The 40,741-nt window shown below is 55.7% G+C and carries 38 protein-coding genes; 25 read left to right on the top strand and 13 right to left on the bottom strand.

Going from position 1 to position 40,741, the window contains the following annotated elements; all coding sequences use genetic code 11:
- The 14 genes from mnmG to mgtE form a co-directional block, all read left to right on the top strand.
- A partial coding sequence (gene mnmG, locus BIS10_RS04050) for a tRNA uridine-5-carboxymethylaminomethyl(34) synthesis enzyme MnmG (protein ID WP_253502778.1) occupies positions 1-1,830 on the top strand: 1,830 nt, incomplete at its 5' end.
- The gene (gene rsmG / locus BIS10_RS04045) at positions 1,827-2,492 is read left to right on the top strand and encodes a 16S rRNA (guanine(527)-N(7))-methyltransferase RsmG (protein ID WP_253502774.1); all 666 of its coding nucleotides are present in this window, start codon (positions 1,827-1,829) and stop codon (positions 2,490-2,492) included. The genes mnmG and rsmG, both read left to right, overlap by 4 nt.
- Positions 2,492-3,259, top strand: coding sequence for a ParA family protein (locus BIS10_RS04040; protein WP_054640719.1), 768 nt, complete (start codon positions 2,492-2,494; stop codon positions 3,257-3,259). The genes rsmG and BIS10_RS04040 overlap by 1 nt, the downstream gene beginning before the upstream one ends.
- A 55-nt stretch (positions 3,260-3,314) precedes the next feature.
- Positions 3,315-4,244, top strand: coding sequence for a ParB/RepB/Spo0J family partition protein (locus BIS10_RS04035; protein WP_253502773.1), 930 nt, complete (start codon positions 3,315-3,317; stop codon positions 4,242-4,244).
- 238 nt (positions 4,245-4,482) lie between these two features.
- Positions 4,483-4,830 (top strand): ATP synthase subunit I, encoded by a 348-nt coding sequence (locus BIS10_RS04030; RefSeq protein WP_253502770.1) that lies wholly within the window; start codon positions 4,483-4,485, stop codon positions 4,828-4,830.
- A gap of 12 nt (positions 4,831-4,842) precedes the next feature.
- Positions 4,843-5,670, top strand: a complete 828-nt coding sequence (gene atpB / locus BIS10_RS04025) for a F0F1 ATP synthase subunit A (protein ID WP_172515718.1) — start codon at positions 4,843-4,845, stop codon at positions 5,668-5,670.
- A 79-nt stretch (positions 5,671-5,749) separates the two neighbouring features.
- A complete protein-coding gene (gene atpE / locus BIS10_RS04020) occupies positions 5,750-5,977 on the top strand; it encodes a F0F1 ATP synthase subunit C (RefSeq protein WP_038479860.1) in 228 nt (75 codons plus the stop codon).
- A 78-nt stretch (positions 5,978-6,055) separates the two neighbouring features.
- Positions 6,056-6,526, top strand: a complete 471-nt coding sequence (locus BIS10_RS04015) for a F0F1 ATP synthase subunit B (protein ID WP_044628601.1) — start codon at positions 6,056-6,058, stop codon at positions 6,524-6,526.
- Between the two features lie 11 nt (positions 6,527-6,537).
- Entirely contained in the window at positions 6,538-7,074 is a 537-nt protein-coding gene (locus tag BIS10_RS04010; RefSeq protein ID WP_172515149.1) for a F0F1 ATP synthase subunit delta, read from the top strand.
- A 16-nt stretch (positions 7,075-7,090) separates the two neighbouring features.
- Positions 7,091-8,635: a F0F1 ATP synthase subunit alpha gene (gene atpA / locus BIS10_RS04005; RefSeq protein WP_253502767.1), complete on the top strand. Its 1,545-nt coding sequence runs from the start codon at positions 7,091-7,093 to the stop codon at positions 8,633-8,635.
- A gap of 65 nt (positions 8,636-8,700) precedes the next feature.
- Positions 8,701-9,588, top strand: a complete 888-nt coding sequence (gene atpG / locus BIS10_RS04000; RefSeq protein ID WP_253502764.1) for a F0F1 ATP synthase subunit gamma — start codon at positions 8,701-8,703, stop codon at positions 9,586-9,588.
- Between the two features lie 76 nt (positions 9,589-9,664).
- A complete protein-coding gene (gene atpD, locus BIS10_RS03995; RefSeq protein WP_253502761.1) occupies positions 9,665-11,044 on the top strand; it encodes a F0F1 ATP synthase subunit beta in 1,380 nt (459 codons plus the stop codon).
- 24 nt (positions 11,045-11,068) lie between these two features.
- Positions 11,069-11,497 carry a F0F1 ATP synthase subunit epsilon gene (locus tag BIS10_RS03990; RefSeq protein ID WP_083022917.1) on the top strand — a complete coding sequence of 143 codons (429 nt, stop codon included), beginning with the start codon at positions 11,069-11,071 and terminating at the stop codon, positions 11,495-11,497.
- A 125-nt stretch (positions 11,498-11,622) separates the two neighbouring features.
- Complete coding sequence (gene mgtE / locus BIS10_RS03985) at positions 11,623-13,005, top strand: magnesium transporter (protein WP_253502758.1); 1,383 nt, start codon at positions 11,623-11,625, stop codon at positions 13,003-13,005.
- Positions 13,006-13,012: 7 nt separating this feature from the next.
- Here mgtE and BIS10_RS03980 read toward each other — a convergent pair whose 3' ends face one another.
- The gene (locus BIS10_RS03980; protein WP_253502755.1) at positions 13,013-14,206 is read right to left on the bottom strand and encodes a cation diffusion facilitator family transporter; all 1,194 of its coding nucleotides are present in this window, start codon (positions 14,204-14,206) and stop codon (positions 13,013-13,015) included.
- 187 nt (positions 14,207-14,393) lie between these two features.
- Between BIS10_RS03980 and BIS10_RS03975 the strand changes: the two genes are divergently transcribed.
- From BIS10_RS03975 to nhaD, 5 genes are all read left to right on the top strand, one after another.
- Entirely contained in the window at positions 14,394-15,194 is an 801-nt protein-coding gene (locus tag BIS10_RS03975) for an undecaprenyl-diphosphate phosphatase (protein ID WP_253502752.1), read from the top strand.
- Between the two features lie 28 nt (positions 15,195-15,222).
- A complete protein-coding gene (locus BIS10_RS03970; protein WP_253502749.1) occupies positions 15,223-16,341 on the top strand; it encodes an FAD:protein FMN transferase in 1,119 nt (372 codons plus the stop codon).
- Position 16,342: 1 nt separating this feature from the next.
- Positions 16,343-17,728 (top strand): bifunctional UDP-N-acetylglucosamine diphosphorylase/glucosamine-1-phosphate N-acetyltransferase GlmU, encoded by a 1,386-nt coding sequence (gene glmU / locus BIS10_RS03965; protein ID WP_253502746.1) that lies wholly within the window; start codon positions 16,343-16,345, stop codon positions 17,726-17,728.
- A gap of 73 nt (positions 17,729-17,801) precedes the next feature.
- Positions 17,802-19,628, top strand: coding sequence for a glutamine--fructose-6-phosphate transaminase (isomerizing) (gene glmS, locus BIS10_RS03960; RefSeq protein ID WP_253502743.1), 1,827 nt, complete (start codon positions 17,802-17,804; stop codon positions 19,626-19,628).
- A gap of 156 nt (positions 19,629-19,784) precedes the next feature.
- Positions 19,785-21,251 carry a sodium:proton antiporter NhaD gene (nhaD, locus tag BIS10_RS03955; RefSeq protein ID WP_253502739.1) on the top strand — a complete coding sequence of 489 codons (1,467 nt, stop codon included), beginning with the start codon at positions 19,785-19,787 and terminating at the stop codon, positions 21,249-21,251.
- A 137-nt stretch (positions 21,252-21,388) separates the two neighbouring features.
- Here the strand turns inward: nhaD and BIS10_RS03950 are convergent, their stop codons facing one another.
- The 7 genes from BIS10_RS03950 to BIS10_RS03915 all read right to left on the bottom strand — a co-directional run bounded on the left by BIS10_RS03950 (position 21,389) and on the right by BIS10_RS03915 (position 28,497).
- A complete protein-coding gene (locus BIS10_RS03950) occupies positions 21,389-22,006 on the bottom strand; it encodes a CBS domain-containing protein (RefSeq protein ID WP_253502736.1) in 618 nt (205 codons plus the stop codon).
- 119 nt (positions 22,007-22,125) lie between these two features.
- Positions 22,126-23,529 (bottom strand): ATP-binding protein, encoded by a 1,404-nt coding sequence (locus BIS10_RS03945; protein WP_253502733.1) that lies wholly within the window; start codon positions 23,527-23,529, stop codon positions 22,126-22,128.
- Positions 23,526-24,203: a response regulator transcription factor gene (locus BIS10_RS03940; RefSeq protein ID WP_253502730.1), complete on the bottom strand. Its 678-nt coding sequence runs from the start codon at positions 24,201-24,203 to the stop codon at positions 23,526-23,528. Before BIS10_RS03940 ends, BIS10_RS03945 begins: the two co-directional genes overlap by 4 nt.
- Positions 24,204-24,230: 27 nt before the next feature.
- Complete coding sequence (locus tag BIS10_RS03935; RefSeq protein WP_253502727.1) at positions 24,231-24,920, bottom strand: hypothetical protein; 690 nt, start codon at positions 24,918-24,920, stop codon at positions 24,231-24,233.
- Positions 24,917-25,744 (bottom strand): SDR family oxidoreductase, encoded by an 828-nt coding sequence (locus tag BIS10_RS03930; RefSeq protein ID WP_253502724.1) that lies wholly within the window; start codon positions 25,742-25,744, stop codon positions 24,917-24,919. Before BIS10_RS03930 ends, BIS10_RS03935 begins: the two co-directional genes overlap by 4 nt.
- A complete protein-coding gene (locus BIS10_RS18995; RefSeq protein WP_392567150.1) occupies positions 25,731-27,878 on the bottom strand; it encodes an AMP-binding protein in 2,148 nt (715 codons plus the stop codon). Before BIS10_RS18995 ends, BIS10_RS03930 begins: the two co-directional genes overlap by 14 nt.
- Positions 27,862-28,497 carry a thermostable hemolysin gene (locus BIS10_RS03915; protein ID WP_253502721.1) on the bottom strand — a complete coding sequence of 212 codons (636 nt, stop codon included), beginning with the start codon at positions 28,495-28,497 and terminating at the stop codon, positions 27,862-27,864. Before BIS10_RS03915 ends, BIS10_RS18995 begins: the two co-directional genes overlap by 17 nt.
- A gap of 143 nt (positions 28,498-28,640) precedes the next feature.
- Between BIS10_RS03915 and BIS10_RS03910 the strand changes: the two genes are divergently transcribed.
- Together BIS10_RS03910 and BIS10_RS03905 are read left to right on the top strand one after the other, a co-directional pair.
- Positions 28,641-29,513 (top strand): GNAT family N-acetyltransferase, encoded by an 873-nt coding sequence (locus BIS10_RS03910; protein ID WP_253502717.1) that lies wholly within the window; start codon positions 28,641-28,643, stop codon positions 29,511-29,513.
- Positions 29,514-29,769: 256 nt separating this feature from the next.
- Positions 29,770-30,603 carry a c-type cytochrome gene (locus tag BIS10_RS03905; protein ID WP_253502714.1) on the top strand — a complete coding sequence of 278 codons (834 nt, stop codon included), beginning with the start codon at positions 29,770-29,772 and terminating at the stop codon, positions 30,601-30,603.
- A 112-nt stretch (positions 30,604-30,715) separates the two neighbouring features.
- Here the strand turns inward: BIS10_RS03905 and rep are convergent, their stop codons facing one another.
- Positions 30,716-32,785, bottom strand: a complete 2,070-nt coding sequence (gene rep / locus BIS10_RS03900) for a DNA helicase Rep (RefSeq protein ID WP_253502711.1) — start codon at positions 32,783-32,785, stop codon at positions 30,716-30,718.
- Positions 32,786-32,893: 108 nt separating this feature from the next.
- Between rep and BIS10_RS03895 the strand changes: the two genes are divergently transcribed.
- Positions 32,894-33,364 (top strand): tRNA (cytidine(34)-2'-O)-methyltransferase, encoded by a 471-nt coding sequence (locus BIS10_RS03895; protein WP_253502708.1) that lies wholly within the window; start codon positions 32,894-32,896, stop codon positions 33,362-33,364.
- Positions 33,365-33,366: 2 nt separating this feature from the next.
- Here the strand turns inward: BIS10_RS03895 and pyrE are convergent, their stop codons facing one another.
- Positions 33,367-34,032: an orotate phosphoribosyltransferase gene (gene pyrE / locus BIS10_RS03890; protein WP_253018725.1), complete on the bottom strand. Its 666-nt coding sequence runs from the start codon at positions 34,030-34,032 to the stop codon at positions 33,367-33,369.
- 151 nt (positions 34,033-34,183) lie between these two features.
- On the opposite strand from pyrE, the gene BIS10_RS03885 reads away from it, so the two are divergent.
- Positions 34,184-34,951, top strand: coding sequence for an exodeoxyribonuclease III (locus BIS10_RS03885; RefSeq protein WP_159343622.1), 768 nt, complete (start codon positions 34,184-34,186; stop codon positions 34,949-34,951).
- A gap of 88 nt (positions 34,952-35,039) precedes the next feature.
- Here BIS10_RS03885 and rph read toward each other — a convergent pair whose 3' ends face one another.
- The gene (rph, locus tag BIS10_RS03880) at positions 35,040-35,777 is read right to left on the bottom strand and encodes a ribonuclease PH (RefSeq protein ID WP_058577354.1); all 738 of its coding nucleotides are present in this window, start codon (positions 35,775-35,777) and stop codon (positions 35,040-35,042) included.
- A gap of 119 nt (positions 35,778-35,896) precedes the next feature.
- On the opposite strand from rph, the gene BIS10_RS03875 reads away from it, so the two are divergent.
- Positions 35,897-36,775: a YicC/YloC family endoribonuclease gene (locus BIS10_RS03875; RefSeq protein ID WP_253502705.1), complete on the top strand. Its 879-nt coding sequence runs from the start codon at positions 35,897-35,899 to the stop codon at positions 36,773-36,775.
- A gap of 249 nt (positions 36,776-37,024) precedes the next feature.
- On the top strand, positions 37,025-38,260 hold the full coding sequence (locus tag BIS10_RS03870; protein ID WP_253502702.1) for a site-specific integrase: 1,236 nt from the start codon (positions 37,025-37,027) through the stop codon (positions 38,258-38,260).
- A 286-nt stretch (positions 38,261-38,546) separates the two neighbouring features.
- Here BIS10_RS03870 and BIS10_RS18990 read toward each other — a convergent pair whose 3' ends face one another.
- Entirely contained in the window at positions 38,547-38,897 is a 351-nt protein-coding gene (locus BIS10_RS18990) for a YkgJ family cysteine cluster protein (RefSeq protein ID WP_392567149.1), read from the bottom strand.
- Positions 38,882-40,510, bottom strand: a complete 1,629-nt coding sequence (locus tag BIS10_RS03865) for a hypothetical protein (protein ID WP_253502700.1) — start codon at positions 40,508-40,510, stop codon at positions 38,882-38,884. The genes BIS10_RS18990 and BIS10_RS03865 overlap by 16 nt, the downstream gene beginning before the upstream one ends.
- Positions 40,511-40,741: the final 231 nt, after the last annotated feature.

Raw genomic sequence — 40,741 nt, 5'->3', positions numbered from 1 at the left:
GCTCGTATGGGCTGTCAAACCCTATTGCTAACCCACAACATCGAGACGCTTGGCCAAATGTCGTGCAATCCCGCCATTGGCGGCATCGGCAAAAGCCATTTGGTGAAAGAAATTGATGCGCTCGGCGGTACAATGGGGCTAGCCACGGATTTAGGCGGCATCCAGTTTCGTGTGCTCAACGCACGCAAAGGGCCAGCGGTGCGCGCAACCCGTGCCCAGGCCGACCGCATCCGCTACAAAGCCGCCATTCGCGGCATGCTGGAAAACCAGCCCAACCTGACGATTTTTCAGCAGGCGGCAGGTGATCTCATTGTGGATAACGACACCGTACGCGGCGTCGTGACTGAAACCGGCATTCGCTTTCACGCAGAATCCGTTGTGCTCTCAACCGGTACCTTCCTGGGTGGCGTTATCCACATCGGGTTGGATCAAAGCCGCGGAGGCCGCGCGGGTGACCCGCCCTCCAACGCGCTGGCAGAACGACTGCGTGCGTTGCCGTTTCATGTTGACCGGCTCAAAACCGGCACGCCGCCGCGTATCGATGCCAAAACCGTCGATTTTTCGCAGTTGGAAGAGCAGCCGGGTGATACCCCAACGCCGGTGATGTCTTACCTCGGCTCGCGGGAGATGCATCCCCAGCAGGTGAGCTGCCATATCGCGCACACCAACGAGCGCACCCACGAGATTATTCTGGGTAACTTGGATCGCTCGCCAATGTACTCTGGCGTGATTGAAGGGATCGGCCCGCGCTACTGCCCCTCGATTGAAGATAAAGTGCACCGCTTTGCCGACAAATCGAGCCATCAGGTGTTCATCGAGCCTGAAGGCCTGGATACCCACGAGCTCTATCCCAACGGCATCTCGACCTCGCTGCCGTTTGATGTGCAGCTGCAGGTGGTGCGCTCGATCAAAGGGTTAGAAAACGCACACATCACGCGTCCTGGCTATGCCATTGAGTACGATTTCTTTAATCCGCGGGATTTGAAACACTCGCTGGAAACCAAATTTATCCACAACCTGTTTTTTGCCGGACAAATCAACGGCACAACCGGTTATGAAGAAGCGGGTGCCCAGGGGCTACTGGCGGGCTTAAACGCCGCTCGCCGCGCTAAACAGCTCGACGCTTGGTACCCCCGCCGTGATGAAGCCTACCTCGGCGTTTTGGTAGACGACTTAATCACCATGGGCACCAAAGAGCCCTACCGCATGTTTACTTCGCGGGCGGAATACCGCCTGCTGCTGCGTGAAGATAATGCCGATCTGCGCCTGACCGAAAAAGGCCGCAAGCTAGGCTTAGTCGACGACACGCGCTGGGCAGCGTTTAGTCAAAAGCGCGAAGCCATCGAGCGGGAAACTGCACGCTTGGCCACCGCTTGGGTACAGCCCAATAGCCCGGCAGCGGAAAAAATCGCTGAAAAAACCGGCAGGCCGCTACCCCGAGAGTACTGCTTAAGCGATTTGTTGAAACGCCCTGAGCTGACGTATGCCGATATTACCTCGCTCCCCGGTATGGAAAGCGGTGATGTGCATGACGAAGCCGTGGCCGAACAGGTGCAAATTCAAGCCAAATATCAGGGCTATATTGATCGTCAGCAGGATGAGATCGATAAGCTTAAGCGTCATGAAGCTACGCCGCTGCCTGCGGAACTTGATTATCACCGGGTGGAAGGTCTCTCCAACGAGATTCGCCAAAAACTCAGCGACACCCGTCCTGAAACCCTTGCACATGCAGCCAGGATTTCTGGGGTAACGCCCGCAGCTATATCGATTCTGCTCGTGCATCTGAAAAAACGCCGCCTGATTACCAACGCCGAGGTGGCCAACGGATGAGTCGACTCCAGCCGCTGGTCAACAGCTTACCCAATGGCGTTGCACCACGACTTGATCAAGGCCTATCAGCGCTAGGGGTTGTGATTAGCGCTGAACAGAGAGAGCAGCTGCTTGGTTTACTGGCGCTGTTGCACAAGTGGAACCGGGCTTATAACCTCACCGCAGTGCGTGATGTTGAAGAAATGGTCTCGCGTCACGTACTGGATAGCGCCGCCGTTGCTCCCTACGTTCACGGCCCAACGCTGCTGGATGTGGGGGCAGGGCCTGGGTTACCCGGCTTAGTACTAGCGATTATGAAGCCCGAACTTCAGGTGACGCTGCTGGATAGCAATGGCAAGAAAGTCCGCTTCCAGCGCCAAGCGGTGATGGAGTTGGCGCTGACGAACGTGACGCCTACTCAGGCACGGGTAGAGCAGTTCGCCGGCCAGCACTTTGATCAGGTGATCTCACGTGCGTTTGCCAGTTTGGTGGATTTCGTGACACTAACGCGCCCCCTGCCATCTGCAAATGGTCAGTGGCTAGCAATGAAAGGCCCTGGTGCCGATGACGAGCTGCGTGACCTGCCGGAAGGCATTGAACTCAGCGAGCGCCACCTGTTGAATGTACCCTTTGAAACGGCCGAGCGGCAGCTGTTGATCCTGACCCCAAAAGGAGTTGAGTAGTGAGCCAGATCATTGCCCTGACCAACCAAAAAGGCGGCGTGGGCAAGACCACTTCAGCCGTTAACCTGGCCGCCAGCCTGGCTGCTCTTGATCGCCGCGTACTGCTGGTGGATTTGGACCCACAGGGCCATGCCAGCATGGGCAGCGGGATCGACAAGTACGATCTTGAGAAAAGCGTGCTGGACGTGTTGCTTGGTGAAGCCACTGCAGGCGAGGTTATCGTTCGCGGGCTGCCGGTTCACTACGACGTTCTACCCGGTAACGGCGACCTCACTGCAGCAGAAGTCGAATTACTGGATAGCGACCAGCGCCAAAGCCGCCTATCGCTCGCGCTCGCCAGCGTCGCGGACGATTACGACGTGGTGCTGATCGACTGCCCGCCGTCGCTGAATATGCTGACGGTGAACGCACTCACCGCCGCCCATGGCGTACTGATTCCGCTACAGTGTGAGTTTTACGCCCTAGAGGGGCTCTCCGCGTTGCTGGATACGGTGGAGCAGATCAAACAAAGCGTGAATCCTGAGCTTGCCGTCTCCGGGATTCTGCGCACCATGTACGATAAGCGCACCAGTCTCACCCGCGAAGTGGATAAGCAGCTACGCGACTTTTTCGGCGATGCGCTTTTGAAAACGACGATTCCGCGCAACGTGAAAGTCGCTGAAGCGCCAAGCCACGGCGTACCGGTCACCCAATACGCGCGTTTTTCGCGGGGTAGCCAAGCCTATCGCGTGCTGGCCAAAGAGATGATTCGGCGTCTGTCGTTGTAACGGTTGCCGCTGTAGCGTTCAAAGCACGTAACGTTAAAAGTACGAGGGAAAGCGAATGACGCGTAAACGCGTGCTAGGACGTGGCCTGGATGCCCTGATTGGTGCGGGCGCACGTCGTCGTGACAGTTTAGACCTGACCGGTGGCGCAACGCTTGAGAGCGCCGACGCCCCGGTGCCAGACGTGGCGGTAGATGACGCAATGGCTGAACGCCTGGAGCGTCTGCCACTTGGGCAACTGATGCGCGGAAAGTATCAGCCCCGCCGAGACATCCAGCCTGAAGCCCTGGAAGAGCTTGCCGACTCGATCCGTGCCCAAGGCGTGATGCAGCCCATCGTAGTGCGTCCGGTAGGTAAAGACCGCTATGAAATTATTGCCGGTGAGCGCCGCTGGCGCGCCGCGCAACTGGCCGAGCTGGACGTTATTCCGGCGGTCATACGCCATGTGAGTGATGAAGTCGCGCTGGCCTTAGCGCTGATTGAAAACATCCAGCGGGAAAATCTCAACGCCATTGAAGAAGCGATTGCGCTGAAGCGTTTGGGTGATGAATTTGAACTCACTCAGCAACAGATTGCCGATGCAGTGGGTAAGTCTCGTACCCAGGTTGCCAACTTGCTTCGTCTGCTGGCCCTCGACCCAGAGGTGCAAACCCTGCTAGAGCGGGGCGATTTAGATATGGGTCACGCTCGCGCACTGCTCTCGTTAAATAGTGCACAGCAGCGCCAAGTCGCCCACGAAGTGGTCAATAAAGACCTTACCGTGCGCGATACCGAAGCGCTGGTGAAAAAGGTGCAAACCCATCAGGCGCCTGTATCTTCTGCCAAGCAGTCAGCCAAAACACCCGATGTGGCCCGCTTAGAAACCCATCTGGGTGAGCTTCTCGGCGCGCCTGTTTCGATTGATCATGGTCAAAAAGGCAAAGGCCGAGTCACTATTCGTTATACAAGCCTTGAAGAGCTGGATGGAATTCTAGCGCATATTAAATAGCACGCTAATGAAAGATACGGCCTATTTTTAGCCCTTTGGTCGCAAGTCGATGCTGAAACGCGCGAATTCCGTGCAACTTCGGTTGAAGGTGTGATAGCGCTTCCCTATAATCGCGCAAGATTTGTGCAGGTTGGTATTAAGTCACCTACCTGCCAAAGCAATAATGGCCGTTCATTTGACGTACTGGGGAAATATGCAGCGAATTGAGACCCAGCGACGTAAAGCGTACATCATACGGTTGGCCATTATTCAACTGCTAGTGACGCTGATGGCTATGCTGCTTGCGTATTCATCGACACAGCTAGCGGGCGTGACCTCAGTACTGAAAGGCGCTCTTGTCGCATTGTTGCCACATGCCTTTTTTGTCTATCGGATGGGGTTTTTACATACGAACGTTTCTCAGCGGTCAGCGATGCTGCTGCGCGCCGAGGCAGGTAAGTTTGGTTTGACGGTGGCACTCTTTACAGCCGTATTTGTTGCCGTGCCCCCCTCAAACCCAGCTTTCTTTTTTAGCGCTTATGTCGCGATTGTTCTGACACATTGGCTGGCTCCATTGCTGATGCTAAGGCACCGCGCAACTAATTGAGGTGACATGTCTATGGCCGCAGGTAACGAAGTCTCAACGACTTACTATATCCAGCACCACTTGCAGAATTTAACCTTTGGTAAGCACCCAGAGAATGGCTGGTCGTTGGCGCACTCTGCTGAAGAAGCAAGTGAAATGGGCTTTTGGGCGATCCACTTGGATACCATGGGCTGGTCGATTGCCATGGGCTTGCTGTTCATTTTCCTATTCCGTAAAGCCGGTAAAATGGCGACTACTGGGGTGCCTGGCGGTTTGCAAAACGCCGTTGAGATGGTCTTCGAGTTCGTAGAAGACATGATTAAGGGCGCGTTCAAGGGGCACAATCCTATTATTGCCCCTCTAGCGCTGACGCTGTTCGTGTGGATTCTCTTCATGAACACGCTGAAAATCATTCCGGTCGATTACTTTCCGGTGTTGTTCAGCAAGTTAGGCGTCGATTATATGAAAATCGTGCCGACAACAGACGTTAACGCCACCCTAGGCTTAGCGTTGGGCGTCTTTGGCCTCATTCTCTACTACAGCTTCAAAGTGAAAGGCGTAGGTGGATTTGCCAAGGAGCTGTCGTTGACGCCGTTCAACCATTGGGCGCTGATTCCTTTCAACCTGTTGCTTGAAATTGTCGCTCTGTTGGTGAAGCCGTTCAGCTTGGCAATGCGTCTATTCGGCAACATGTTTGCGGGTGAAGTTATCTTCATTCTGATTGCCATGCTGCCGTTCTGGGCAATTTGGTTGTTGGATGTGCCGTGGGCCATTTTCCATATCCTGATCGTTGTCCTACAGGCATTCATTTTTACTGTTCTGTCCGTGGTGTACCTCAGTGCTGCTCACGAGCATCACTAAGCGCACCGCTTGCGTGAGATTAACCCTTAACCTTAACCCTCAACCTTGCACTTAAACTTGAAAAACTAGGAGCATTACCATGGAACTTATCTACATTGCTGCCTCCATCATGATCGGCTTGGGCGCTTTGGGCACCGGTATCGGTTTCGCTATCCTCGGTGGCAAACTGATCGAGTCTACTGCTCGTCAACCTGAGCTGGGCGACCAACTGCAGACCAAAACCTTCCTGATGGCCGGTCTGCTGGACGCCGTTCCGATGATCGGTGTTGGTATCGCGATGTACCTGATCTTCGTTGTTGCCGGTTAATGATTGCATCGCCGAGCGGCTAACCCGCTCGGTTTTGTTTCACTCCGGTCGCCACGAAATTGTCAGAGGTACATCCCTGTGAATATCAACATGACGCTTATCGGGCAGACGATCGCCTTCGCGATCTTTGTCTGGTTTTGCATAAAGTATGTGTGGCCTCCGATCAGCAACGCGCTTCATGAGCGTCAGAAAAAGATTGCTGATGGCTTGGACGCAGCCAGCCGTGCGACTCGCGACCTTGAGCTAGCTCAAGAGCGCGCTGAGCAAACGCTGCGTGAAAGCAAGGAGCAGGCTTCTCAAATTCTCGAGCAAGCCAACAAGCGCTCTGCTCAAATGATCGAAGAAGCACGCGAACAGGCTCGCGCTGAAGGCGAACGCCTGATGGCAAGCGCTCGTTCCGAAATTGAGCAAGAAGTGAATCGTGCAAAAGACGAGCTTCGTGCCCAGGTTTCTCACCTCGCCATCCTTGGTGCCGAGCGTGTATTAGAAGCTTCGGTCGACGAGAAAGCACATCGCAAGTTACTTGATGAGCTTGCTGCTGAACTGTAAGGAGGTGACCCATGGCGGAATTACTTACCGTCGCTCGTCCTTACGCTAAGGCGGCGTTTGAATACGCGCGTGATCATGAGGCGCTTGATAGCTGGTCTCAGGCGCTTAGTTTTTTAAGCGCTGCGGTTGCTAACAGCGACTTTCGTCGCTTGATGGGCAGTCCAAAACTTGAGAATGACAAAAAAGTAGCGCTGCTTTCCGATATGTTGCCGGAACAGCAGAACGATGATTTGTCACGCTTTTTGGATACCTTGGCCGACCAAGGTCGCCTGACGGCACTGCCCTTTATCGCTGAACAGTTCGAGTACCTGCGTGCCGAACATGAACAGCGTGTTGAAGTGACCGTTACGTCCGCCTATGAGCTGGACGGCGAACAGCAGACCAAGCTAGCAGACGCGCTCAAGAAACGTTTGAATCGCGAAATCTCCATTACTACTCAGGTGGACAAGTCGCTTATTGGCGGTGTCATCCTGCGTGCCGGCGATACCGTCATTGACGGTTCGGTGCGTGGTCGATTGAACCGCCTTTCTGAAGCACTGACCGCTTGAGTCTGAGGGACATGGCATGCAGCAACTGAATCCTTCCGAGATCAGCGACATCATCAAGCAGCGAATTGAGAAGCTTGACGTCGCATCCGAAGCCCGTAATCAGGGCACCATCGTCAGCGTTTCCGACGGTATCGTGAAAATTCACGGCCTCGAAGACGCGATGTTTGGTGAAATGATCGAATTCCCGAACAGCATCTTCGGCATGGTACTGAACCTGGAGCGTGACTCCGTCGGTGCTGTTGTCCTGGGTGACTACCTACAGCTTGAAGAAGGCATGACCGCTCAGTGTACCGGTCGCATTCTGGAAGTTCCGGTAGGCCCTGAGCTGATTGGTCGCGTTGTCGACGCGCTGGGTAACCCCATCGACGGCAAAGGCGATATCAACGCTAAACTGACCGACGCGGTAGAAAAAGTAGCGCCTGGCGTTATTACCCGTCAGTCCGTTGACGAGCCGATCCAAACTGGTCTGAAATCCATCGACGCCATGGTGCCAATCGGTCGTGGTCAGCGTGAGCTGATCATCGGTGACCGTCAGATTGGTAAATCCGCCATTGCCATCGATGCGATCATCAACCAGAAAGGCAAAGGCGTGACCTGTGTCTACGTCGCGATCGGTCAGAAGCAGTCGACCATTGCTAACGTGGTGCGCAAGCTAGAAGAGCACGGCGCGATGGATCACACCATCGTTGTAGCTGCAGGCGCTGCCGATCCGGCACCGATGCAGTTCCTGGCCGCCTACTCTGGCTGCACCATGGGTGAATATTTCCGCGATCGCGGTGAAGACGCACTGATTGTCTATGACGATCTTTCCAAGCAGGCTGTTGCCTACCGCCAGGTATCGCTGCTGCTGCGTCGTCCGCCGGGCCGTGAAGCTTACCCGGGTGACGTTTTCTATCTCCACTCACGTCTGCTGGAGCGCGCTGCGCGCGTTAACGCTGACTACGTTGAGAAGTTCACCAACGGTGAAGTGACAGGCAAAACCGGTTCCTTGACCGCACTGCCGATCATCGAAACACAAGGTGGTGACGTATCGGCATTCGTACCGACCAACGTTATCTCTATCACCGATGGTCAGATCTTCCTGGAAACCAACCTGTTTAACTCCGGTATTCGTCCGGCGATTAACGCAGGTCTCTCGGTTTCTCGTGTAGGTGGTGCTGCGCAGACCAAAATCATCAAGAAGCTGGGTGGCGGTGTTCGTCTGGCCCTGGCTCAGTACCGCGAACTGGCGGCGTTCTCGCAGTTTGCCTCTGACCTTGATGAAGCCACGCGTAAGCAGCTTGAGCACGGTCAACGTGTTACCGAACTGATGAAGCAGAAGCAGTACTCGCCGATGTCAGTTGCAGAAATGGCGCTGTCTCTGTACGCCGCTAACGAAGGTTACCTGGATGACGTGAGCGTCGATAAGGTGCTGGACTTCGAACGTGCTCTGCACGATTACATGAAGTCTGAGCACAGCGAACTGCTCGATAAGATCAACCAGACCGGCGACTACAACGGCGAGATTCAGGACGGCTTGAAGTCAGGTCTCGAGAAGTTCAAGGCGACTCAGAGCTGGTAATGTCCGGCCCGCCTGCGGGCGGGCTTGCATGCTTTCTGAGAGCCACGAACGAAAGGTAGATCGCTATGGCAGCTGCAAAAGAGATACGCACCCAGATCGGGAGCATTAAAAATACGCAGAAGATTACCAGTGCCATGGAAATGGTAGCTGCATCGAAAATGCGTAAAGCGCAAGATCTGATGAAGGCTGGCCAGCCGTACGCCAAGCAGATTCGTAACGTGGTAGGCCACATTGCTGACGCAAACCCCGAGTACAAGCACGACTATATGGTCGAGCGTAGCGAGGTAAAGCGCGTTGGTTATATCGTGGTTTCCACCGACCGTGGCCTGTGTGGCGGCTTAAACGTCAACCTGTTCAAGGCAGTGGTGAAAGACGCTGTTGCCTGGAAACAGCAAGGCGCTGAGCTGGACTTCTGCGCCCTCGGCTCGAAGGCTGGTGCCTTCTTCCGCAATTATGGTGGCAATCTAATTGCTGCAAAAAGCGGATTAGGGGAAGCACCAACCGTTGAGGGTCTGATCGGTAGCATTAAGGTGATGCTCGAAGCGTACGATGAAGGACGCCTAGACCGCCTGTACGTGGTGTATAACGAATTTGTTAACACCATGACGCAGCGGCCAGTAGTGCGTCAGCTTCTTCCTCTGTCGTCCGATATGGGCGCAGACGCTAAGCATGACAAAGAAAACGCCCGTCCCGGAAGCTGGGACTACCTGTATGAACCGGATGCCAAGGCGTTGCTAGACAGCCTGTTGGTTCGATTCATCGAATCGCAGGTGTATCAGGCGGTAGTCGAGAACGGTGCGTGTGAACAGGCCGCCCGAATGATCGCTATGAAGAGTGCCACTGATAACGCGGGCAACCTGATCGACGATCTGGAGATGGTTTATAACAAGGCCCGTCAGGCCGCCATCACCCAGGAAATTTCCGAGATCGTCGGCGGCGCTTCAGCCGTATAACGCCTAGGGAGCCTGCCATCGCTTAGGTGGCTCCCGGCAGACAGGTTTCATTTGCAGGTTTTTGAGAGGAACCAAGATGAGCGGACGTATCGTACAAATCATCGGCGCGGTGATTGACGTAGAGTTTCCGCGGGACTCTGTGCCCAAGGTCTACGACGCGCTGAAGGTCTCCGATGTTGAGACCATCCTCGAAGTCCAGCAGCAGCTGGGCGACGGCGTAGTACGCGCCATTGCCATGGGCTCCACTGAGGGCTTAAAGCGTGGCATGGACGTGACCAGCACAGGTGCTGCGATTTCCGTACCAGTGGGTAAGGAAACGCTAGGTCGCATCATGAACGTGCTCGGCGAGCCGATTGATGAAGCTGGCCCGATCGGCGAGCAAGAGCGCATGCCGATCCACCGTAAAGCACCGAGCTATGCCGACCAAGCAGCCTCTAACGAGCTGCTGGAAACCGGTATCAAAGTAATCGATCTGGTTTGCCCCTTCGCGAAAGGCGGTAAAGTCGGTCTGTTCGGCGGTGCGGGTGTTGGTAAAACCGTTAACATGATGGAGCTTATCCGCAACATCGCTACCGAGCACAGCGGCTACTCTGTATTCGCCGGTGTAGGTGAGCGTACGCGTGAGGGTAACGACTTCTATCATGAAATGACCGAATCCAACGTTATCGATAAGGTAGCGCTGGTCTATGGTCAGATGAACGAGCCGCCCGGCAACCGTCTGCGCGTGGCGCTGACCGGTCTAACCATCGCTGAGAAATTCCGTGATGAAGGCCGTGACGTTCTGCTGTTCGTCGATAACATCTACCGTTACACCCTGGCCGGTACCGAAGTATCTGCCCTGTTGGGTCGTATGCCGTCTGCGGTAGGTTATCAGCCGACACTGGCCGAAGAGATGGGCGTTCTGCAGGAACGTATCACCTCTACGAAAACCGGTTCTATCACTTCCGTACAGGCCGTTTACGTTCCTGCGGATGACTTGACCGACCCGTCGCCGGCGACCACCTTCTCCCACCTTGATGCGACCGTGGTACTGGCGCGTTCAATCGCTGAGCTGGGTATCTACCCCGCGATTGACCCGCTGGACTCCACTTCACGTCAGTTGGATCCGCTGGTCGTAGGCGAAGAGCACTATGATGTTGCTCGTGGCGTTCAGAACGTTCTGCAGCGTTACAAGGAACTGAAGGACATCATCGCGATTCTGGGTATGGACGAGCTGTCTGATGAAGACAAGCTGGCCGTTGCCCGCGCGCGTAAAATCCAGCGCTTCCTGTCGCAGCCGTTCTTCGTAGCCGAGGTCTTCACTGGTTCGCCCGGTAAATATGTGTCGCTGAAAGACACTATCCGTGGCTTCCAGGGCATCCTTGCAGGCGAGTACGACAACCTGCCGGAACAGGCCTTCTACATGGTCGGCTCCATCGACGAAGCTGTCGAGAAAGCCAACCAGATGAAGAAGTAATCCCGTCCATTAGGGGGATTCGCTATGGCGAATAGCTTCACTTGCAATATCGTCAGCGCTGAAGATTCCATCTTCTCAGGTACTGTCGAGATGGTGGTAGCTGCAGGGATTATGGGTGACCTCGGCATTTTGCCGGGGCACACCCCGCTGCTGACCGAGCTTCAGCCAGGCCCGGTTCGCGTGATCCACGATGATGGCAAGGAAGAAAACTTCTTTGTCTCTGGCGGCTTCATGGAAGTCCAGCCTACCGTTGTCACGATCCTTGCCGACGCAGCGACCCGTGCCAGCGACCTTGATGAGGCCGCGGCGGAAGAAGCGCGTCAGCAGGCGCTGAAAGCCTTTAACGACAAGTCATCGGAGCTGGATTATACCCGCGCTGCCGCTGAACTTGCCGAAGCCGTTGCCCAGCTGCGAACGATTCAGCAGCTGCGCAAAAAGGCGGGTAAAGGCTAACAACACGCTGCGCGTGAACAAAACGCTCCTTGAGCCCGTAATAGGGTTTAAGGGGCGTTTTTTTTGTCCGATATTAAAGCATACGATTAGCAGTATGGCGCTTGCCTGCACACAAGGAGATGGCGATGGCACTAAACGAAGAAGCCCTACAGGCATTAAAAAGTGAGCTGCTGAAAGAGCTTACCCAGGAAGCGCCGAATAAAACACAGCTGGCCGAACGGCTAGCGGAAATTCGATCAGCAGATATTGGCGATGTCTTAGAAGAGCTAATTGAGGAGGATGACGAGCTTGACGCCGCGCTTGCCTTGCTGGCGATTCTCTCCGCCGAGCGGGCGGCCAACGTGTTGGGCTACCTGCCGGGAGAAAGCCAGCTTGAGGTGGTCGGGAAGTTATCCGATACCCAAGTGCTCAAACTGCTGGAAGAGATGGGCTCCGATGAGCGGGCGGACTTGTTCAACCTGCTAGGGGAAGATCGCCGTGAAGCGCTGTTGCGTCGTATGGCGCACCAAGAGCGAGAAGATTTAAAGCGCCTCGCCAGCTATGAGGAAGGTACGGCCGGCGCCATCATGACCTCTGACTATGTAGCCATAGCCAGTGGCATGACGGTGTCGCAAGCGATGATGCGCGTGCGCCAAACCGCCCCTGATGCAGAAACGGTCTACCAGCTTTACGTGCTGGATAATGACGGCCAACTGATCGGTACCATGTCGCTGCGCCAACTGATGGTCGCGCGCCCTGGGGCGTTGGTGGATGACATCATGATCAAAGATGTCATCAAAACCCCTGTGGATAAAGCGCAGGAGGAGGTGGCGAGAATTGTGGCTCGGTACGACTTGCTGGCGCTGCCCGTGGTTGATGCCGATGGCCGTATGGTAGGCATCGTGACTCACGATGATGCCATGGATGTTGCTGAGTCAGAGGCCACCGAAGATATCCACAAAGGGATGTCCATCGGGCAGTTGGAAGATGGCGTTAGCCGGGTGCGGTTGTGGAGCCTTTATCGCAAGCGGGTGTTCTGGCTGGTGCTGTTAGTATTTGCCAACCTCTTTTCGGGAGCGGGCATTGCATATTTTGAGGACACTATTGCGGCACAGGTAGCGCTAGTGTTCTTTTTACCCTTACTGATTGGCAGCGGTGGTAACGCGGGTGCGCAGGCCGCCACGCTGATGGTGCGCGGCATGGCCACTGGCGATATCGGCGTGAAAGACTGGAGCAAGATGCTCGGGCGCGAGCTGTTGGTAGCTGGCTCATTAGGGTTGACTATGGCGGTTGCCGTGGCCCCCATCGGTATTTTTCGCGGAGGCGAAGCGGTGGCCATCATCGTCGCGCTGAGCATGGTCACCATCGTGCTGTTTGGCAGCATGATCGGCATGTGCTTACCGTTCGTACTGGAGCGTTTTAAGGTGGACCCCGCCACCGCCTCGGCGCCGCTGGTCACCACACTGATTGATGCTTCTGGGGTACTGATTTACTTCAGTATCGCCACGGCCATATTGTCAGGCGTTTAGGAGAGGCTTAACGCATGGCGCTGCTGGCCGCGCGGGTAATAAATAGTACTTCCACATGACCAAGCCACTCAATATCGCTAGCCAGCGCTTTTAGCTGGCTGGCCAAGCATTGAGGCGGTTGGTGAACCGCATCGCCAATAATCAGCGATACCGATACCTTATCTTCTAAGTAGTGGAGCTGTAGCTCGTTCAGCGTGCGCCATACCGGATGTTTGTACCAGCGCTCGTTCAGCGCCGCTTCCACTTCTGGACGCAGCGGCAGGCCGGGCAAGCGGCTGGGGTCGCCTTCGCCGGCGTCATCTTCCGGGTCGACGTGGAAGATCACGTCGGTCAATAAAGGAAATTCGTGACGCAGGCGACGGCTCACTTCGTTTCCGATTTCATGGGCTTCCGACACGGTGATCTTCGGTCCCACCACCACATGCAGGTCGACCATCACCCAGCCTGCAGATTGGCGTGTGCGCAGATCGTGTACGCTATCCACCCCAGGTACGCTGCGGGCGACATCGTGCATCTGCTGCTGAATGTCTTCTGGAAGGGCAGTATCCACCAGTTCTCGGGCCGACTCCCACAGCAAATCCCAGCCCACTTTACCGACCAGCAGCCCTACGATGATAGCGGCCACGGCATCTAGCCAGCCTAAGCCAAACTGGGCACCCACCAAGGCGACCAGCACTACCGCTGTTGAAAGCGCATCGCTGCGCGAGTGCCAGGCATTGGCCTCCAGCAGTTTGGACTTCACCCGTTTAGCCACTCGCATGGTATAGCGGAAAATCCACTCTTTGCTGAGTAGCGCGAGCACGGTGATGCCAATGGCTATCATGCCGGGAGCGTTGACTTCGGCACCGCTAAACAGGCGATCCAGGCTCGACCAGGCGATGCCCCCGGCCACGAAGATCAGCACGCTGCCCAATAGCAGGGTCGTGAGAGTTTCGATTCGGCCGTGGCCGTAGTGGTGATCGTTATCTGGCTCCTGGCGGCCATAGTGGATGGCAGCCAGTACAAAACCATCGGTGACAAGATCAGAGAGCGAGTGAATACCATCGGCAATCAGCGCAGCAGAGCCGACAAAAAAACCGACGGCGACTTTGATTATGCTCAGCAAACCGTCCAGCCAAGCGCCGATATAGGTTACGCGCTTAGCCTCTTGGCTATCTAACTCGCGATTGGGAACCACTGGCGTTTCTACGGTCTGAGTCATGAGGTACCTTGCAGGGACGCACACTTCTAATAGGCGCCTATTGTAGCTTACCGTTGCATAAGCTCTATACCTTCTTATGAATTTGCGCGCTTCACCGGTGCGGACAATGAATGGCTGGATGTGTATCCTAAGCGCCGCTGCAGGTGCTTACACATCATTTAATGACGTAATACAGACAGGATGACCTATGGATTGGCTCCAAGTGGTGGTATTGGCGGTGGTGCAAGGGCTCACTGAATTCCTTCCTATTTCTAGCTCTGCCCACCTCATTTTGGTGCCGGTGCTGACCACCTGGGAAGATCAAGGTCTTGCCTTCGATGTCGCCCTGCATTTGGGCAGTTTAAGCGCTGTCGTGATCTATTTTCGCCAGGAAATTTGGAAAATGGTTGTCAGCAGCCTAACCGCGGTGAAAGGAAAGGGTGTCGATGAAGACGCGCGGCTAGCTTTTTGGGTCACCATTGCCACGCTACCAGTATGTGTCGTCGGCTTTTTACTCCATGATCTTATTTCCGGCTATATGCGCTCCACTTTAATTATCGGCATTAGCCTGATTGCCTTCGGGCTACTGCTGGGCTATGCCGATTGGAAAATGCGCGGCACCCGCAGCGAGTATCAACTGACCCTAAAAGATGTACTGATCATCGGCGGCGCTCAGGTGCTGGCGCTGATTCCAGGTACGTCGCGCTCGGGCATCACCATGACCGCTGCCCTGATGGTGGGTATGAACCGTGAAGGGGCGGCGCGCTTCTCGTTTTTACTTTCAATTCCGGTGATTGTTCTGGCGGGCGGGCTTGAGGCGGTGAAACTATTGAAAGCGCCTCACTTAATTGATGTACCCGCTATGCTAGTAGGGGCGCTGTTATCAGGAATCAGCGCATATGTATGTATTCATTACTTCTTAGTGGTAATTAAAAAGCTGGGGATGCAGCCGTTCGTGGCGTATCGGGTGCTGTTTGGTGCTTGGCTACTGTGGTTTTTTCACTTTTAACCCGGCGCGTTTTATTTAAGGAAATTGGATGAAGGGCTATCAAACCGCGCTTGGGCGTGTGGGAGTCGTGGCGCTGGTGGGCGTTTTGCTGGCGGGCTGTTCAGAAAATGATCGGCCGCTGGAGTCACCGGTGCGCTTTGAAGGCGGTATTTTTGGCACCTATTATCAAATTACTCTGGTCGACCCGCTGACGCAGGGCGAAGCCAATGCTTTGGAAGAGGGCATATTGGCCGAGATGGAAGACGTTGACCAAGCGATGTCGACCTACCGTGACGATTCAGAACTAGTCGCCTTTAACGACGCGCCGCTCAACGAGTGGCAGCCGCTCTCTAACGAGCTGATCGAAGTGCTGGCGATAAGCCGCTCGGTGGCGGAAGCCAGCGAGGGGGCGTTTGATATCACCATTGGCGACGTAGTGAATTTATGGAGCTTTGGTCCTGAAGCGCGGCCAGAAGAGGTGCCCAGCGAGGCCGAGTTAAGCGAGCGCATGGCCACGATTGGGTTCGATGCAGTCGAGGTGGATACCCAGCGGATGCAGGCGCGTCGCCTCCGGGATGTATTTGCTGATCTTTCTGGGGTAGCCAAAGGCCACGCTACCGACCGCGTTGCCGCCTACCTGGACCAGCAAAAAATTGAAAACTATTTGGTCAATATTGGCGGTGGGCTGGTTGCCCGTGGCTACCGCGACATTGAAGCGCAAACACCCTGGCGCATTGGTATTGAAGTACCACAAAGCGGGGTACCGGAAGCGCAACATGTGATTGCGTTGGAGGGCATGTCGGTGGCTACCTCCGGTGATTACCGTAACTACTTTGAAGTCGACGGTGAGCGCTTTTCCCATCTTCTGGACCCGCGCACCGGGCGGCCCATTAAGCACCAGCTCGCCTCGGTCTCTGTGTTTCATCCCTCAAATGCCTGGGCAGATGCCTGGGCGACGGCGCTCACCGTAGTAGGCAGTGAAAAAGGTATGCAGCTCGCGGTAGAGAATAACCTGAATATTTTAATGCTAGTGAAAGATGGGGAGAGCTGGCGCAGCCTCGCCAGTCCGGCATTCGTCAACTATTTTGGTGAAGCGCTGGTGAATGAACTGGGAATTGAGCCTTGGGCGACGTCCACTGCGAATCGCCAAACGGAGACAGGTGAATAACATGCACGACCTCGATATCGTCATTCTTGCGGCGGGTAAAGGCACACGAATGCGTTCACAGCTGCCCAAAGTGCTGCATACGCTGGCGGGCAAACCCATGGTGCAGCACGTGCTGGAAACGGCCAGCGGCCTGAACCCCAGCCGAACCCATGTGGTAATTGGCCATGGGGCGGACCAACTGCGAGAAGCGTTGATAGAGCACGAGGTGTCGTTTGCGCTGCAGGAAGAGCAGAAGGGCACCGGCCATGCAGTAGCACAAGCCCAGGCTCAGTTAGGTAGCGGCATCGTATTGGTGCTGTACGGCGACGTCCCTCTCATTCGTCGCGATACGCTGGCCAACTTGCTGGCCCATGTCGATGAACAGCATATGGGCCTGTTGACCGTCACGTTAGATGACCCTAGCGGCTACGGCCGTATTGTGCGTGACAGTGATGGTCAGGCCGTGGCGATTGTTGAGCAGAAGGATGCCAACGACGAGCAGTTAGCGATTACTGAGTGCAACACTGGCATTATGGCCATGACCAGTGCTCAACTGAAGCGCTGGCTGCCCCAGCTTTCCGCAGAAAACGCCCAGGGCGAGTACTACCTGACCGATGTGATCGCCATGGCGGCCAGTGAAGGCGTCAAGGTAGCAACGGCGCAGCCCCATAACGCCACTGAAGTGGAAGGGGTTAATAACCGCTTGCAAATGGCCCGCTTAGAGCGCGCTTACCAGCAGCAGATAGCTGAAACATTGATGGCGCAAGGTGTTGCCTTGGCCGACCCAACAAGAATTGATGTACGCGGTAAGCTTACCTGTGGCCATGATGTATTCATCGATGTGGGCTGCGTATTTGAAGGCAATGTAGAGCTTGGCGAAGGAGTGCGGGTAGGCCCTTACTGTGTCATCAAAAACAGCACCATCGGCGCAGAGAGCGAAATTAACAGCCATAGTGTTATCGACACGACAGTGGCGGCAGGCCTCAACCAAATTGGACCCTTTGCACGGCTTCGCCCCGGTACGCGCTTAGCCGTGAAAGCCAAAGTGGGCAACTTTGTGGAAACCAAAAATGCTGACGTTGGTGAAGGCAGCAAGATTAACCACTTAAGCTACGTCGGCGATGCTCGCCTTGGCCGCGATGTCAACGTTGGCGCAGGCACTATTACCTGTAATTACGATGGCGCTAACAAGCACCATACCGAGATTGGTGATAATGCCTTTATCGGCTCTAACACGGCGTTGGTAGCGCCCGTCTCGGTTGGTAAAGGGGCCACTGTCGGGGCGGGGTCAACGATTGCTAAAGACGTCACCGATTACGCCTTAGCCGTCTCTCGTAGCCGCCAGTTAGAAAAAGTTGATTGGCCACGCCCTAGTAAAGTTAAAAAGCCTAGTGCTAAGAATCATTAAAAAGCCGTATTCATCTATCAGCGCCGCCGTTTTACCGTTGCGCGGACTGGTTAAGTAGCTTAGGAGAAGAACTATGTGTGGCATCGTCGCGGCGGTTGCGCAGCGTAATGTGCAGGGAATTTTGCTGGAAGGGCTTAAGCGCTTGGAATATCGCGGTTATGACTCCTCTGGCATGACGGTGCTTAACGATGGAACGCTCACGCGGCGCCGTGCTTTGGGGAAAGTGGCTGCGTTGGAAGCGCAGCTAGAGACCGCGGCGCTACCGGGTAGCTGCGGAATTGCCCATACCCGCTGGGCGACCCATGGAAAACCCTCCGAAGCTAACGCTCACCCACACCACAGCAGCGACAACGTTGCCGTAGTGCATAACGGCATTATCGAAAACTACGAAAAGATTAAAGAGACCCTGCAAGCCAGAGGTTATGCCTTTACGTCAGAAACCGATACTGAAGTGATCGCCCACTTACTGGCTGAAAAACTGGCGGCTGGGCTTACGCTGTTTGATGCTACTCAAGAGATTGTCAGTGGTTTAGGAGGGGCCTATGCCCTGGGCGTCATGAGCGCTGCTGAACCCGGCGTTGTGGTAGGTGCACGCCAGGGCAGCCCGCTTGTGGTAGGCGTAGGTATTGATGAGACATTTTTAGCTTCCGACCCGCTGGCGCTGCTGCAGGTAACCGACCGCTTTATCTACCTGGAAGAGGGGGATTTGGTCGAGCTGCGGGAGCATGGCGATATCCGTATTGTCGATCGCAAAGGAAACAGGGTAGAGCGGCCCATCCATACCTTTGAGCATGGCGATGGCGCGGCCAGTAAAGGCGAGTACCGCCACTACATGCTCAAAGAGATCTTTGAGCAGCCTAAGGTGATCGAGGCGGCACTAGAGGGGCGGCTTAGTGCCAGCAGCGTGTTGGTAGAGAGCTTTGGGCCAGATGCCCAGGCGCTGTTTCAGAAAACACGCCAAGTGCACATCATCGCCTGCGGCACCAGCTACCATGCGGGCTTGGTGGCACGCTACTGGCTGGAGCGCTACGCCGGGGTACCGGTGCAGGTAGAGGTCGCCTCCGAGTACCGCTATCGCCACCCGGTCGTACCGGAAGGGACGCTGTTTGTGACGCTCTCCCAATCGGGGGAAACCGCCGACACCCTAGCGGCGCTACGCTTTGCACAAACGCTGAACTATGTTGGCTCGCTGGCTATTTGTAACGTACCTGGCAGCTCGCTGGTGCGCGAGTCGGATATGTCGCTAATGACCCGGGCAGGCCCCGAAATTGGCGTGGCCTCGACGAAAGCGTTTACCACTCAGCTTATTGCGCTGATGCTGCTCACGCTGGCTGTGAGCAAAGCCAAAGGACAGGCCGATTATCCAGATATCGTCGCCGCACTGCGTACGCTTCCTGATGTATGCCAACGTGTGTTGGCGCTAGACAGCCAAATCGAAACGCTTTCCCAGGCGTTTGCCGAAAAAAATCATGCGCTCTTTTTGGGCCGTGGTGCCCACTATCCAATTGCCCTTGAAGGCGCGCTGAAGTTAAAAGAAATCTCCTACATTCATGCCGAAGCGTATCCTGCCGGGGAGCTAAAGCACGGCCCGCTGGCATTGGTGGATAGCGAGATGCCGGTTATTTCAGTTGCCCCGAATGATGATCTGCTCGAAAAACTGAAATCCAACCTCCAAGAAGTCCGCGCCCGCGGCGGCCAGCTATTTGTATTTGCCGACAAGGAGGTCGGCATTAGCCCCGAAGATGATATCCGCGTTCTGGAGCTGCCCTATGTGCATGAAGCACTGGCACCGTTGCTCTATACTCTGCCGCTGCAGCTATTGAGCTACCATGTTGCGGTATTAAAAGGCACTGATGTGGATCAACCGCGTAATCTTGCAAAGAGTGTGACCGTCGAATAAGTGCCGTGTCACAATTAATAACAGTTAGTCAGCATAAAGCGCTTTACAAGATGCGGCAAAAGGCCGCATCTTATGCGCAATCGCTGCGTTGCAGCACATAGTTAGTGTGCTTATTATCGTGGCGGTACTCTCTAACCCTGCCAGGATCACGCTGCTATGAAACCACCTAACGCCCTTGCAACTCGGCATCCAGCCTGCCGTGTTGCTTGGTTGTTGACCGCGCTCTGCCTTTTTGCTTTTCCTTCGCTCTCCTATGCTGCTGCCGGCCCATTAGATCTCACTGCCTCTCTTGCCGGTATTGCCTCTGTGACCATTTTCATTCTTGCCTATGCCTTGGTAATGAGTGAAGAAATTATCCACATGCGTAAATCCAAACCTGTTCTGGTGGCCGCTGGCCTTATCTGGGCAATTGTGGCGTGGGTTTATGTTCAAGCGGGTATGCCCCACGAGGCGGAAAGTGCCTTCAAGGAAACCCTACTGGAGTACACCGAGCTTCTGTTATTCCTGCTGGTGGCGATGACCTATATCAATGCCATGGAAGAGCGGCGTATTTTTGATGCCTTGCGGGCTTGGTTGGTACGTAAAGGCTTTAGCTACCGCAGCCTGTTCTGGATTACCGGCTGTCTGGCGTTTGGTATTTCCTCGATTGCCAATAACATGACCACCGCCATGTTGATGTGTGCGGTCGTACTGAAGGTGGCAGAAGGGGATAACAAGTTTATTAGTCTTTGCTGCATTAACGTCGTCGTGGCGTCTAACGCAGGCGGTGCGTTTAGCCCGTTTGGTGATATCACCACGCTGATGGTGTGGCAGGCAGGGCAAGTGCCCTTTGAAGGCTTCTTCGCGTTATTAATCCCCGCGATAGTAAACTTCATGGTGCCTGCGGTGATCATGAACTTCTTCCTGGTTAACCGTCAGCCAGCTGCGCTCACTGAGAACGTGTGGATGAAGCGTGGCGCTAAACGGATCATTGTGCTGTTTTTAATTACCGTAGCCATTTCGGTATTGTGCCACTCGATTCTTTACCTACCGCCCGCCATGGGCATGATGTTTGGCCTGGGCTTACTGCAGTTTTTTGGCTACTACCTACGCCGCAGCCTGCCCCGCTCTCTGGAGCGCAAGCGTGAACGCTACTCTCGCCGTGGCGATTGGCAAAAGCTGGAGCAACTGGGTAGCGTGGTGCCGTTTGATATTTTCAGCAAAATTGCCCGCTCCGAGTGGGATACGCTGCTGTTCTTCTACGGCGTGGTGATGTGTGTGGGTGGCCTTGGGTTTATGGGCTACCTGAGCCTGCTCTCCGAGACACTCTACGGCGGCTGGGACCCGGTATGGGCCAACGTGGTTTTGGGCTTGATTTCAGCGGTGGTGGATAACATTCCGGTAATGTTTGCGGTGCTCTCCATGGCGCCGGATATGTCGGAAGGTAACTGGCTGCTGATTACACTCACCGCTGGCGTGGGTGGTAGCCTGCTATCTATGGGATCGGCAGCGGGTGTTGCGCTGATGGGCCAAGCTCGTGGCATCTATACCTTTGCGGTTCATCTGCGTTGGGCTCCGGCCATTTTGTTGGGCTACGCGGCCAGTATTGGGGCTCATTTGTTGGTAAATGCGGGCATGTTCTAACCTGCACCGGTGAGTCCTTTCCTGCTTAGCACTCTATTGCTGGGCAGGCAAACAAAGCGCCCCTTATCTCAAGATAAGGGGCGCTTTGGTTAATAAGCGTGGTAAAGCCAACTCGTTACCTTAAGCGTAAAAAAAGCTTATAAATCGTGTCCGGTAATGACCTGGCAAATGTCCGCGAAGCTGCGCGCCATGGGAACCACCGTGGAGGGAAGTTGCGTATTCAGGCGGCTACCCATCACCGTTTGAATATCGGTGGCAGAGATAATGCCGCGCACGCTCAGTTCCTGATTTGGCTTACGTTCGGTAATTAACAGGTGCTGCTCGGTAAAGCTTTCCATTGATAACACGAGATCTTCAATGGTGAGCGATGCCAGCTGCTCCAGCGGCATGGCGCTGAGTTTTTCCCAGGGCGTCATGATCATCGCGGCGGTGACTTCCGAACGCTCAAGATTGCGCTGCTGCATCGCCAAATTGATGCGCCGAGTGCCAATCACCTCTTTGGCGGTGAGCACGCCAATGCAGTGAGCCTGCTTGTCCATGACAAACAGCAGACGAACACCGCCGTGACGCATTTTAAGGTGGGCGTCATCAATCGGAGTGTCTCCGGCAATAGACTGCGGCATGACCTGGGTAAAATCGGTCAGTACTGTCATTGCCGGGCTGTCCGGGGTGAGCTGCTTGGGTGCCGGAGTGGTGAGTAGCGGGGTAGCACCGAATTGAACAAGCGGCTTATGAGAATGCAGTGTTTGGTTCATCGAGGGGTACCTCCGTGGTGTGAAGAAGCAGGTCATTAACAACGTGCCCGCTCTGTACCTTCACACTTGCACGGAATTCTTATCACAATCTTAAGAGTCCGCCGGTGTTACATTTTTTCTCATTCTTTTGCATGGCGCTGAGTCAGCGCGTCCCTTGCTAATACTGCCCTGATGCGTAGGCCATTACCGGGGGCATCTTCGAGTCGTAGCAAGCCTTCATGGCGCTTTACTAGGCGCTCGACGATGGATAACCCTAGCCCTGCTCCCGCCCCTGGGCCTGCGCGCTGAAAACGTTCTACTACCCGACTGCGCTCGTGAACCGGTATGCCTGGCCCTTGGTCATCCACCATCAGCGTAATGCTCAGCACGGCAGCCTCAAGGGTAATCGTAATGGTGCTCTGCTCGGGAGAGTGTTGGATTGCGTTACCGACAAGATTTTGCACCAGGGTTTCAATCGCACCGGGTTCCTCTTCCATTGTCCAGTCGGCTTGATCATCGGCATTCAAGAACAGCTGCTGCTGGCGCTCTGCCGCCAGCGGCGAGAGCTTCGCTAGGGTTTCTTGGGTTTCCAGCAGAACATTGACATGGCGCAGCTCAGGCAGCGGCTCCTCTTCAGGGTCCAGGCGAGCCAGGGTTAGTAGTTGGGAGACCAGCCGCGTCGAGCGGGCAACGCCGCTACGCAGGTGGTGCAGCGACTCTTCACGGTCCTCAGCGTTATCAGCCGTTAAGGCATTCTGGGCGTGAAGGTCCAGCACGGCCAGCGGGGTGCGCAGTTCATGGGCAGCGTCGGCAATAAAGCGCTTCTCGCGTACGCGCAGCTGGCGTAGCCGTTCTAATAGTCGATTTAATGCCCCGGCAATGGTGCCCAGCTCTTGAGGTAGCGGGTAGAGTGGTAACGGTTTTAGGTTATGCGGGTCGCGGTTACGGATCTGCTCTGCCATACGGGATAGCGGGGCTAACCCCCAACCAATCGACCACCATAGCAGCAGCGTTAAGAAGGGTAAGCCGATTAGGTCTGGCAGCAAGGTGCGCAGCGCCACGGCACTGATTAGCTCGCCGCGCACGTCTTCGCGTTCGCTGACCACCACGCGGCTGAAGGAGTCTGGCACATCCAGCACGTACACTCGCCAGTCGTGCTCCCCAACGGTCAGCGTGGAGTAGCCAACGGGTTGCTGCGCTAGCGAAGCATCGGGGGCACTGGCGGAGTGTAGTAACAACCGGTCCTCTTCCCATAGCTGAAAGGCCAGCTTGCTTTCATAGCGGTGCCCTGCAAAGCGCTTGTCCGACTGCTCGGCGCGTAGCAGCGCATTCTCCAAGCTGGTTAGTAGAACATCGCGGTCGTCATCGGGCAGCGGTGCTTGCAGTAAACCCTCTAGCAGGCGTGCATTCTGGGCCAAGCTGGCATCGTAAAGCTCTTCGATCTCATGGGCCGCATAGCGGTAGCTGATGAAGCCAATCACTAACATGCTGGCACCAAATACTAAGAGCGTTAACCCCAGAGTGCGTTGACGAATCGATGTCATGCCTCTTCCTTAGCGGGTTTATCCATGACGTAGCCAATGCCGCGTACGGTACGAATAACATCGGAAAACAGCTTTCGTCGCAGGTGGTGAATGTGCACCTCAATGGCATTGCTCTCCACATCCTCCTCCCAGCCGTAAACTAGCCGCGTTAGGGTATCCCGGGTAAATACTCGGCCGGGGTGGCTCATAAACTCCTGCAGTAGCGTTAGCTCGCGGCGGGAGAGCGTTACCGGCGCGTCTTGATAGCGAACGTGCAGGGTGTGCGGGTCAAGGGTAATGCCCCGACAGCTAAGCAGGCTGCTGGTTTGGCCCTGGCTACGGCGTAATAGGGCACGCAGGCGGGCTTTTAGCTCGGCCACCTCGAAAGGTTTGGTGAGGTAGTCGTCAGCGCCAGCGTCGAGTCCCGCGATGCGGTTATCCACCGCATCGCGGGCGGTGAGTACCAAAATGGGTACATGACTGCCGTGTCGCCTGACTGCATTCAACACTTCCATACCATCCAGGCGCGGTAAACCTAAATCAAGAATCACCGCGTCAAACGGTTCGCCCTCGGTGAGCGCATTGAGCGCGGTAGCACCGTCACTCAGATGATCCACGGTATAGTGTTCGGGCTTTAAAGCTAGCCGAATACCCGAGGCTAAACTGGGGTCGTCCTCTACCAGCAAAATGCGCATAAGGCTCCTTGTTCTGTCTGTGCTGCGTTACTCAAGCTCAGCGAGTAGCTGACGTATTTCACCACGGCGGCCACTGTCTGCCAGTTCGCGGCCTTCCCTGGGTGGAGCCAGTAGAGCGTTTTCTAATGCTTGGCGCGCTTCGTCATCACGACCCTGCTCATGTAAATAGTCGCCCCAGAAGTAGAGACTGTCGATCCCTTCGGGATTAATCGCAAGGGCGCGCTGCAAATGCCATTCGGCTTTGTCCTCATCGCCAAAGCCAATGGGCCAGCCCGGCACCTGATAGTAGAGCGCCCCTAAGCTGGTATAGGCTGAGCCTTCCAGCGCCAGCGGGTTAAGTTCCAGGGCGGTTTCAAGCTCCTGTTTCGCCTCCTTCACCAGCGCTAGCGCGCCAAGCCCACCGTCCACCCCGGCTTCCGTAGAGCGGATAATTCCCGCCCAGATATGCAGCTCGGCGGCTTCAGGGTGGCGCTCAACCAACTGTTCTGCGTGGTCACCCAACTGGCTGAAGGCAGGGCCTTGCTGATCCTGTGGTAGGGAGTACTTAATCTCGGCCCAGCGTTGCTGTAATTCAGCCAGCGATGCCGCCACTTCCTCACTGACATCTTCGCTCGCCATGCCTTGCAGGCTGAATAGCCCTAACGCACTGGTCAGTAGCGCGCTACGCAGCATAGGAGAGGGGCGACCTTTAGCCGTACTTTTAAGAGCGCTTTTCATGGTGTTGACTCCTTGGTAGCCACAAATCGACGAATAATAGGTAATTGGCGTAACAGCGCCCGATCTACCGCACCGGGCCACAACGTATTCAGCCGAGTGAAGAAGCGTTCCGGCCGACCAATTTGCAGCTCTTCGCGCTGCCGCTCCACGGCGTTGATAATGGCTAGGGCAACAGCGCTGGGGGAGTCAACGGCGTTTCCAAGCGCGGCGTTGAGGGCTTCGGTTTGCGGCGAGTTCATGGCCGTGCGTGCGGCGCGAGGGGCGATATACATGACGCGTACCCGGGTGTCGGCAAGCTCGCGCCGTAGTGCTTCGCTAAAACCTCGCAGGGCAAACTTGGTCGCGCAGTAGGTCACCTGGCCTGGATAGCCCAACTGACCAAAGGTAGAGCCGATGGTGATAATCGTTGCCTGAGGGCAGGCCATCAGTTGAGGCAGCAGTGCCTGTGTTAGCTGCAGCGTGGCGGTTAGATTAATCGCCACCAACTGCTCGATATCGCTATCGGTGGTGGTATCGAAAAATCCCTGCTGGTTGTTGCCAGCTGCATTGATCAGCATATTGCAGCCCGCCAGATGGGCCGCACTGACCAAACGGTGGCGTTCCTCGGCACGGGTCAGGTCTGCGGCAACGGCCACCATCTGCTCCGGAAAGCGGTTAACCAGCAGAGCGAGCACCTCTGGTTTTCGCCCACTGATGACGAGGTGTGCGCCACGCTGGGCCAGTGCTTCGGCTAGGGCATAGCCAATGCCGCCGCTCGCCCCAGTGATGAGCACCCGCTGGCCTGCCCACCCGCCAGGCAGTGCCTGCTTGCTAGGCCAACGCATGGCTAAGTTCCTCCACCGCGCTGCGTCCTGCACTGCGCGCTTGAATGCCTCTGAACATCGCGCCATACAGGCGGTAAAACATATTGGCGCTATCAATCACCACGGCGAGGTCTTCATCGCCAAGTTGGTTGATCTGCTGCTCGAAAAAGGCTAAATGGCCAATATCCAGGCTGCCGTGGGAGGTGAGATAACGCACGGCACTATTGGGCAGCGAGAGGCTGGCCTGTAGCCGCTCGGCGGCCTGGGTCGCTAGTGCCGTGCTGGTGCCTTCCAGTACTTGCACCATGCCGAAAAACGCCACCGGGTTGCCGTGCTCTACGCTATCTCGAATCCAGGCCACCATCAGCCGGGTGGCGGGGTCGGGCGTGGCTGCCGCTGCGGCATCCGCGTCACCGCCTGCGGCACGGATATCATCTAGAATCCACTGTTCGTGGCCGTGCTCCTCTTCGATGTACTCCACCAGCGCGGTACGCAGCCAGTTCAGCCGGTCGGGCAGCCGCGCGCCGCAGGCCATCATGAGCGGCACGGTGAAACGCACGTGGTGATATGCCTGGCCGAGAAACGCAAGGTACTCTTCCAGGGTGACATTGCCTGCCAGAGCGCGGTTAACAATCGGCGTTGTCAGTAGCCAGGTACGTGCTTCTTGGGTGGCGTCTTGTAGCTGTTGGTAAGCGGTCATGATGTTGCTCCTTCTGTTGTGGGGGGACGCGCTCTGCAGCCAATGGCCATAGGCTGCCAGGAGTGTGTCGCGGCGCAGGCGGCCATTGGCCGTGAGCTGTTGGTTGTGGGGGGTAAAAGGGGCGGCGCGCTGCCACGCGTGCACCTGGGCGTAGTCGGGCAGCGAGCGATTCACGGCATCAATCGCCGCGTCGATTTGGGTATCGGTGATGTGGGTAGAAGCGGGCACAATCAGCGCTCTATTCGCGGGCAGGGCCTCGCCGTAGACCATGGCTTGAGCAATGGCTGGTTGCGTGCAGAGTTCACCCTCTACCCACTGTGGGTTCACATTGCGCCCATAGGCGGTAATGAATACCTCCCGTTGGCGGCCGTTGAGGCGGATCGCGTCGCCTTGCCACTGGCCGGTATCGCCGGTGGCATACCACTCGCTGCTTGGGGCTTCGCCGAGATAGCCCAGCATCAGCGCGCCGCATACGTGCAGTTGGCCGTTTTCATCCACCTGAACTTGCGCGTGTGGCAGCGGGCGGCCCACACCGCCGCTTGGCTCGCCAGGGCGGTTAAGACACACCACCGAGGTGCACTCTGATAAGCCGTAGCCTTCATACACCGGCCAGCCGCTTTGCTGGGCGTTGGCGAGCAGGGTCGGTGCCACCGTTGCCCCGCCCACCGCCACAAAGCGCAGGCTACGGGGGGCATTGGGCGCGTGATTGACGAGTGTTTGAAGCAGTTGCGGTACGACAATCAGGCTGTTGGGCTGATAGCGGTCTATCGCTTCAAGAGCGTGGGGCGCGTGAAAGCCGCTGGCGCCCTGCCAGCCAAGTGCCGCCATGCTGGGCAGCACGCTACAAGCGCCTAACCACAGTGGTAGATACAGCCCACCGATGTTTTCCAACAGCGTGGAGAGCGGCAGCAGGGCAAGGTGACGGCGTATATCGAGCGGTGCGACGACGGTGGCGAGGCTTTCGGTCACGGTGAGTAGCGCCGCATTATCCAAACACACCCCTTTGGGCGCGCCGCTAGTGCCAGAGGTAAAGGTGATGCGCGTAGTGCCTGCGTGTAGTACAGGCGGCTGTTCAACCCAACGCTGTGTGATGGCCGTATCACCGGTGGGCTGAAAGCCGTAAGTCTCGCTGCCGTGGCCAATCCAACTATCCAGCCCCGCTTGCTGAACGATGTGGCGGCGCTGCTGGTCGCTGAAAAACTCAGGAATAGGCACGGCCACGCAGGCTTCCATCATCAGCGCTAAGTCCCAGAGCGCCCATTCCAAACCGTTATCTAGCGCCAGCGCGACCCGCCGAGCGTGAGCGTTGCGCAGCCGCTGGCGGCGCTGAGCAATCTGTTCAAGTAGGTCGGTATAGGAGAGGGAACGGCTGCCGTCAGTCAGCGCAATATGCTGGGCAGCGCTGGTGGCATAGCGCTCAATACGTGCCAATAAGGCATTAGGCTGAGCGCGCATGGAGCACCTCTGTGCTAACGAGGCTGACAGGCGTAGCAGAGGCCTGCAGGGTGTGCATGGCGCTGCGTAAGTCTCCGGCCATTACCCACGGGCGATGCTCGTAATAGTGCCCCCACAGTGCCTGTTCATCGCCCAGGCGGCTGGGGTCGGCAGGAGTGATCGGCTGAGGCTCAAGCCCTAAGCGGCGCAGCCCGTTAGCAACTTCTGGCGTGGCCGTAAACAGCAGCCAGGCGATGCCTTCGTACGCTAGCTGGTGGGCTAAATGGATGAATAGCTGGCGCTGCAAGCCGGGCCGAAGGGTGGCTAAGTTGCCAATTTCAGCGATATCCTGGCGGCGAAGGGAGTGATCAAAGCGCTCGTTGAGCACCTGTTCGGCTTGGGTATCCAGGTAGCGTTCTAAAAACAGCGGCTCGCTGTCGGCCACGCGGAGCCCAACCGCGGCATAGGGTTGTTCTGCCTGCCAAAGGCCAAATAGACGCGGTAGAAAGTGATAGACCGTGGCGTTGTGTTGATGCGCGAAACGCGCCTGTATCAACTGCTGAAGCTGTATCCTGTCATGCTGGCTATAAGCTTCCTGCCAGCGCAAAGGTGTTAAGGGCAACGAACGTAGGTGAGCCATCGGGCGATCTCCATCGTGTTTCCCGACACTCTCGTTGACATTACTTAACGAAAACTTAAGCCGTTAAAAAAATCAGACCATCCATTAGGCATAGGAAGCCACGGGAGCGCGCAGTGACAGCAGAATCGCAACGGAACCACCGCATGATGCCTTGCCTCGCCAACCGGCGACGCGAGGCGCTGCTGCACTTGGCTGCAGTGCACGACCCTGCCCTGCAGCCTGCGTTGCAACATGCATTAACGGCGACCCAAGCGACGCCAAGCTTTGATTGGCAGGGTCTGTGGGTGGCGATGGATGGCGACCAAATAGTCGCGGCCGCCTGGGTGCAACCGCTGGCAAACCATACGGCGCAGCTATGGCTGCCTAAGCGGAATAACCCCGTTGCCCGGCAACTGCTGTGTGCATTGCAGGCTTGGGTGAGCGAACAGCCAATAGTGCTTTGCCATGTGGCCCTGCCCGCGCCTTGGGCAGCTTGGGAGGAAACGTTGGTTAAGAGCGGTATGCGTACATTGGCTACCCTAGAGCATCTTGTGTGGCCGTGCCAGGCAGTTCATACGCCGCATACCCTGACGCTGCGCCCTCTTGGGGAGTTAGCGTTGGCTGAACAGCAAGCATTACTTGAACGGGTGGGTGAAGACTCCCTGGATTGCCCAGCGCTTCGTGACGTACTGCCGGTAGAAGCGCTGCTGGCGGGTTTTTACGCCCAGGCCGTGTCTGCTCAGGCGCCGAATCCCACCCACTGGTATCGGCTGAAGTATCAAGATGACACTATAGGGGTACTGTTACTCGCCACCACCGCTCAGCACTGGAGCCTGCAGCTGATGGGGCTGGTGCCTGAATGGCGCGGTCAGAGGCTTGGTGGAGTCATCATTCAGCATGCCCAGGCCTTGGCAGCTCAGGCAGGGGCACAGTGCCTTGCCCTAACGGTGGATGCGCAAAACACCCCCGCACAGCGGGTTTATTCCCAAGCGGGGTTGGTACGGGAAGGGCGGGAGCAATTGCTAGCATGGTGCTAACCACGCCGATCAGCAGAGAAATACTCAGATAACGGACGTCATGGGTTGAATTGCCGCGCTTAGTAGCATTTTCTTACCCTTTATGTTCTCGGTATACTAACTCCATACGCATGTCTTGGCGTCTGGGTTGCCAAAGTAGATAGTGGTACTGCCGCATCAGGGGCAAGTGCGGCGTCTCCAAGCGCTAGGTATCAAGCATAAGCACTAATTTTGAAGCACTAAGCTTTTATTAAATAAAACTTAAGAGGTGGTGAGAGTGAAATCTAAGCTGATCATGAGCGGGCTGGCGGCCCTCGGCGTCATGGCAGGCACATCCGGTGCTTATGCCCAAGATGCAGCGCGTGACGCAATCGCTGAGCGCCTAGCGCCGGTAGGACAACTCTGCCTTCAAGGCCAAGACTGCGGCACGGCAGCAGCCCCCGCGGCTTCTAGCAGTGGCGGTGATGGTGAAGTAGATGGCGAGGGCATCTACAACAACGTCTGTATGGCGTGCCACGAAACCGGCGCGGCCGGTGCACCGGTACGCGGTGACGAAGCCGCTTGGGCCGAGCGTACCGAGCAAGGCTTTGCCACACTGCTAGACCACGCCATTAACGGTATTGGCGCGATGCCTGCCCGTGGCGGTAACCCCAACCTCTCTGACGAAGAGATGGAAGCGGCCGTTGCCTATATGGTTGAGCCCGTCATGGAAGTGCCTGAGCTAGGTGGCGGTGAAGAAGAAGCCGCAGCAGAAGCCTCTGAAGAGAGCGCGAGCGACGACATGGCAGCAGCCGACGACGCTGCAGCAGAAGAGTCAGCGAGCGAAGCCGCTGCTGCTAATGAAGAAGAAGCTGCCGGTGGCGACAGCGGTTTAGACGGTGAAGCGCTGTACGCCAGCGTTGGCTGTGCGGCGTGCCACGGTGCTGGTGTTGCCGGTGCACCGAAGCTGGGCGATGCGGAAGCCTGGGGCCCGCGTATTGAGCAGGGTACCGACGCACTCTACCAAAGCGTCTTCAACGGTAAGGGCGTAATGCCGCCGCGTGGTGGTAGCAGCGCTTCCGATGAAGAGATTATGGCCGTGGTGGATTACATGGTCTCGCAAGCACAGTAAAGGCGAGCGGCCCGCCCACATGGGCGGGTAAGCCAGGCGTTATAAACTATCCACAGGCGGGTGTTCCAAAACCCCCTGTGGATATTTTTTGTGCGATACACCGTTCACGACCTCATCCCAGCAGCGAGCGCAGCCCGGCAATCGCATCTTTACCGCGTGCCTGCTTTTTCTCCGGGTCTTCTTTATCGGCGCGGCCCTCCCACTCCAAATCATCAGCGGGCAGCTCATCCAAAAAGCGGCTGGGTTGGCAGTCCATCAGCTCGCCATAGGCCTTGCGCTGGCGGGCCAGTGTGAGCGTTAGCGTGCGCCGTGCGCGGGTAATGCCCACATAAGCCAAGCGGCGCTCCTCCTCCACGGTATCCATCTCGATGGCGTTGCGGTGGGGCAGCAAATCCTCCTCCAGGCCCATCAGATACACATGGGGGAACTCCAACCCTTTGGAGGCGTGCATGGTGAGCAACTGCACTCGGTCTGAGTCATCCTCTTCCGCCTGCTGTTCGAGAATATCCCGCAGCACCAGGCGTGAAATGGCCGCTTCCACACCGTCGGTTTCCGTCGCGGTGGAATCGGTGGCGTCTTCCGGGTCGCGGTTCAGCGACTTCTCCAACTGGTCGATCAAAATCCACACGTTGGCCATGCGGCGCTCGGCGATGGTGGGGGCGCTGGCGTTTTGGTAGAGCCACGCCTCGTAATCCATATCCCGCAGCATGTCGCGTATCGCAGCAATGGCATCGCCCTGGTCCATCCGTTTGCGCACGCCATCAATAAAGTGGGTAAAACGTGATAACCGCTCCACGGCGCGGGTAGGTAGGGTTTGCTCGAGCCCTAATTCATGGCAGGCGGCGAACAGCGATATCGAGCGCTCTGTGGCATAGTTGGCGAGCTTCTCCAGCGTGCCGGGGCCAATTTCGCGGCGGGGCACGTTGACGATGCGCAAAAAGGCGTTGTCGTCGGCGGGATTAATCAGCAGGCGCAGGTACGCCATGGCGTCTTTGATCTCGTTACGGGAGAAAAACGACGTGCCGCCGGAGAGCTTGTACGGAATTTGGTAGTGTTGCAGCTTTAACTCCAACAGCCGCGCCTGGAAGTTGCCCCGGTAGAGCACCGCAAAATCCCGCCATTCGGCTTTTTCTTTAATGCGCCGGGTGAGCATTTCGCTCGCCACCCGTTCAGCTTCAGCCTCTTCATGACGATTCACCACCACGCGAATCGGCGCACCGTCGCCCATATCCGACCATAGAGTTTTGTCGTAGACGTGGGGGTTATTGGCAATCAGCGTATTGGCGGCGCGTAGGATGGTGCCGGTAGAGCGGTAGTTCTGCTCCAGCTTGATGACTTTCAAACGGGGGAAATCCTCCCCCAGCGTAACCAAGTTTTCTGGCCGCGCGCCCCGCCACGCGTAAATCGACTGGTCGTCGTCGCCTACCACGGTAAAGGTGGCCCGTTCCGCCATCAGCAGCTTTACCAGCAGGTACTGGGAGACGTTGGTGTCCTGATACTCATCCACCAGCATGTAGTGGATTTTGCGCCGCCAGCGGGCCAGCGCCTCTGGGTCGCGCTGTAAGAGCACCACCGGCAGCAGAATCAGATCGTCGAAATCCACCGCGTTGTAGGCTTTCAGGTGGCGAACGTAGGCTTCATAGACGCGCGCGGCGAAGTGCTCGTCATCGTCGGCCGCGAACGAGAGCGCATCCCCTGGCAGCACCAGGTCGTTTTTCCAGGTCGAAATTTTGGCCTGCACGGCGTTGATCTGCTCGGCATCCACCTGGGCATCCTTGTTCATCAGGTCCCGCAGCAGCGCCTTGGCATCCTCCGGGTCGAACAGCGAAAACCCCGGCTTGTAGCCCAGAGTTTTCAGCTCGCCGCGAATGATATTGAGCCCCAAATTATGGAACGTCGAAACTGTCAGCCCGTGGCCCTCTTTGCCCTTTAGCATTTGGCCCACCCGCTCTTTCATCTCTCGGGCGGCCTTGTTGGTAAAGGTCACTGCGGCAATTTTGCGTGCGCTCATGCCACACTCTTGCACGAGGTAGGCAATCTTGGTGGTGATCACGCTGGTTTTGCCCGACCCCGCGCCCGCCAGTACCAGGCAGGGGCCATCGATGTAGCGCACCGCTTCCTGCTGGCGTGGGTTGAGCCCTTTGATACGGCTAAGAATGCTCTTTGGCGGTTGGGGCGTCATGGCGAAGGGTGACCTCTACAAGTGTTTCGGGGCAATTTCTATTACAATCAGCGGCGCTGACGAAGGCGCAGCAGGCAAATACAGCAGGTAACTCATAGGCAGGTGGTGATGTTTGAAGTAGCGCTATTCGAGCCGCGCATGGCTCCCAATACGGGCAACATTATGCGCCTAGTGGCGAACAACGGCTGCCGTCTCCATTTGATTGAGCCGCTGGGCTTTGATCTCGAAGAGAAAAAGCTGCGCCGCGCTGGTTTAGACTACCGCGACCTTGCCAACGTGACCCGCCACGCGAATTTTACGGCGTTTTACACCGCCATGCAGGGGCGCACCATCTGGGCGATTACCACCAAGGGCACCCGCGCCCACAGCGATGCCGACTTCGCACCGGGGGATGTGCTGCTGTTCGGCTCCGAAACTGCCGGGCTCTCCCCAGAAGTGCACGCTATGCTCCCGGCTGAGCATAAACTGCGCATCCCCATGCAGCCTAATAACCGTAGTTTGAATCTCTCCAACGCGGTAGCGGTGGTGAGCTATGAAGCGTGGCGCCAGCAGGATTACGCTGGCGCCCTCGAGATTTAGAGTTACCCGGCAATGCCGTATTGGTCGCGGTAAGCGCGTACCGCATCGGCGTAGGCGAGCATCTCGCCGCCTGCGTGCTCTTCAAGATAAGTGAGCACTTGCTCAAGGGTGACGATGCTAACCACCGGCATGCCGTATTGGGCCTGTACTTCTTGAATGGCGCTCTGTTCGCCCTGGCCCCGCTCCTGACGGTCGAGGGCAATGATCACCCCACCAGCACGAGCACCGCTCTGCTCAATCAGGCTCATCACTTCACGGATCGCGGTGCCTGCGGTGATCACGTCATCGATGATCAAAATATCGCCTGAAAGCGGCGCGCCCACAATGTTGCCGCCTTCGCCGTGGGTTTTGGCCTCTTTGCGATTGAAGGAGTAAGGCATATCCAGGTCGTGGTGGTCGGCCAGCGCCGCCGCGGTGACGGCGGCCAGTGGAATGCCCTTATAAGCAGGGCCAAACAGCACGTCGGCCTTCAAGCCGCTATCGACAATGGCCTGGGCGTAAAAGCGGCCCAGCTTGGCCAGCGCACGGCCCGTCTGAAATAGCCCAGCGTTAAAAAAGTAAGGGCTTACTCGCCCCGACTTCAGCGTGAACTCGCCAAACTTGAGCACGCCCTGCTCAATAGCGAAGGCAATGAAATCGCGTTGGTAGGGTTGTAGAGTGGTGGCCACGGCGGTGTTCTCTTGTCGGTAGGAGTGGTCGATAAGAATGTAAGTCAAACGCAACAATAAAACGGGGCTAAATAGCAAGATTTGGTTTGTCTATTTACCCAAACGTCTAAACGTCGGGTATCATACAGCAGCGACGCAAAAGGGACGATTTATGAAAATTGCCAGCATCAATGTCAATGGTATACGTGATGCCGTCGACCGTGGCTTCCTGGACTGGCTGGCTCAGCAGGATGCCGACGTGGTCTGCGTGCAGAACATCAAGGCGAAAAGTTTCGAACTGGGTGACCACATCCTCTATCCGGAAGGCTACGAAGGCTACTTCCTGGATGCCGAGGAGGATGGTTTCTCCGGTGTGGCACTCTATTGCCGCAAAATCCCCAAAGCCATTATGTACGGCCTGGGGTTTCCTCAGTGCGACCACGAAGGGCGCTTTCTGCAGGCGGACTATGACCGCTTCAGCATTGCCACCTTCCTGATGCCTGATGGAAGTGACCAAAAAGCCAAACAGGCATTTATGGAGCAGTACCAAGAGTACCTGACGAAGATGTCGCGCAAACGCCGCGAATACATCATCTGCGGTACTTGGCACATTGCCCACAAAACCGTCGATTTGGCCAACTGGTCGGACAACCAGCTCACTTCCGGTTTCCGCCCGGAAGAGCGTGCCTGGATGGATCAGGTGCTTGGCCCCACCGGCTTTATCGACACCTTCCGCGAAATTAATCGCGATGCAGGCGAGTACACCTGGTGGCCAAAACTTGACCAAGACGTGCCCCGTGACCGTCAAGAAGGCTGGCGGATCGACTACCAACTGGTCGGCCCCAACTTCCGTCGTCACGTGGTGGACGCGTGGATTGATTACGATGCGACCTTCTCAGAGTTCGCACCGCTGATCGTTGAGTATGATCTAGCGCTTTAAGCGTTAGCTACTTCCCGCGTCGCACCGCCAACAGGCCAGCTTACCGCTGGCCTGTTGGGTTTCAGGGCCCGCGTAACGCAGGGCTCCTTTAACCGCGAATCCCCAGCGCTTCACGCTGCTTCTCACGCAATTCATCACCGGCTTTCTCGGCCAAATCCAGCATCGCGTTCAGCTCTTTACGGTTAAACGCGCCCGCTTCCGCCGTGCCCTGTACTTCAATCAGCTCGCCGCTTTCGGTCATTACCACGTTCAGGTCGGTGTCGGCTTTGCTATCTTCGGGGTAATCCAGGTCCAGCACCGGCACGCCTTTGTAGATGCCGACTGAGATCGCGCTGACCAGCTGCTTGAAGGGGTCGCCTTTGATCTTCTTTTCTCGCTGCAGGTAGCGAAGCGCATCCACCAGCGCCACGCAGCCGCCGGTAATGGCCGCCGTGCGCGTGCCGCCATCGGCCTGGATAACATCGCAATCCACGGTAATGGTGAACTCGCCCAGCTTCTTCAAATTCACCGCTGCGCGCAGGCTGCGGCCAATCAGGCGCTGAATCTCCAGCGTGCGGCCACCCTGTTTGCCACGGGTCGCTTCGCGGCCACTGCGGGTATGAGTCGCGCGGGGCAGCATGCCGTATTCGGCAGTAATCCAGCCCTGATTTTTACCGCGCAGCCAGCGCGGCACGCCCGCTTCCACGCTCGCGTTGCACAGCACCTTGGTATCGCCAAACTCCACCAGCACGGAGCCTTCCGCATGGCGGGTGTAATCACGGGTTAAGCGAATTTCACGGAGCTGGTCGGCCTCGCGACCGCTGGGGCGAACTACATCAGGACGCATAGCACCTCACATCATGTTTAAAGTGGAAAAGCCCTCTATTGTACACGTCTGAGCGTGCGCGGATGGGCCTATCGGTTAGACTGTTCGGAATCACATTGATGGAAAGGATGCATCGACTTATGGCCGCTTCCCGCCGCGTACACAGCATGACCGCCTTCGCCCGCACCGAGCAGGCCGCCCCGTTTGGCACCCTGCAAGTTGAGATCCGCTCGGTGAACCAGCGCTACCTAGAACCACATTTTCGCCTGCACGAAAGCCTGCGTGATTTAGAACCGGCACTGCGCGAAGCACTGCGTACCCGCCTGGCCCGTGGCAAAGTAGAGTGCAGCGTGCGGTTCGAGAGCGCCGACACCGCCCAAGCACCGGCAGTGAACGCCCAGCGCCTAAAAGAGATTGCCGACGCCCTGGCCGCCATTCAGCAGCAGGTGCCCAGCGCCGTGCCGCCCACCACGCTGGCGCTGCTCAACCAGCCCGGCGTGATGGAAACCCAGCACCTCGACCAAGACGCCATCAAAGCCGCCGCCAAAGCGCTGTTTAACCAAGCGCTGGATGAACTGATCGACGCCCGCGCCCGCGAAGGCGAAAAACTGGCCGAGATGATCACCACCCGCCTAGACGCAGTGAGCGAGCAAGTGGCCACCGTACGCAGCCTGCTGCCGCAAATTCTGGAACGCCAGCGCGCCCAGCTGCTAGAGCGTTTAGAAATCGCCAAAACCGAACTCGACCCCCAACGCCTGGAAGCCGAGCTGGTACTGGTAGCCCAAAAAGCCGACGTAGACGAAGAGCTAGACCGCCTAACGGCGCACATTGAAGAAGTGCGCCACCAGCTCGCCCAAAAAGGCCCCAAAGGCCGCCGCCTGGATTTCCTAATGCAGGAGCTTAACCGCGAAGCCAATACGCTCTCGTCAAAATCGGTGGTGGCAGAGACAACCCGCTGCGCGGTGGAGCTGAAGGTGCTGATTGAGCAGATGCGAGAGCAGATTCAGAATATTGAGTAGTATCCATTCTCGTCTAGGTGATTATATAAATCATTGTTTTTTTTATATTTTTATATCAGTCGTTGTCCACGATTGTCTACCAGTATCCAGCTTAAGCCGCTGCTAAGTGGGTAGTAAAGTGGGTAGTGAAATGCCATGCTACCCACTAATTAGACCGAATTTTTAAAAATACTACCCAATTTTTACATAATTCACTGAAAGTATTTTGAAAAATGGGGAAGTGTTGAAGCGTTAATAGAGGGGGGAGGGATGGGGAGCTTTACCGCCAAGAAAATTCAATCATTGATCAGAGAAGCCAAGCCTGGGCGCTATGGTGATGGCAACGGATTGTATTTGATGATTCCGAAGGCAGGCGCTGCCTATTGGATGTGCCGCTATACCTTCGCGGGTAAGCGTCGCGGCATGACATTGGGTAAATACTCTCACCTCTCCTTAGCTGAGGCTCGTGAGCAGGTGGTTGAGACTCAGAGAGCCATTCGTAATGGTACGGACCCTCTTACAGAGCGCAGATGTGAAGAAAAAATAACCATCAGTACTACGGTGCAGGATTTGTTCGACGATTGGTATCAGGAACTAGAGAAGCGGCTCAAGCATCCCAATATCCCCAAGCGTGTATTTGAAAGGGATATTGCTCCCTCCATAGGTTCGTTATCGCTAGATAGCGTTACTCCTATGGATATACGTGCCATCGTCAGAAAGGTGACGAGCAGCGGTCGGCCAACCATTGCAAACGATGCTTTGATGTATTTAAAGCAGCTATTTAACCATGGCATCAAGCTAGGACTTTTGACCTATAACCCTGCGTCTGCTTTCAACGTCAACGATGCGGGCGGGGTTGAGAAAAGCCGTGATAGAGCACTTAGCCTTGAGGAGCTCAGGTTTGTCTTTGAGGTTTTCAGAGAGAATCGCACTAGCTTTACGCGTGACAACTATCTCGCATGCGCACTGCTTGTTGTGCTTGGAGTGCGTAAAACAGAGCTAACAGAAGCCACATGGTCAGAATTTGACTTGAACAATGCGAAATGGAATTTACCCGGAGAGCGCAGCAAGTCAGGGGTTGGGATTGCAATTCCTTTGCCACCGCAGACGGTCGAGTGGTTAGAGGAGCTTCACATTCGTGCTTGTGGTTCGCCTTACGTATTTCCTAGCCGTCGCAGCAGCAAGCAGCCCCATATGGGCAAGGATACCCTGAACCGAGCCATTGCCAAGCTATTTGGTAAAGAGCCAGGTAAGAAGCAGCAACCTGAAAATAGAATGGGTGATCTACCCGAGTTTACGGTGCATGACTTGCGGCGTACCTGCCGTAGCTTGTTGGCTGGGGCAGGTGTACCGGGCCATGTGGCTGAGCGTTGCTTGAATCACAAATTGAAAGGCGTGGAAGGGGTTTATGATCGATATGACTATTACGAGGAACGTAAAAGTGCCTTGAGTAGAGTGACAGAACTGGTTGAGCCGATTATCAACGAAACCTACGAAACACGTTAAGAAAGCTGATGAGTGGCTATCTATTGGAGGGGCTATATGTCCCTATCCTGCTTGCGCTGCGAACTGCAGAGCGTCATTAAGCTTTAATCTCGATACGGTCTGCCAGCCTGGAAACATTGCCGGTACGTTGGTCGGCACACACAAAGTAAGTATGGGTTCTCTAAAATCCTCAAAGAAGGCTAAGCGTAGTCTTCAGGCAACTCTTACTCTGCCTAGCAGTCAGCTTTCATGAGGTGGAAGACTGAAGCTCAAAGGTTATGCTGAGCTTCTTTTTGTGGCTTGATTATCAGCGATCAGGTTTTGACAGATTTCTATCGGGTAACAGTGTCGTTTCTCCGGGTTTGTCTTTATTTAGATATGGAGTTTCGGATTCATGCAATAAAATATCACAAACTTTGAGATTCAAGTCGATAAATTCATCCCAGCTAAATTTGTCTGCATAGTGCAAATCATACTGCCGGTCGACCCGACAAATGTCAGGTCTATCGGTATAAATTGTACAGCTTTTATCAGTATCTCTGTAATGCTTACAAGTGCCGTCTCCCCGGTCAAGGCTACTGGTCTCAACCGCCAAATTAACATTTTGGCAACACAGCCCGCATTGAGTACAGGGGAATTCTTTTATCCGGTGATGCATGATGCCAACCAATTTCGTGTGCTCTCAGAGTTTCCCATTTCAAAAGGTAGCTCAATGCCCCTTTTCGCCACTTCTCGCTGCAAGTGTATGCTGCGTTGAATCTCGCTATTACAAGCTACTAGGTCTTGCGAAAACGCTTCAAGTTCTTGCGGATTTAAACCGAACTCTATTTTACTTAGCTCAGTAAGATAACGGTCAAGCTCTGTGTTGATCGCCTGGAATTTAGCCACTGTCTCAGCATGCGGCATAATAGATTCTGTGTATGTCCAGATTTTTTTCGCTATGCTGCTATGGAGAATGAAATAGTTTAGCCCTAAAGTGACAATGCCCGTTACTAACGCACTGCTAAAAGCTGCCAGTTCGGCGCCCAAAGGAAAATTAAATATTGGCAATAGCTGGGTATAGACGATAGTCCCCACCGTTGTAGCGGCCCCAATGGACAGCACGGAAACTACGGCTTTACACAGATCGACAAAACCTAACTGATCAGGGTTAAAAATCAGCAGCTTGATCGCTTTGACCAACTGACCCCAGACCTCGCGGATGATTTTGATCGCCATGCGCTGCGTGGTAGCAAACATGTTGAAAAGCGTGGTTGTGAGACTGGCAAATATTCCCCCAAAAACACCATCCTTGAAGGCCGTAAGGAAATCCTGGAAACGTGTCTTGACTCGTATCCAAATACCTTTTAGCGTCTTATTGATGCTGTCGATAAAAGATGAAAAATCGAATTGCTCTTTGCTCTTTTCCAACAACTCAGGGATCTGCTCGCGTAATTCGAACCAGACCTCAGCCATGATTAACCCCAATACCTGACGTGTTCCCATCTTCAAGCCTGCTATGCCTGATGCCTTACCAGTCTGTTTCAGGAACTTACTGCTGGTGTAGTATGAGTGATTAATCTGCTGTTCATAGGGCTTTCTGGCTTCGTTGTCACGCTTCCGCATGCTGTCTGGATCGATGTCTTTAAGCTGCTGAATCTTATTTTCAGTATTTCGAAGTTCATCTTCCAGCTTGCGCGCTTCATGCTGCTGCTGCGGAGTGATGCGCGGGTGGTTTTCTAGTTTATGGCGTTTACTAGCCAAATTTTTTTTGTGGGTATTTATTGTTCCAGGAAGTTTTTCTAGATAAGCATCAATAGATGTTGCATTCTTGGATCTGTTGATTGTGCCTTGTGTAGACTGGAGGTTACTGTCCTGATTTGCTAAATTCACGCCATCAAGCTCGGCCAAGACACGCCCTGCATCATTATGAACTTCTTTGGCACTGATTACATGGTCGAGATGGCGTTCATCGGCTGCCCCCATGGTAATGTTGCGATAGGGGTCGTGAAGTTTTCCAGTCTGGTGTAATAATTTATCTTTTTTACCAGTATTTATATAGTTCTCATGTTTATGGTAGGGGTGTGAGTCATATTTTTCGCGCTGCTCGTAGCGTTGCTTTTCTGCATCAGTAGCCCAGATCCCCTGGCGAGCATTATTAATGGTATCTACGTTTCCCCCGACTTTGTCCTCGAAAAGAAGAAAGTCTAGTCCGAAGCTTGTCGCCAAACTGTTGACAATAGTTTTTTCAAGCTCTTTGGTCCAGTCAAAATCTTGCGATGAAGAATGCATAGGGAGGCTCATGTAAGATAGTTTAAATATAAGATGGGGAGCTCTCGCCCACCATCGTAATATACTAAGCGGCTGAAATGTCTCCCGCATTGGATGTTGCTTTTTCAAGCTGATGATCCAATTCGCCTTCATTAACCTGAATCCGTGAAGCCGGCGCCGACACTTTCCCTATCACCGCCAGCGAGCACTTTTTGATCATTCGCCCCGTGCAAGTTGGCTTTCGCAAGCCCG

Source organism: Halomonas sp. 707B3, from assembly GCF_024158645.1.
In the GTDB taxonomy this organism is placed as follows: domain Bacteria; phylum Pseudomonadota; class Gammaproteobacteria; order Pseudomonadales; family Halomonadaceae; genus Vreelandella; species Vreelandella lionensis.
Note: the sequence above shows the minus strand (reverse complement) of the source record. Positions and strands in the feature narration are given on the sequence as shown.

Coding starts and splice junctions, on each gene's coding strand:
- rsmG (WP_253502774.1), top strand. CDS start 1,827: ATGAGTCGACTCCAGCCGCTGGTCAACAGCTTACCCAATGGCGTTGCA.
- BIS10_RS04035 (WP_253502773.1), top strand. CDS start 3,315: ATGACGCGTAAACGCGTGCTAGGACGTGGCCTGGATGCCCTGATTGGT.
- atpB (WP_172515718.1), top strand. CDS start 4,843: ATGGCCGCAGGTAACGAAGTCTCAACGACTTACTATATCCAGCACCAC.
- atpE (WP_038479860.1), top strand. CDS start 5,750: ATGGAACTTATCTACATTGCTGCCTCCATCATGATCGGCTTGGGCGCT.
- BIS10_RS04010 (WP_172515149.1), top strand. CDS start 6,538: ATGGCGGAATTACTTACCGTCGCTCGTCCTTACGCTAAGGCGGCGTTT.
- atpA (WP_253502767.1), top strand. CDS start 7,091: ATGCAGCAACTGAATCCTTCCGAGATCAGCGACATCATCAAGCAGCGA.
- atpG (WP_253502764.1), top strand. CDS start 8,701: ATGGCAGCTGCAAAAGAGATACGCACCCAGATCGGGAGCATTAAAAAT.
- atpD (WP_253502761.1), top strand. CDS start 9,665: ATGAGCGGACGTATCGTACAAATCATCGGCGCGGTGATTGACGTAGAG.
- BIS10_RS03990 (WP_083022917.1), top strand. CDS start 11,069: ATGGCGAATAGCTTCACTTGCAATATCGTCAGCGCTGAAGATTCCATC.
- mgtE (WP_253502758.1), top strand. CDS start 11,623: ATGGCACTAAACGAAGAAGCCCTACAGGCATTAAAAAGTGAGCTGCTG.
- BIS10_RS03980 (WP_253502755.1), bottom strand. CDS start 14,206: ATGACTCAGACCGTAGAAACGCCAGTGGTTCCCAATCGCGAGTTAGAT.
- BIS10_RS03975 (WP_253502752.1), top strand. CDS start 14,394: ATGGATTGGCTCCAAGTGGTGGTATTGGCGGTGGTGCAAGGGCTCACT.
- BIS10_RS03970 (WP_253502749.1), top strand. CDS start 15,223: ATGAAGGGCTATCAAACCGCGCTTGGGCGTGTGGGAGTCGTGGCGCTG.
- glmU (WP_253502746.1), top strand. CDS start 16,343: ATGCACGACCTCGATATCGTCATTCTTGCGGCGGGTAAAGGCACACGA.
- glmS (WP_253502743.1), top strand. CDS start 17,802: ATGTGTGGCATCGTCGCGGCGGTTGCGCAGCGTAATGTGCAGGGAATT.
- nhaD (WP_253502739.1), top strand. CDS start 19,785: ATGAAACCACCTAACGCCCTTGCAACTCGGCATCCAGCCTGCCGTGTT.
- BIS10_RS03950 (WP_253502736.1), bottom strand. CDS start 22,006: ATGAACCAAACACTGCATTCTCATAAGCCGCTTGTTCAATTCGGTGCT.
- BIS10_RS03945 (WP_253502733.1), bottom strand. CDS start 23,529: ATGACATCGATTCGTCAACGCACTCTGGGGTTAACGCTCTTAGTATTT.
- BIS10_RS03940 (WP_253502730.1), bottom strand. CDS start 24,203: ATGCGCATTTTGCTGGTAGAGGACGACCCCAGTTTAGCCTCGGGTATT.
- BIS10_RS03935 (WP_253502727.1), bottom strand. CDS start 24,920: ATGAAAAGCGCTCTTAAAAGTACGGCTAAAGGTCGCCCCTCTCCTATG.
- BIS10_RS03930 (WP_253502724.1), bottom strand. CDS start 25,744: ATGCGTTGGCCTAGCAAGCAGGCACTGCCTGGCGGGTGGGCAGGCCAG.
- BIS10_RS18995 (WP_392567150.1), bottom strand. CDS start 27,878: ATGCGCGCTCAGCCTAATGCCTTATTGGCACGTATTGAGCGCTATGCC.
- BIS10_RS03915 (WP_253502721.1), bottom strand. CDS start 28,497: ATGGCTCACCTACGTTCGTTGCCCTTAACACCTTTGCGCTGGCAGGAA.
- BIS10_RS03910 (WP_253502717.1), top strand. CDS start 28,641: ATGATGCCTTGCCTCGCCAACCGGCGACGCGAGGCGCTGCTGCACTTG.
- rep (WP_253502711.1), bottom strand. CDS start 32,785: ATGACGCCCCAACCGCCAAAGAGCATTCTTAGCCGTATCAAAGGGCTC.
- BIS10_RS03895 (WP_253502708.1), top strand. CDS start 32,894: ATGTTTGAAGTAGCGCTATTCGAGCCGCGCATGGCTCCCAATACGGGC.
- BIS10_RS03885 (WP_159343622.1), top strand. CDS start 34,184: ATGAAAATTGCCAGCATCAATGTCAATGGTATACGTGATGCCGTCGAC.
- rph (WP_058577354.1), bottom strand. CDS start 35,777: ATGCGTCCTGATGTAGTTCGCCCCAGCGGTCGCGAGGCCGACCAGCTC.
- BIS10_RS03875 (WP_253502705.1), top strand. CDS start 35,897: ATGGCCGCTTCCCGCCGCGTACACAGCATGACCGCCTTCGCCCGCACC.
- BIS10_RS03870 (WP_253502702.1), top strand. CDS start 37,025: ATGGGGAGCTTTACCGCCAAGAAAATTCAATCATTGATCAGAGAAGCC.
- BIS10_RS18990 (WP_392567149.1), bottom strand. CDS start 38,897: ATGCATCACCGGATAAAAGAATTCCCCTGTACTCAATGCGGGCTGTGT.
- BIS10_RS03865 (WP_253502700.1), bottom strand. CDS start 40,510: ATGCATTCTTCATCGCAAGATTTTGACTGGACCAAAGAGCTTGAAAAA.